Genomic DNA, 56423 nt, shown 5'->3' with positions numbered 1-56423 from the left:
AGCCGCACACCGCGGCCGAGCAGCGCGGGGTAGACCTCCCTCGTGTCGGCCCAGACCCAGCGCGGGGGCCCGTCGCCGTTCACGCGGCTCTCCGGCCCGTCCTCGCCGCCTCCGGGACCGTTCACGTCGTGCCGGGCGGCTCCCGGGCCGCCCCGCCCGGCCTCCAGCTCCCGGACGGCCGCCGCGAGATCCGGGACGGCCGCGGTCTCGCCCCCCTCGGGGCGGAGCAGGCCGCCCCCGCCGCCCCCCGGCACGACCACGACGTTCATGTGTCCAGCGTGTCACGTGCCACCGACGGTTCCGGTCAGGTGAGCGGGATGCAGACCTCGTCTTCGAGCGGGGGTTCGATCTCCTGGGGCCGGCAGCCCGTCGCGGCGAAGCAGCGGATCCGCAGGGTCTCCGGCGTGACCGCCAGGTGCAGGAAGCTCTTGAAGAACGGCGGGTTGTCCCAGTCGGACAGCTCCGACAGGTAGCGGTGGAACACCTTGTCCACCGGCAGCCGGATCGGCAGCGGCCACGCGCCGAGCACCCGTGCCGCCCAGCGCATCCGCCGGGTGATCTTCACCCCGTCGATCGGCCGCGGCGGGGTGTTGCCGATGTGCTTGGACATCAGGCACAGCGCCTCGTCCGGCGTGAGGTAGAGCCACCGCATGCGCAGCCGATCGCTGTAGAGCTTGCTGTAGAACGACAACGAGTCGCCGCGCAGCGGGTAGCACTTGTAGTCGTCCTCGTGCACGTCCCCGACGGTGACCCGGGGGGTGGTGTGGGTGGCGTGGGTGAACGCCCCGGATCCGCCCGCCACGATGTACTGGATCGTCCGGTCGCCGACCTTGACCGGGAAGCGCTGGTAGTTGTGCACGTCGCCGCCGATGGCCGCGACGTAGTTGTGCCGGGGGTCGCGCACGATGTCGTCGACCGTGCCGCCGCCCTCCAGCTTCGACGGCTTGTACTCGTTGCGGGTGTAGATGGGCTTGCCGGTGACGAGCACCTTGGGCCGGGGGTCGAGCGAGACCTCCCTGAGCCAGTTGGCCTGCTCGCGGTCGATGTCGCCGACGATCCCGGTGTCCACTCCCACGATGACCAGCCCGGGGGTCTCCATCGCCCAGTACGGCCCCGGCTGGACGGCCTGCTGCCCGGGCAGCGACCGGCGCTCGCGCGCCCGGGCCAGCCGCTCCTCGTCGATCTTCTCGGGCTTGCGCCAGAGCAGCCCGCGCAGCCCGGACGGCGAGAGCCTGAAGCCCTCGCGCCGGGCCTTCAACGCGGGGGCGTCGCAGAAGACCCGCATGAAGCCGCCGAGCCCGTCGTACCAGTCGTGGTTGCCGGGGATCGCGTAGATCGGCGCCCGGTAGTCCTGGTAGGGGCGGAAGAACTTGTCGTCGTACTCGTTGCCGGAGCCGGTGGGGTAGATCACGTCGCTGGCGATGATCGTGAAGTCCGTGTCCTCACCGATCTTGAGCATGCCGGGGATCACGGCGTACTGCGAGGCGTCGCCCTCCCCCGTGTCGCCCATGACCAGGAAGGAGAACTCCTCCCCGACGTCCATCGGGATCCGGAAGGACGGGTCCACGCCCCGGTCCCGCTGCGAGCCCACCCAGCGCGCCCGGACCTGCCCCGAGGGGTCGCCGAACAGGGCGGCGAGGATCTCGTTGCGCGATCTCCAGAGGGTGAGCGGGTTGAACCAGGAGAACGACTCCTGGTTCGGGCGCAGGTCCTTGAACGCGCCCATCTCGACGCAGTCCCAGCCCGCCCCCTCCTCGGAGATCCGGGAGGAGACCTCGCGCCCACGTTCCGCCGCCTGCTCGACATCCACCATGGCCAACATTCTGGCCGCGATCTCGCGATCATGCGGCCGTTCGGCGGAGAGGTCCGGGGAAAGCCCTGGGGACTCCCCGCCTAGGGCAGGCGGCCGATCTGGAAGTCGTCGAAGTACACGCGGGTCTCCGCCTCCACGCCCGGCCACTTGCTGACGTGGATCCCGAACCTGGGCTTGCCCGTGGCCTTGGCCGCGTCCTCGTCCACGAGGTCGGCCACCAGCTCCTCGCCCACCCAGAAGGCCACCCGGACCCGGTCGCCGTCCCGGGCGCACTCGACCCGCAGGGTCGTGCCGTTCTTCTTGAACTCCGGCACCTGGAGGTCGGGCGTCAGGTCCCAGCCCTCCTTGCCGGTGGTGTACCTGCTGATGCGCGCGCGCCCGCCGGGAGTGACCTCCGCGTAGTAGACGAAGGAGTTCTCGTCGTCGGGCGAGTACTGGCAGAAGACCCCGCTCCACGCGTTGGACTCCTGCCCGGCGGCGAGGTCGACCTTGACGCTGACCAGCGCGCGATCCGGCGCCTCGGCGTTGACCGGCGCGTGGTTGGGGCGGTAGCTCGCCGAGGAGTCGGTGGCGATCGTGTAGCGGCCGTCCCCGGTGTAGCCGTGGATCGTGTCCACCCGGGTGCCGCCCCCGTTGTGCCAGCCGGACGCGTCGTTGGCGAAGTCGTCCCGGTAGAGCACGTCGGTGATCTCGGGCGGCCCCTGCGGCAGCAGCGCCCGGACGCCGAGCACCCCGGCCGTCACCAGCAGCAGCGCCCCGGCCGCCGCGCCGCCCACCAGGTACGGCCGCCGCCGGAACGGGCGCGGGGACGCGGGCGAGGACGGGCCCCCGGTCGCCGCCGGAGCGGCCGAGGTGACCAGGCCGGAGAGGTTGAGCCGGATCGTCCCGGCCACCCTGGCGGTGTCCGCCGCCTCCTTCTGCCCGACCAGCCCGGACAGCACGTCCATGGCCGACGGCCGGGCCTGCGGGTCCTTGTCCAGGGCCGCCTCGACCAGGGAGCGCAGCTCCGGTTCGAGTCCCTCCAGCTTCGGGGTGTCGTGGACCACGCGGTAGAGCGCCTCCGGCACGGTCCTGGAGGCGAACGGCGAGGCGCCGGTCGCGGCGGCGGCCACCACGCAGCCCCAGGCGAAGACGTCGGCGGGCGGGCCCGCCCGGCCGTCGGAGACCAGTTCCGGGGCCATGTACTCCGGGGTGCCGAGGATCTTGCCGGTGACGGTCTGCCCCCGGCCGGCGTCCAGGGCGCGGGCGATGCCGAAGTCGATCACCCGGGGGCCGAGCGGGGAGAGCAGCACGTTGGCGGGCTTGAGGTCGCGGTGGACCACCCCCGCGCCGTGGATCGCGGTGAGCGCGGCCGCCACCCCGACGGCCAGCGCCTCCAGGTTGGACCCGGTCAGCGGGCCCTGCTCGCGCAGCAGGCGGGCGAGGTCGGGCCCGGCGACGTACTCGGTGACCACCCAGAGCGGTTCGCCCTCCAGCCGGGCGTCCAGCACGGGGGCGGTGCAGAAGCGGCTGACCCTGCGCGCCGCGGCCACCTCGCTCCGGAACCGCGCCACGAACTCGGGGTCGGCGGCCAGGTGACGGTTGATCACCTTGATCGCCACCGGCCCCGCGGGCCCCTCGCCGAGGTAGACCGTGCCCATGCCGCCCCGGCCGAGACGCCCGGCGATGCGGTAGGGGCCCAGTTCGACCGGGTCCTCGGGCTCCAGGGCGAGAACCGGGGGAAGTCCGTATGCCGTCACAGCGGACGATCCTAAGTCGGATAGATCATCTGATGTAACGAAAAATCCAATTACATGGCCAACCGTGAAGAACAACGGAGCCCGCCCGGATCGGCGACCTGGGGATCGGTCACCACCCCGGACCGGCCACCGCTCCGGAGCCGGTCCGGCGGCGGTCCGGCGGCGGTCCGGCGGCGGGGTCAGAAGCGGCTGAGCCGGAAGTCGCGGAAGTCCGCCCGAGTGGGGGTCTTCTCATCCGGCGACCGTCCGGCCGTCACGCCCACGGCGGTCACCGGGAAGGGCGAGGCGTCGTCGACCGCGTCGGCGACGCGCTCACCGTCCACCCAGAGCGTCAGAAGCGTCCTGCGCGGCTCCGTCAGGCAGACCGCCGTCAGGGCGACGGCCCGGCCCGGCCCGTACGGCCGCCGCTCCGGCTCCCGCCCCGCCGCGGCCAGGCGGGAGACCCGGGTTCCACCGGACACCTTGACGATCTCGGCTCCCCCGTCGCCCCGGACGGACAGGTCGTACCCGTCCCGGCCGCCCGGACCGGACCGGCACGAAAACCCGGCCCGGCCGCCTTCACCCATCTCGTGAACCCTCATCCGCACGCTCAGCAGGCTGGTCCGCGGCGGAGGGGCGGTCAGCGGCGCGAGCGTGAGCCGGTCGGGGGCCTCGGCGTCGGCGGCCGGCCGGAGGCCGTCCACGGCGAACACCGTCCCCGCCGGATCGGGCGGCCCGTCGTCGGCCCAGGCGAACGCTCCCGCGACGGCCGTCGCCAGCGCCAGCGCCGCTCCCCCGCGGGCGGCCCACGGGGGCGGCCGCCATCCGGCGCGGCGGCCCGCCGCCTGCGCCTTCGCCAGGTGGACGGTGCCGCGTCTGTCCATCGGAGGTTCCCTTCTGACCGGGCGGAAGGGCGATCATCGTAGCCCCGCGCGGCCGCCGTACAGCTCTGGAATATAGTTCTGTCCGTGTACGCGCACTGGGAGACCGTCCCCACACGGTGGAAGGACAACGACGTCTACGGCCACATGAACAACGCCGTCCATTACTCGCTGATGGACACGGTGATCAACACGTGGCTGATCAGGACCGCGGGCCTGGACATCCACGAGGGCGACGTCATCGGCCTGTGCGTGGAGTCGCACTGCCTCTACAAGGCCTCGATCTCCTTCCCCGAGGCCGTCCGGGTCGGGCTCCGGATCGGGAAGCTGGGCCGCTCCAGCGTCCGCTACGAGCTCGGCCTGTTCCGCGAGGACGGCGAGACCGTCGTGGCGGAGGGCCACTTCGTCCACGTCTTCGTGGACCGGGAGACCCGCAGGCCCGCCGAGATCCCGGCGCCGCTGCGCGCCGCCATGGAGAAATTGGTGATCGACGAATGAGCACGTCCACCCGCACGGCCGTCCTGGTGGAGTCGGGCCGCCCGGCCCCCTACGCGGACTCGCGCCCGCTGCGGGTCATGCCGCTGACGCTCGACCCGCCCGGCCCCGGGGAGCTGCTGATCCGGGTGCGGGCGGCGGGCCTGTGCCACTCCGACCTCTCGGTGATCAACGGCTCCCGGCCCCGGCCGCTGCCGATGGCCCTCGGGCACGAGGCGGCGGGCGAGGTCGTGGAGGCCGGCGAGGGCACCGAGTTCGCCCCGGGCGACCACGTGGTGCTGGCGTTCGTCCCGGCCTGCGGGCACTGCCCGCGTTGCGCCGGGGGCCGTCCCGCGCTGTGCGAGCCGGGCGCGGCGGCCAACGGGAGCGGCACCCTGCTCGGCGGCGGGCTGCGTTTCGCCGACGCCGACGGCGGCCGCCCCTGGCACCACCTCGGCGTCTCGGCCTTCTCCGAGTACACGGTCGTGTCGGCCCGCTCCGCGGTCAAGGTCGACCCCGAGCTGCCCGCGGAGATCGCCGCCCTGTTCGGCTGCGCCGTCCTGACCGGCGCGGGCGCCGCCTTCTACAGCGCCGAGGTCGCGCCCGGCGACAGCGTCGCGGTGTTCGGCCTGGGCGGGGTCGGGCTGGCCGCGCTGCTGGCGGCCAAGGCCGCCGGCGCGGCGACCCTGGTCGCGGTGGACGTGGTGGAGTCCAAGCTGCAACTGGCCCGCGAGCTCGGCGCGACGCACACCGTCGCGGGCGGCCCGGACGCCGTGGAGGAGATCAGGGAGATCACCCGCGGCGGGGCCGAGAAGGTCGTCGACACCACCGGGGTGGTCCCGGTCCTGGAGCAGGCCTACCGCGCCACGGCCCGGGGCGGCACCACGGTGACCGTCGGCCTGCCCGACCCCTCCCGCGAGCTGGTCCTGCCCGCGCTCAGCCTGGTCGCCGAGGAGCGCACGCTCCGGGGCAGCTACCTGGGCTCGTGCGTGCCCCGCCGGGACGTGCCGCGCTTCGTCGACATGTACCGGGCCGGGATCCTGCCGGTGGACGCGCTGCTGTCGCACCGGCTGACCCTGGACGAGGTCAACGAGGGCTTCGACCGCCTGCACACCGGCGAGGCCGTCCGCCAGGTGATCGTCTTCTGAGGAGCCCCCGGAGGCCCGGACCGAGGGGTCCCCGGGGCCCGGAAGGGAGCCGGATCGAGCGGGGCGCGACGGCCCGGGGTGTGACGCCGCGGGGTGTGACGGCGGGGCGGCGGGGGGACGTTCGAGTGGCGGCGGACATTTGACCCGTCGCCCGGCGGCGCTTTCCCCGCCGGCCCGCGTGGCCGGCGCCCGGGCGGGTACACGCCTGGCACGGCCGGCGGACCGACCCCGGCGCGGCATCCGGACCCCGCCCGGGGCGTGCCGTACCCGAGCCCTGACCCGAGGACGGCGATGCAGACCTTCCTCCCCTATCCCGACTTCGCCGCCACCGCGCGGGTCCTGGACCCGCTGCGGCTCGGCAAGCAGCGGGTCGAGACGATCCAGGTGCTGCGCGCGCTGACCGTGCCCGGGTACGGCTGGCGCAACCACCCGGCGGTGCGGATGTGGACCGGCTACGAGGAGGCCCTGGTCAGGTACGGCCTGGAGGTGTGCGGGCACTGGTGCTCCCTGGGACGGGCCGACACCTGCGCGGAGACGCTGGCCCGGGAGCTGACCGAGCGCCGCGGCGTCGGCGTCCCGCGCTCCCAGGAGCTGCTCGGGACGGCGGGCGAGCTGCCGCCCTGGCTGGGCGATCCCGCCTTCCACCTCAGTCACCGGTCGTCCCTGCTGCGCAAGCTCCCGGACCACTACCGCCCGATCTTCGGCGACGAGCCGGACGACCTGCCCTACGTCTGGCCGGCCTCCGACCGCACTCCCCCGCCGCCCGGGTGACCGTCCGGCGGGGGCGCGGCCTCAGGGGATGAGCACGCCGGGGTTGAGGACGCCCTCGGGGTCGAGGCGCTCCTTGATCCCGCGCAGGATCTCCACGCCCAGCTCGCCGATCTCGGCGGCGTAGGCGTCGCGGTGGTCGCGGCCGACGCCGTGGTGGTGGGAGATCGTGCCGCCCGCGGCGACGATCGCCTCGTTGACCGAGCGCTTGGCGGCCTCCCACTGGGCGAGCGGGTCCTCGCTCTGGGCCGTGACGACCGTGAAGTAGAGCGAGGCGCCGGCGCCGTACACGTGGGAGATGTGGCACATCACCAGCGGCGAGCCGAGCGCGCCGTGCAGCGCGAGCCGTACGGCGTCGTACAGGCGCGGCAGGGCGGACCAGAACCCGGCGGTCTCCAGGGTCTCCACCGTGGCGCCCGCGGCGAGCAGGGAGTCGCGCAGGTAGGGGGCCGAGTAGCGGCCGTGCGCCCAGGACTCGCCGGGCTCGGCGCCCAGGCAGGTCCCGCCGAGGCCGGCCAGGACCGCGGCGGCCCGCTCGCGGCGCTCGGCGGCCTCCTGCGGATCGCCCTCGTAGCCGGCGATCACCAGGCAGCCCGCGCCCGACGACATGCCGCCGAGCTCGCCCGGCTTGGCCAGGCCGATCATCGTCTCGGTCTCGTCGGACAGGCGCAGCACGGTCGGGAGCGGGCCGTCCTGGGCCAGGCGGCGCAGCGCCGCCCGGCCGGCGGCGAAGGAGTCGAACCGCCAGCCCTCGTAGATCCGCACGGCCGGGGCCCGGCGCACCCGGAGCCGGAGCGAGGTGATCACCCCGAAGGCGCCCTCGGAGCCGAGGATCACCTGGCGCAGGTCGGGCCCGGCGGCGGACTTGGGCGCGCGGCCGAGGTCGAGGGTGCCGCGCGGGGTGGCCACGGTCATGCCGACGACCATGTCGTCGAAGCGGCCGTACCCGGCCGAGGCCTGGCCACTGGAGCGGGCCGCGGCGAAGCCGCCCAGCGTGGCGTACTCGAACGACTGCGGGAAGTGCCCCAGGGTGAGCTCGTGGGCGGCCAGCAGTTCCTCGGCCTGCGGCCCGCGCAGACCCGGCTCCAGCTCCGCGACCATCGACTCGGCGTCCACCGAGACGAGCCGGTTGAGCCGGGCCAGGTCGAGGGCGACGACCCCGGCATGCCCCTCACGCGCCGGCGTCAGTCCGCCGACGACCGAGGTGCCCCCGCCGAACGGGACCACCGCGACCCGGTGCGCGGCGCAGATCCGCAGCAGCTCCAGCACCTCGTCGTGCGAGCCGGGCAGCAGCACGGCGTCGGGGGCGTCGGAGCCGTCCCCGGCGCGCATGCGCATCAGGTCGGGGGTGGACTTGCCCCGGGTGTGGCGGACGCGGGCCTCGTCGCCGGAGCGGACGTTCCCGGCGCCGAGGACGGACTCCAGCTCCGCGAGGACGGCGGCGGGGAGCGTCGCGGCGGGCAGCCGCACCTCCTCCAGGTTCACCGGCGGCGCCTCGGGCGCGCGCACGCCCAGGATGTCCTGGAGCAGTTTGCGGACCGGTTCGGGCAGGTCGGCGGCCCGGGCGGGATCGCCCCAGCCGGACCAGAGCATCGGTTCGGCGGCGGCGACCGGAGTCGCCGGGGCCTCCGGGACCGCCCGGTCCGCCGTTCCGGCCGGGGTCACTGCTTCCGCACGATGAGTTTCCACCCCTACACTGTGACATATGGCGTCCATTCGTCACAATACGGTCAGTGATCACGACGAGGACCCCGGCGAGCCCCCCCGCGGGCCCGACGTCCGCGAGGGCCGCGGCGACGCCGTCCTCGACGCGGCGCGCGAGGTGGTGCTCGCGGTCGGGGTGCGGCGCACCACGCTCACCGACGTGGCGCGCCGGGCCGGGGTGTCCCGGATGACCGTCTACCGCCACTGGCCAGACGTGCGCAGCCTGGTCGCCGACCTGATGACCCGCGAGTGGGTGCTCGTCGCGGGGCGCTTCGCCACCGAGGACCCGGTCCCCGCCGCGGCCGGGGTGGTGCGGGCGCTGCGCGGGCACCCGCTCTGGCGCAAGATCGTCGAGGTGGACCCGGAGCTGCTCCTGCCGTACCTGCTGGACCGCAGGGGCTCCAGCCACGACGCCATGCTCGCCCTGGTCGAGCTCGGCATCACGCGGGGCCAGGAGCGGGGCGCCGTACGGCCCGGCGACCCCGTGGCCATGGCCAGAGCCGTGCTGCTGACCGCCCAGTCCTTCCTGATCTCCGGCCCCACCATGCTCGACCCGGTCACCGAAGAGGAACTGGACGCCGAGCTGACCGCACTCCTGGAGAGGTATCTGACGCCGTGAAGCCCCCGTCCCCCCTCGATCCCGCCGGCGCGAAGTCCCCCCTGGACGCCGCGTCCTCCCTCAACGCCGCCCGCCGCTCCCGCGAGCTCGCCGAGCTGGCCGGCGGCCCGACCGTCGACGTGCTGGTGGTCGGGCTGGGCGCCACCGGCGCGGGAGCCGCACTCGACGCCGCCTCGCGCGGCCTGTCGGTGGCCGCGATCGACGCCTGCGACCTCGCCTTCGGCACCTCCCGGTGGAGCTCCAAGATGATCCACGGCGGCCTGCGCTACCTCGCCAAGGGGCAGGTCGGGGTGGCCTACGAGAGCGCCGTCGAGCGCGGCGTGCTGCTCCGGCGCACCGCGCCGCACCTGGTGCGGGCGCAGCCGTACCTGCTCCCGCTGACCCCGGCGGTCTCCTCCGCGCAGGCGGCGACGGTGATGGCCGGCTACCGGCTCGGCGACGGGCTGCGCATCGCGGCCGGCACCCCGCACCGCCTGCTGCCCGGCCCCTCGCGGATCTCCGCCTCCCGGGCCCTGGAGCTCGCCGCCCCGCTGAGCCCGCACGGCCTGCGCGGGGCCCTGCTCTCCTGGGACGGGCGGCTGATCGACGACGCCCGGCTGGTGGTCGCGCTGGCCAGGACGGCCGCCGCGCACGGCGCCAGGATCCTGACCCGGTGCCGGGCGCTGGAGCTCGGCGGCCGGGAGGCGCGGGTCCGGGACGAGCTCACCGGGGAGACCTTCACGATCCGGGCGAGAGCGGTGATCAACGCCGCGGGGGTCTGGGCCGCCGGGCTCGATCCGGCCATCCGGCTGCGGCCCTCGCGCGGCACCCACCTGGTGCTGCGGCCGGAGACCCTGCCGGGGCTGCGGGCCGGGCTGCACGTCCCGATCCCCGGGGAGAGCAACCGCTTCGCGCTGGTCCTCCCCCAGGCCGACGGGCGGATCTACGTCGGCCTGACCGACGAGCCGGTGGAGGGGCCGGTCCCGGACGTCGCCGAGGCCCCGGAGGAGGACGTGACGTTCCTGCTCGGCGTGCTCAACTCGGTGCTGGGCACGGCGGTCCGCCGCGAGGAGGTGGCCGGGACCTTCGCCGGGCTGCGCCCGCTGCTGGCCGCGGAGGAACGCGCGGGGGGACGCGTGGCGCGCACCGCCGACCTGTCCAGGAAGCACGCGCTGCTCACCTCCGCGGACGGGGTGGTCACCATCGTGGGCGGCAAGCTGACCACCTACCGGCGGATGGCCGAGGAGGCGGTGGACCGCGCCGTCCGGCTGCGCGGACTGGGGGCCGGCGGGAGCCGTACGGCGCGGCTGCCCCTGGTCGGCGCCCTCCCCGCCGGAGCCGGGGCGCCCGCGCGACCGGTGGGCCCCGGCTCCGGCGCGCCCGCGCGGCTGGTGGAGCGCTACGGGAGCGAGGCGCGGGACGTGCGCGCGCTGGCGGAGCGGGACCCGGCGCTGGCAGAGCCGCTGCCGACCGGGGTCACCCTGGCCGAGCTCGTCTGGGCGGTCCGGCACGAGGGGGCGCTGGACGCCTCGGACCTGCTGGACCGGCGGACCCGGATCGGGCTGGTCCCCGGCGACCGGGAGGCGGCGCTCCCCGCGGCGGAGGCGGCCCTCACCTACGAGGAATAGAGGTCTTTACCCACCCTTGGGAGTCTTCACCCCCCATCCCAGACCCTTGTATCCGTTAGGTTAGTCTTACCTAAGACTGGATAGGGGGAGTGTGTGACGACGGCGAACGTTCCCGGCAGGGCGGTCAAGGGGTGCGCGCACCCCTCCGGCTGCCATACCGGCGGCCTGCCCGTCCACGCCAGCGCGACGGTCGGGGCCCGCCACTGGCTGCTCATCGAGCATCCCGGCCCGTGGGCGTCCCACCTGGAAGACTGCCGGCTGCCCGAGGACGTCCACACCCTTATCAAAAGGGCCGCGAGCCTCGGGATCCGGCCCCAGCTCATCCGCCGCCCCGGCCGCAGGACCCCCGTGGACCAGGACATATACGTCATGGTCGCCGACTCCACGGCCGCCGAGCCCTGGATCGCCGAGGCCGTCATCGAGAGTGCGGACGATCTTGACCTGGACGCTCTGGTGGCCGGAGTGCTCCCGGAGTCCTGCATACTTGTAAGTGAGCCGGTTTTCCTGGTCTGTACGCACGCCAAGCGCAACGCGTGCTGCGCCCGCATTGGACTTCCCCTCGCTCGTTCACTGGCAGAGGTTTTGCCGGACAGAGTATGGGAAACATCACATGTTGGCGGCGATCGATACGCCGCCAATCTCGTGTGCTTGCCACACGGGCTCTACTACGGCAGCATGTCTCAGGCTGCTGCGATCGCAGCAGCCGACGCGTACCGGTCCGGCGAGGTGATTCTCGACCGTTTCCGGGGACGCGCAGGCATCCCAGAGCCGCTGCAAGCCGCCGAGCACTTTGTCCGTTCCCACACGGGAGAGCTCTCGGTCGGCGGAGTGGCCGCGGAGTCCTCCAGGTCGGACGGCGACGTCACCGAAGTCATCGTGCTCGGTGGCGACGCCCGTTTTCGGGTAGTGGTTGAACCCATGACGTTGCCAACGCCATGTGGTACGGCTTGCGCCGACACGATCACCACCTATCGGCTGGTCGCGCTGGACAGGCTCACGCCTGTGCTGTACGCCACGCCCGCTCTGACCTGATTAGAGGGAACATCGCGGTCGATCCACGCGTTGGCTCCAGGGACGTCAAAAGCGTCCAATGCGGTAGTAACCCGAAATACTTCTCACTAGAAGGTGGTTTTCTCATGTCTCAGGTACGTCGGCAGATCGCCCGTCCTCGCCCCAGCTGGGGCTGGCAGGATGACGCCGCGTGCCGGGGTGAGGACCTTGTGCTCTTCTTCGGTCCCGATGGTGAGCGTCAGCCCGAGCGTGACATCCGCGAGCGTAAGGCCAAGGCCATCTGCGGCCAGTGCCCCGTTCGCGCCGAGTGCCTTGACTACGCGCTGTCCCGTCCGGAGAAGTACGGCACCTGGGGCGGGCTGAACGAGGACGAGCGCGCCTCCGAGCGCCGTCGTCGCATGCGCCGCGCCGCCAGCGCCGGCATCAGCGCCGTCGCCTGATACAACCTCCACCCGGCTTCCCTCGCAACGTGTGATCTCGCTGACGTCCTGCGAGATCACACGCTGTTTCGTGTCGAGGCCCGGCGGGCCCGCCCCGGTCAGGAGCGGGCACCTTCCGGTCTCCCCTCACGGCCTTCCGGTCCCCGCTTCCGGACGGCCGCGCTCCGTCCTCCCCTTACGGACGGTTGCGCCCCGGCTTCCGCATCTCCTTGTGGATGACCTTCCACCTGTTCTGCAGCTCCTTGCGGAGCCGCGCGTCGGTGCGTGAGGCCATCCACGCCGCCTCCCGCTGCAGCTTGTTCCAGCTGGCCAGCCGGCGTTCGGGGAGCGTGCCGTCCTCGATCGCGGCGATGACCGCGCATCCGGGCTCGGTGGCGTGGGCGCAGTCGGCGAACCTGCACCGCGCGGCCAGCTCCTCGATGTCGGCGAAGACCATGTCCACGCCCTCGCCCATGTCGTACAGGCCGATGCGGCGGATGCCCGGCGTGTCGATGACGAGGCCGCCGCCGTCGAGCGGGATGAGCTCCCGGTGCACGGTGGTGTGCCGCCCCCTGCCGTCACCGGCGCGGACCTGCTGGGTCTCCATCACCTCCGCCCCCGCGAGGGCGTTGACCAGAGTCGACTTTCCCGCGCCCGAGGCGCCCAGCACCACGGCGGTGCGGGTGCCGCCCAGGTAGCCGCGGACGATCTCCACGCCCTCCCCGGTGAGGGAGGAGACCGCGTGCACGTCGACGCCGGGCGCGGCCGTGGCGACCTCGTCCAGCAGGAACTCCAGGCTCTCGCTGAGGAGATCCGCCTTGGTGATGAGCACCACCGGCTGCCCGCCGCTCTCCCAGGCCAGCGCGAGCAGCCGCTCGATCCGGCCCAGGTCCGCGGTGTCGGTGGCGTGCAGGGCGGGCTCGGCCACGAAGACGACGTCGACGTTGGCGGCGAGCACCTGCCCCTGGGAGTCGTCGGACAGGCCGCCCCGCGAGGTGCGGCCCACCCCGCCGCGGACGAAGGCGGTGCGGCGCGGCAGCAGCGCCTCCAGCTCGAAGCGCCCCTCGGGCAACTGCCGGAGCGCGGCCCAGTCGCCCACGCAGGGCAGGGCCACCGGGTCGTCGGCGGCGGCCCGGCGCACCCGGGCACTGTAGTGGACCTGGAGATGACCGTCGGCGCAGAGCACCTCGGCGGCGCCGCGGTCGACGCGGGACACCCGGGCGGGGATCGTACCGGTGGGGAGCTCGGTGGCGAGGGAGTCGTTCCAGCCGAGCGAGGAGAGATCGTAGGAACCAGACAGAACTGGTGAGGACAACGTGGACACACCCTTTTGTGAGGCTTCGAAAGCCGGGTGTCCCGTGTCGGAGACGAGCTAGGCGGACACCCGGAGGTTGACGGACGGCATGGTCGTCAGAAAGACCCGCATAGTCCTCACCTCCCGATGTCGTGGCCGCCCCTGCGACGGAGCGGCGAAGCCGGACCAACTATAGCGCAGGTCCGGCTCGCGATCACAAACGATTAACGCGGGCGCCCGGAGGCCGGGGGGACATCCCTCCCGCCCGGCCTCCGGAGCGCACGCGCCCTACAGACCCGGGGCCGGGAAGCGGGAGGTCAGCTCGCGCACTTCGCCCGCGACGCGGGTGACGGCGTGCTCGGCCTCGTCCTCGCCCTTGGCCAGCGCGGTGACGACCTGGTCGATCCAGGCGCCGATCTGGCGCATCTCGTCCTCGCCCATACCCCGGCTGGTCACGCCGGCGGTGCCGATCCGGATGCCCGAGGGGTCGAACGGCTTGCGCGTGTCGAACGGCACGGTGTTGTAGTTGGTCTCCAGGCCCGCCCGGTCCAGCGCCTGCGCGGCGGGCTTGCCGCCGATGCCCTTGGGGGTCAGGTCCATCAGGATCAGGTGGTTGTCGGTGCCGCCGGAGACCAGGTCGAACCCGCGGGCGGCCAGCTCCTCGGCCAGCGCCCGGGCGTTCGCGACGACCTGGTGGGCGTAGGCCCTGAAGTCGTCGGTGGCGGCCTCCTTGAGCGCCACCGCGATGGCCGCGGTGGTGTGGTTGTGCGGGCCGCCCTGCAGGCCGGGGAAGACCGCCTTGTTCAGCGCGGCGGCGTGCTCGTCGGAGGTGGCCATGAGCATGGCGCCGCGGGGGCCGCGCAGCGTCTTGTGCGTCGTGGTGGAGATGACGTCGGCGTGGCCGACCGGCGACGGGTGGGCGCCGCCGGCGACGAGGCCGGCGATGTGCGCGATGTCGGCCGCGAGGACGGCGCCGACCTCGCGGGCGATCTCGGCGAAGGCCGGGAAGTCGATGGTGCGCGGGATCGCGGTGCCGCCGCAGAAGATCAGCTTGGGACGCTCGCGCAGGGCGATCTCGCGGACCTCGTCCATGTCGACGCGGCCGGTGTCCTTGCGCACGCCGTACCGGACCGGGTTGAACCACTTGCCGGTGGCCGAGACCGACCAGCCGTGGGTGAGGTGGCCGCCGAAGGGCAGGCCCATGCCCATCACGGTGTCGCCCGGGCTGAGGAAGGCCATGTAGACGGCGAGGTTCGCGGGCGAGCCCGAGTAGGGCTGGACGTTGGCGTGGTTCACGCCGAACAGCGACTTGGCCCGCTCGATGGCCAGGGTCTCGATCTGGTCGATGACCTGCTGGCCCTCGTAGTAGCGCTTGCCGGGGTAGCCCTCGGAGTACTTGTTGGTGAGGACGGTCCCCGTCGCTTCGAGCACCGCCTTGGAGACGTAGTTCTCCGAGGCGATCAGCTTGACGGTGTCGGACTGCCGGCGCTCCTCGGCCTTGACGAGCTCGGCGATCTGCGGGTCGACACTGGAAAGAGAACTCACGGCGCCTTCACTCCCTGTCATCGTTGACATTCGCTGACAACGCGGAAGACCCAGGCGCGCGGCCTCCGCCCTTTCCGCTCCCCGGTGGTAGCCCACCCAATGCGCCAGTCGCGCTTAGACGATAGCGGACCTGTCTCCCTTTCCGAGGCGGCCGGTGCCGTCCGCGGGCCAGAGCCGGTCGACTTCGGCGTTGAGGATGGCCCCGATGAGCACCGCGAGCGCGGTGATGTAGAGCCACAGGAGAACCGCGATCGGCGCGGCCAGCGAGCCGTAGATGGAGACCGGCGAGAACCAGGCGGCGAGCACCTCGCGCAGCACGGCGGCGCAGGCGATCCAGATGATGAGCGCCAGCACGGCCCCGGGCATCTCCCGCCACCAGCGGGTGCGCACCGGGACGCTCACGTGGTACAGGAGCGTGAGGAAGAAGACCGAGCCGATGACGACCACCGGCCAGTAGAGGACGTCCACGAGCATGGTGTAGTCCGGCGGCAGCGTGCTCTGCAGCGCCGCGGGCCCCAGCACCAGGACGGGCATGACGAACAGCCCGCTCAACAGGCCCGCGAGGTAGAGCCCGAAGGACATCAGGCGGGTGCGGATGATCCCGCGCTCCTCACCGAGGCCGTACGCCACCGAGATCAGGTCCACGTAGACGAACAGCGCCCGCGAGCCCGACCAGAGCGCCAGAACGAAGCCCAGCGAGATCAGCGAGACCTGGTTCTCCGGTTTCAGCACGTCGGAGATGAGCGGGGTGACGACGCTGTCCACGGCGTTGTCGGTGAACAGCAGGTGCGCCTGGGTGTCGATCCAGGTTCTGACGTCCTGCACGGTCTCCGGGCCGAACACCTTGGTGAGCTGGCCGACCACGCCGATCAGGCCGAGCACGAACGGCGGCAGCGACAGCAGCGCGAAGAACGCCGCCTCACCGGCCAGTCCGGTGACGCGGTAGGTGATGCCCGCGTTGGTCGTCGCGACGAGCAACGCCCAGGTGTCGGTGCCCCGCACCCACGACAGACCGGCCTTCAGCCTGGTGCTGTGCCGCCGCAGCCTGGAGTGGGCCCAGCGCGGCCGGCGCTTGCCGGAGCCGGAGCGCCGCGTCGAGGCATCGGTGGACGTCATGCCACACAACGGTATTCCCTGCCGCCCGCTATCACGAGTCCGATCATCGATGACCTGACCTCGTGTTCACTGCCCCGGTCACCTGCGGTGAAACACGGGGAGTCCCCGGTGGAACACGCGGGAGAGGAGGGACGGGAGACGGCCGGAGCCGCGCGGGGCGGATGAGAGGACACCGGCCACAGGAGGACTCGGCGGGGGGACCGGGCGCACAATTGGAGACATGATCTGCCGAGAGTGCAAGGACCGCCGTCACGAGGAGTGCCGGGGCGGGTCGTGGTGCGACTGCCAGCACCAGGACCCCGCGGAGCCGCGGGAGTCGCCGCTGGACTGGCCCCGCCAGGGCTAGGGACCGTCCTTCCGCACTCCGGGGGGCGCCGTCCGGCCGTCTCGCGCGGACGCGTCCCAGGCCGTGGCTCCGCGTGGTGGTCTGTGCCCGCTACGTGCCGCGCGTCCAGAGTGTGGACCTGATATTGGACATCTCGGGCCGCCAAGGTATCGTCATGGACATGCCAGCGGACCCCATGCTCGTCGTGCGACGCCACGTCGACCTTCTGCGTGTCCGCAGCGCCATCTGTTGTGACGTCCGTTGACCGTCGCCCCTCGCTGATTTCATGCAGCTCGGGCCCGTGACAGGCGTCCAGCTTTCTGAGTGATCCCGCTCCGAACGACTCTCCCCCGCACTCAACGACGAGGCGGGAGGTGCCTGCGCGTGCCCGGAAATCATCCACACGATCCGATTAAAGGACGCGCACATGACGACCCCGGCCCGTACGGCTAACCGCCACCACAAGCGCCCCCGCGGCGAAGGTCAGTGGGCTCTCGGCTACCGCGAGCCGCTGAACAAGAACGAGGAGAACAAGAAGAACGACGACGGGCTCAACGTCCGTCAGCGGATCATCGACATCTACTCCAAGGCCGGCTTCGACTCCATCGACCCGGCCGACCTTCGCGGACGGATGCGCTGGTACGGGCTCTACACCCAGCGCAAGCCCGGGATCGACGGCGGCAAGACCGCGGTGCTGGAGCCGGAGGAGCTCGACGACCGCTACTTCATGCTCCGCGTCCGGATCGACGGCGGGCAGCTCACCCTGGAGCAGCTGCGCGTCATCGCCGACATCTCCAACGAGTACGGCCGCGGCACCGCCGACGTCACCGACCGGCAGAACATCCAGCTGCACTGGATCGAGATCGAGTCCGTCCCCGACATCTGGGAGCGGCTGGAGGCGGTGGGCCTGTCCACCACCGAGGCCTGCGGCGACACCCCGCGCGTCATCATCGGCTGCCCGCTGGCCGGCATCGACACCGACGAGGTCATCGACGCCACCGCGGAGATCCACCGGATCCAGGACGACTTCATCGGCAACCCCGAGTACTCCAACCTGCCGCGCAAGTTCAAGTCGGCGCTCTCCGGCTGCCCGGCGCACTGCACGGTGCACGAGATCAACGACGTGGCCTTCGTCGGCGTCGTCAACGAGCACGGCGAGCGCGGCTACGACCTGTGGGTGGGCGGCGGCCTGTCGACCAACCCGATGCTGGCCAAGCGGCTGGGCGTCTTCGTCACCCCCGAGCAGGCCTCCGAGGTCTACGGCGGCGTGATCGGGATCTTCCGCGACTACGGCTACCGCCGCCTGCGCCACCGGGCCCGGATCAAGTTCCTGGTCAACGACTGGGGCGCGGAGAAGTTCCGCGAGGTCCTGGAGAAGGAGTACCTCGGCTACACCCTGCCCGACGGCCCCGCGCCCGAGCTGCCGCGCGGCGGCCGCCGCGACCACGTGGGCGTCTTCCCGCAGAAGGACGGCAACTTCTACGTCGGCTTCGCGCCGCGGGTCGGCCGCCTCGACGGCGACAAGCTGCACCTGATCGCCGACATCGCCGAGCGGCACGGCTCCGGCCGGATCCGCACCACGGTCGAGCAGAAGATGGTCATCCTCGACGTCGCCCCCGACCGGGTGGACGGCGTCGTCGCCGAGCTGGAGGCCAACGACCTGCGGGTGAACCCCTCCACCTTCCGCCGCCAGACCATGGCCTGCACCGGCATCGAGTACTGCAAGCTGGCGATCGTCGAGACCAAGGCCACGGCCTCGAACCTCATCGACGAGCTGGAGGCCCGGCTGCCGGACTTCACCGACGCGCTGACCATCAACGTCAACGGCTGCCCGAACTCCTGCGCCCGCATCCAGACCGCCGACATCGGCCTCAAGGGCCAGCTCGTGGTGAACGACGCGGGCGAGCAGGTCGAGGGCTTCCAGATCCACCTGGGCGGCTCGCTGGGCGTCAACGCCGGCTTCGGCCGCAAGGTCCGCGGCCTGAAGGCCACCGCCGCGGAGCTGCCCGACTACGTCGAGCGGGTCCTGCGCAACTTCGACAAGCAGAAGAACGAGGGCGAGACGTTCTCCGAGTGGGTCCAGCGCGCCGACGACGCGGACCTCAAGTGAGCGGGACCGGACGATGAGCGAGCGAGCGGTCCCCTTCCACTGCCCCTACTGCGGCGAAGAGGACCTGGAGCCCTACGAGGGCGACGGCGGCTGGTACTGCCGCTCGTGCGCCCGCGCTTTCAAGCTGAAGTTTCTCGGAATTGGAGTGCGAACGTCATGACGGCACTGGTGGACGTCGAAATCGGGTTACGGCAGCAGCGCGGCGCGCTCGACATGCAGGACATCGTCGAGTCGGCCGCGCGCTTCCTGGAGGACGCCCCGGCCATCGAGATCATCCGCTGGGCGGCGGCGACCTTCGGCGACCGGCTCTGCCTGACCGCGTCGATGAGCGACGCGCTCATGATCGATCTGGTCAGCCGGGTCAAGCCGGGCGTGGACGTGCTCTTCATCGACACCGGCTACCACTTCGCCGAGACGATCGGCACCCGTGACGCGGTCAAGCAGGTCTACGACGTCAACGTGATCGACGTCAAGCCGTCCAGGACGGTGGCCGAGCAGGAGCGCGACCTGGGCCCGCGGCTGTTCGGGCGCAACCCCGACCTCTGCTGCTACCTGCGCAAGGTCGAGCCGCTCAACCGCGCGCTGGAGCCGTACCTCGCCTGGGTCTCCGGCATCCGCCGGGACGAGTCCGCCACCCGCGCCGGGACCAAGGTCGTGGAGTGGGACGCCAAGCGGCAGATGGTCAAGATCAACCCGATCGCCCGGTGGACGCAGGACGACGTCGACAACTACATGGCCGACAACGGCGTGCTGATCAACCCGCTGCACTACGACGACTACCCCTCGATCGGCTGCGCGCCCTGCACCCGCCAGGTCGCGCCGGGAGAGGACCCGCGCAGCGGCCGGTGGGCCGGGATGGGCAAGATCGAGTGCGGCATTCATCTGTGATCGGACACGTCTCCGGCGCCGCACGGGCGATTCCACTGGTCGCGGTGGCGCACGGGTCGCGGGACCCGCGCGCCGCCACGACGGTGGAGGAGCTGCTGGACGAGGTACGGCGCGCACGGCCGGACCTCCCCGTGCGGGCCGCCTACCTGGACCACTCCGCGCCGACGCTCGCCGGGGCGCTGTCAGGTCTGACCGAGGCGGTGGTGCTGCCGCTGCTGCTCACCGAGGCCTACCACAGCCGGGTGGACATCCCCGGCGCGCTGGCCGAGGTCACGGCCCGGCAGCCGCGGCTGCGCGTGCGCCGGGGCACGACGCTCGGCCCGCACCCGCTGCTGACCGACGCCCTGGAGCGGCGCCTGGCCGAGGCGGAGGTGCCCCTCGGGGACCCGGAGACCGCCGTGGTCCTGTTCTCGGCCGGTTCCAGCGACCGCCGGGCCAACGCCACCGTCGCCGCGATCGCCGCGGACTGGGCGGGACGGCGCGGCTGGTGGTCGGTGAGCGCGGCCTACGCCTCGGCCGCCGAGCCCGCCCCCGAGCGGGAGGTGCGGCGGCTGCTGGAGGCCGGAGCCCCCCGCGTGGCTGTCTCCCCCTACCTGCTGGCCCCCGGCTACTTCGCCGACAGGACGCGCGAGCGCACCCTGGCCGCGGGCGCGGAGATCGTGGCGGATGTGCTCGGCCCCGCCCCCGAGGTCGCCTCCGTGCTGCTCGAACGGTACGACCAGGCCCTCCAGGCAGGCGAACGGTCCGCCACCGCCTAGCGCGGCTCCGGCGGCCGGTCCGACGCCGCCTGGCCCGGCTTCAGTGCCCGCGCCAGTGGTCTCCGTGCCGGCGCGGCCTGTCGCGGGGGTCGTCCGGGAGCTCCCGGAGCCCGCCGCGGAAGTCGCCGCGGAGCTCCTTGAGCTCCCCGCGCAGCTCGTGCCACTGCTCCCGCCAGGCGGCCCACGACTTCTTGACCGGCTCGTGGGAGTCGCCGATCACCTTGACGTCGCCCATGAGGGCGAACGCCTTGACCCGCACGACCGGCACGTTCGTGCCCGGGGGCGCCTCGATCACCCGGACCTTCTTGTCCCCCATGATCGCGACGCCCTCGAGGTCGACGTCCACCCCGTCCGGAACGATGATCTTCACGTCGCCCATCACGGCGGTGGCGGCGATGTCCACCACGTTCCCGCGGACCTCGGCGTCGCGCAGGTCGAGGACGACGTCGCCCATCACGGCCACCGCGCCGATCCCCCGTTCGATCCGCCACTTGCCGCGCCGCTTGGAATCACCCATGACGGCCACGAACCAGCGTCGCTTCCGGCCCTCCGGGTGCCCGGCGGGTGCGGGGACGGGCGCGTGACCGGCCTGCGGCAGGTCGGAGGTGACGACCGCGAGCTCGGCGCGGGTGACGGCGAGGTAGGCCGCCTCGGTGCGCTCGGTCAGCTCGCCCAGGGTCAGGCGGCCCTCGACGGAGGCGACGCGCAGTTGCTCGACGGCGGCCTCGCGCTCGGCGTCCGAGGCCCGCATTCCACCCAGATCATCCACAACTCACAACATATCGCGAGAGCGCGCCGGAGAGGATCCTCCGGAAGGAGGAACCCGCTCGTTATGATCAGGACGCATGTCATACGAGGAACTCCTGGAAGCGGTGGACGACAACGACGCCGAGCGGGTCGAGGCCCTGCTCCGGGAGGGCACCCCCGCGGATCCGAAGGACGGGTCGGCCCGGACCGCGCTCTATCGGGCGGCGATGAACGGCCGGACGGAGATCGTACGGGCGCTGCTGGCCGCCGGGGCCGACCCCGACCGGCTCAGCGCCGGGGAGGACGAGGGACTGCCCCTGTGCGCGGCGGCCTCCTGGGACCACACCGAGGCGGTCGAGGCGCTGCTGGCCGCCGGGGCCGCCCCGGCCGGGCGGGAGAGCCACGGCTGGAGCCCCGTGCTCTGGGCCGCCGCCAAGGGGAGCCTCGGCTCGCTGCACGCGCTCCTGGCCGCCGGAGCACCCGCCGAGGACGTCAACGACCACGGCGAGACCGCGCTGACCCTGGCCGCCCGGCGCGGGGCGCCGGGCTCCGTGCGGGCGCTGCTGGAGGCCGGGGCCGACCCGGCGCGGCCGGACGGCGAGGGCGACACGCCGCTGGCGATCGCCTACGACTGGCTCGGCACCCAGTTGGAGAGCGCGCTGCTGGAGCAGGTCTCCGATCACGTGACGGAGGACACCCCCGTCGTGGTGGGCCGCACCCGCGCCGCGGACGGCACCGACCTGGTGACCCTGACGGTCCTGGACGCCGGGGGCAGGCCCCTGGCCGAGGTCGAGTGCCAGCGCGGTCACGCGGCGGTGGCCACCCTCCTGGAGGCCGCGACCGGGCAGTGGCCGTCCTTCGAGGATCTGGCCGAGCGGGCGCTGCCGTACCGGGACACCGACGAGGAGGCCGAGACGTGGTGGACCGTGGTGGGCTCGCTGAGCGACCGCGGCGACCACGCGACCTTCGACGCCGCCGTCCGGATGTGCGCGGCCGAGGATCCGCGCAGGCGGGAGTTCGCCGTCGACGTGCTCGCCCAGTTCGGTTTCCGCGAGGGTGACAAGCCCTTCCTGGAGGCGTCCCTGCCCGTCCTGCGGCGGATGGCGGTCACCGAGGGCGACGAGCGGGTGCTGCGCTCGCTGCTCGGGGCGCTCGGCCACCACGCCGACCCGCGCGCCCTGCCCGAGGTGCTGGGGATCATCACGGCCGAGGGGTGGACCCGCACCGAGGCGGACCCGGCGGCGCTGGCCGCGGTTCTGCCGCCCGGTCACGCCGAGGGGCTCGCGCTGCTCGTCTCGATGACCGAGGACCCCGACGACGACGTCCGCGACTGGGCGACCATGAGCCTGGCCGGGCTGGAGGAGGACACCCCGCAGATCCGCGACGCGCTGGCCGCCCGGCTCGCCGACCCGGACCTCGGCACGGTGGCCGAGGCGGCCAGGGGCCTGAGCGAACGGGGCGACCCGCGGGCGCGGGCGGGGATCGAACGGGTCCTCGCCGAGAGCGACGACGACTACGCCAGGGGAATCGTCGAGGACCTGTGACACCGCCGGAGCCGTCGGCCCGCCGTGGCGGGCCCGGCGGCCGCGGACCCGTCGGCCGCGGATCCGCCGTCTCGTCGGCCCGCCGGACATCCCGCTCTCGCGACGGCGTATGTTCGCTCATGAACACCTATCCACCCCATGAACACCCGAACGATCGAAGGGATATCGCCATGGCGACGACACGCACCGCGACGACCCAGTGGAAGGGCGCGCTGCTCGACGGTTCCGGCACGGTCTCGCTGGACTCCTCCGGAGTGGGCGCGTTCGACGTGTCCTGGCCCTCGCGGGCCGAGGAGGCCAACGGCAAGACCTCCCCCGAGGAGCTCATCGCCGCCGCGCACTCTTCCTGCTTCTCCATGGCCCTGTCCCACGGGCTGGCCCAGGCGGGCACCCCGCCGCAGTCCGTGGAGACCAAGGCCGATGTGACCTTCCAGCCGGGCGAGGGCATCACCGGGATCGTCATCTCGGTCCGCGCCCAGGTCCCGGGCATCACCGCCGAGCAGTTCCAGACCGCGGCCGAGAACGCCAAGGCCAACTGCCCGGTGAGCAAGGCCCTGACCGGCACCACGATCAGCCTCAACGCCGAACTGCTGAGCTGACCGGCCGCCCGGCGCGGTCGCGCGCGTCCCGTCCGGGTGCGCGCGGCCGCGGCCGGGACACGGTCCGGAGGGCCGGGGACGGCCGCGCGGACCCGCCCCTCTCCCGGCGATATGGACCGAATGCCAGGTCGGACCCGCGCGCCACGTTTCCCGAGCCCGGTAAAGGTGACAAGAAGGTCAACACCCTGCGACGGCCCCGGACGGGAGGAGAACAGGTTTAATGCGCGAAGTCTGGCCGGGAGAGCCGTATCCGCTGGGTGGCACCTGGGATGGCGTGGGGACCAGTTTCTCCGTGTTCTCCGAGGTCGCCGAGCGGGTCGAGCTGTGCCTGTTCGGTGAGGACGGCCGCGAGGAACGGATCGACCTGCCCGAGGTGGACGGGTTCGTCTGGCACGGCTACCTGCCCGGGGTCATGCCGGGCCAGCGGTACGGCTACCGCGTCTACGGCCCCTACGATCCCTCCCACGGGCACCGCTGCAACCCCGCCAAGCTGCTCCTCGACCCCTACGCCAAGGCGATCGACGGCGACCTGGTCTGGGACGAGTCGCTGTTCTCCTACCGCTTCACCGATCCGGGCGCGCGCAACAGGGGCGACAGCGCCCCGTTCATGCCGAAGAACGTGGTGATCAATCCGTTCTTCGACTGGGGCGCCGACCGCGCCCCCCGCACGCCGTACCACCAGACCGTGATCTACGAGGCGCACGTGCGCGGGCTCACCATGTGCCACCCCGCGGTGCCCGAGGAGCAGCGCGGCACCTACGCGGGGCTGGGTCACCCGGCGGTCATCGAGCACCTGCTGGGCCTGGGCGTGACGGCGGTGGAGCTGATGCCGGTGCACCAGTTCGTGCCCGAGCACGCCATGGTCGCCCGCGGGCTGACGAACTACTGGGGCTACAACACCATCGCCTACCTGGCCCCGCACAACGCCTACGCCTCCAGCGGGCAGCGCGGCGGGCAGGTGCTGGAGTTCAAGGCCATGGTCAAGGCGCTGCACGAGGCCAACATCGAGGTCATCCTCGACGTGGTCTACAACCACACCGCCGAGGGCGACCACATGGGGCCCACGCTGGGCTTCCGCGGCATCGACAACGCCGCCTACTACCGGCTGCACGACGGCGACCGGCGTTACTACCTCGACTACACCGGCTGCGGCAACTCCCTCAACGTGCGCTCCCCGCACGCGCTTCAACTGATCATGGATTCGCTGCGCTACTGGGTGCTGGACATGCACGTGGACGGCTTCCGCTTCGACCTGGCCTCCGCGCTCGCCCGCGAGCTGCACGACGTCGACCGGCTGAGCGCGTTCTTCGACCTGATCCAGCAGGACCCGGTGATCTCCCAGGTGAAGCTGATCGCCGAGCCGTGGGACGTGGGTCCCGGCGGCTACCAGGTCGGCAACTTCCCGCCGCTGTGGACCGAGTGGAACGGCAAGTACCGCGACACGGTCCGCGACTTCTGGCGGGGCAGCGGCTCGGCGCTGCCGGAGTTCGCCTCCCGGCTGACCGGCTCGGCCGACCTGTACGCCTCCTCCGGGCGCCGCCCGGTCGCCTCGATCAACTTCGTCACCTGCCACGACGGGTTCACCCTGAACGACCTGGTCTCCTACGACCGCAAGCACAACGAGGCCAACGGCGAGAACAACCGGGACGGCACCGACGACAACCGCTCGTGGAACTGCGGCGCCGAGGGCCCGGTGGAGGATCCCGAGATCGTACGGCTCCGCCGCCGCCAGCGCCGCAACTTCCTGACCACCCTCTTCCTCTCCCAGGGCGTGCCGATGCTGACGGCCGGCGACGAGTTCGGCCGGACCCAGGGCGGCAACAACAACGCCTACTGCCAGGACAACGAGGTCTCCTGGATCGACTGGTCGCTGGCGCGGACCGAGAAGGAGCTGCTGGAGTTCGTCAGGACCCTCTCGGCCCTCCGGCGCGGGCACCCGGTCTTCCAGCGGCGCCGGTTCTTCCACGGGCGCAGGTCCGACGACGGCACCCGGGACATCGTCTGGCTCACCCCGTCGGGCGGGGAGATGTCGGCGGCCGACTGGCACACCGGGTACGCCAAGTCGCTGGGGGTCTTCCTGAACGGCCAGGCCATCACCGAGCCGGGCCCGCGCGGCGAGCGGATCGTGGACGACTCGTTCCTGCTGCTGATCAACGGCCACCACGAGGACATGGCCTTCGTCCTGCCCGAGGCGCGGTACGGCGCGGCGTGGCGGACGGTGCTGGACACCGCCGACGACATGCCCCGGGACGACCCCTTCCCCGACGAGTTCTGGCCGGCGGAGTCCGTGATCGCGGTGACCTCCCGCTCCATGCAGGTCCTCTGCTGCCCCAGGGACTAGGGTCCGCTTCCGGGGTTCCGGCCGTCGCGCGCGTCCGCGCGGCAGCCGGCGCGGGCCGTGCGAGGACGCGCGGCGGTCAGGCTCCCGCCGCGACCGTGGCGGTGAGCAGGACCAGCACGAACGTCGTCACCCCGGCCAGACCGTGCAGCAGCACGGCGACCACCGGGAACCGCTGCTCGGCGCCGCGGGCGTGGCGCCCGCCGCCCAGCCAGCGGGTGAACATGACGAAGCCCAGCAGCGCGGCCGCCGCGAGCACCCCGAACGAGAGCCAGGCGAAGACCTTCTCCAGGGTGAGCACGTAGGCCACCCAGGAGCCCAGCGCGGAGACCGCCAGGATCGGGTGCGCGAAGATCAGCACGGTGGGGAAACGGGTCACCTTCGTCGCCTGTTGTTGCAGGCCGCCGCCGGACAGCCACAGATAGAGCAGGTAAATCCCGACCATCGCAGTGATCAGCCACGTCACGATCGCGATCAGCCCCACACGGTCCTCCCTGATCTCTTATGACAGATCATGTAACGGGAGTCAGCTGAAGTCACCTACGATGTCGAATCCGTTATGGGCAGGATGTCGGATCAGTCGCGGACCGGCGCTGTGACAGGGTGGGGACATGCGCCTCATCCATCCGGTGACCGCCGGCGAGCCCGGGTCCGCCCTCGATCTGGCCCGCCTGTACGCCTATCCCGCGAGCCCGTGCCTCCGGCTCAACATGGTGGCCAGCGCCGACGGCGGGATCTGGCTGGACGGCCTGTCGGGCGGGCTGTCCGGCAAGGGCGACAAGCGGATCTTCGGGGTGCTCCGGGGCCTGGCCGACGTGGTCCTGGCGGGGGCGTCGACCGTCCGCGCCGAGGGGTACGGCCCGGCGCGGCCCCGGGAGTCGTGGCGGGAGCTGCGCGAGGGCCGCCCGGCCGCCCCGCCGGTGGCCGTGGTCACCCGGGGGCTGGAGCTGGATCTGGCCTCCCCGCTGTTCACCGAGGCGGAGCCGGACGCGCGCACGATCGTCGTCACCTGCGAGGCCGCGCCCGCGGAGCGGCGGGCGGAGGCCGCCCGGTCCGCCGATGTGATCGTGGCCGGGGACGACCGGGTGGACCTGGCGGCGGCGGTCGGGCAGCTGGGCGAGCGGGGACTGGGGCGGGTGCTGTGCGAGGGCGGGGCCACGCTCAACGGGCAGCTCGCGGAGGCCGGGCTGGTCGACGAGCTCTGCCTGACGCTCAGCCCGATGCTGATCGGCGGGAGCGCCGCGCGGATCCTCGACGGCGCCGGGGCGCTCACCCGTCTCCGGCTGGCCCACGTCATCGAGGAGGAGGGCTTCCTGTTCACCAGGTACGCCCGGGAATCTCACTGACCGGGGACTCCGGGTCGGTGGACAGAAACCGGAAAAAAACGATATATCTCGACCATGACGTCATCTCCCTCCTCCGGTGACGAGCTGCGCGCCACCGTCGCAGCCCGCCGCGACCTCGGCCCCGAGTTCGAGGACTCCCTGATCGAGAGCTTCCTGGAGAAAGTGGACCTGGAGATCGACCGCCGGGTCGACGAGCGGGTCGCGGTCCAGGCCCGCAAGCTGGCCCCGGCCGTCAACCCCACGGTGGCCGCCGGGCAGCGGCTCGCGCTGGCGATCGTCTCCATCGTGCTGGGCGTGGGGGCGACGGTCGCCCTCCCCCTGGTCGCGATGGAGGCCAGCTACCTGCTCCTGTTCGTCTGGGCCGGCATCATCGGGGTGAACATCGCCTTCGTCAGGAGCGGCCGGGCACAGTAGGGGCACCGCCTTCCCCTCCCACATCAAGCAAGCGTACGCTTGGTCACGTTTCCGTACGGCTGACGCGGGAGTTGAAGCGTGAACGAGTACCGCAACCTGATCGGCGGACGGCTGGCGCCCGCCGCCGACGGCCGCACCCTGGACTCGGTCAACCCGGCCACCGGGGAGGTGTGGGCCCGGATCCCGGCGAGCGGGAAGGCCGACGCCGACGCGGCCGTGGCGGCGGCCCGGGAGGCGTTCCCGATGTGGTCGGGCATGCCCGCGCTCGGCCGGGCGCGCTTCCTGCGCCAGGTCGCCGAGGTCTTCACCCGGCACGCCGAGGAGCTGGCCAGGCTCGAGACCACCGACAACGGGCGCATCCTGCGCGACACCCTGAAGAAGGACCTGCCCGGCATGACCTACCTGTGGCAGATCGCCGCCGGTCAGGTGCTGGACGCGGTCAAGGGCGACACGGTGATCCTCGGCCCGGACAGCCTGGGACTGACCCGGCGGGAGCCGTACGGCGTGGCGCTGTGCATCATCCCGTGGAACTCCCCGATCTCCACCTTCTCCGCCAAGGCCGCCTACGCGCTCGCGGCGGGCAACACCGTCATCGTCAAGCCGGCCGAGCAGGCCAGCGCCTCCGTGCTGCGCCTGGGCGAGCTCCTGGCCGAGGTGTTCCCGCCCGGCGTGCTCAACATCGTCAGCGGCCTGGGCGAGGACGTCGGCGACCCGCTGGTCCGGCACCGCGGGGTCAACAAGGTCAGCCTCACCGGCTCCACCCAGACCGGCCAGGCCATCACCCGGGCCAGCGCCGACGCGCTCAAGCCGCTCACCTTCGAGCTGGGCGGCAAGTCGCCGAACATCGTCTTCGCCGACGCCGACCTCGACGCGGCGGCCCGGGGCGTGACGGTCGACTCGGTCTTCACCGGCAACGCCGGGCAGGTCTGCGTGGCCGGGTCCCGCATCCTGATCCAGCGCCCGGTCTGGGACGAGATGATCGGGCGGATCACCGCCATCGCCTCCCACGTCACGCTGGGCGACCCGCTCGACATGGCGACCACGATGGGTCCGATCGTCTCCGCGGGGCAGTACGAGCGGGTCACCTCCTACCTGGAGATCGCCGAGAAGGAGGGCGCCGGGCTGGTGTTCGGCGGCCGGACCGGGGCCGAGGTGGTCCCGTCCCTGCCCGGCGGCTACTGGGTGGCCCCGACGCTGTTCACCGCCTCCGACAACTCCCTGCGGATCTGCCAGGAGGAGATCTTCGGCCCGGTGGCCGTGGCGATCCCGTTCGACACCGACGACGAGGCGCTGGCGATCTCCAACGACTCCTCCTACGGCCTGGCGGCGGGCGTGTGGACGCGCGACCTGGCCCGCGCCCACCGGTTCGTCCGCGACCTGCAGAGCGGGACGGTCTGGGTGAACACCTTCCGGCAGATGCCGCCGGGGCTGCCGTTCGGCGGGATCAAGGACTCCGGCTACGGGCACGACGCGGTGCTGGAGTACACGCGCGAGAAGGCCGCGATCATCCAGACCTGAGACCGGCCCGCCCCCGTCCCCGCCTGCGGGCCGCGTGCCCGCGACGCGCGGTCGCGGGCACGCGCACGGGGGTCGCGGGCACGCGCACGGGGGTCGCGCGGAGCCGGTTCCCCGCCGATCCCGCAGGGGGCTTACGGTGAACCGAATATGGTTCTAGAGTCGGCCCATGGGCATCGGGATCACTGAGGAACACCGGGCGCTGGCCGACTCCGTCCGCGGCTTCGCCGCGCGGAACATCGCGCCACGAGGCATGGAGCACGAGCCCTTCCGCGCCGCGATGGCCGCGCAGGGGCTGTTCGGGCTGCACCTGCCCGAGGAGCACGGCGGGCAGGGCGGCGGCCTGACGGAGCTGGCCGTGGCCCTGGAGGCGCTCGGCGAGCGCTGCGCGCCCGGCTCCTTCCTCCCCACCGTCCTGGCCTCCGCGATCATCGCCCGCGCCGGATCCGCGCACGACCTGCTCCCGGGCCTGGCGCGCGGCGAGCTGACCGCCGCCGTCGTCCTGCCCGGGGGCGCCCGCGCCGCCCGTCCCGCCCCGCCGGACGGGCACGCCGGAGCCGGGGAACCCGCCCGGGAAGAGTCCGGGAGCGGCGCGGAGGGGACCGCTTCCCCGGCCCGGTTCACGACCGCGCTGGGCTCCCCCGGCGCGGACCTCTTCGTCCTGCCGCTCCCCGACGGCCGGTGGGCCGCCCTGGACCGCGCGGACTGCGCCGCCGCGCCGCTGGAGGGGATCGATCTCACCCGGCCGCTGGCGGCGGTCTCGGCGCGCGCCGTGCCGGACGGGCGGGTGCTGGACGGGATCACCGCGGACCTGGTGAACGGCCTGGCCGCCGTCCTGCTCGGCGCCGAGGCGTGCGGCGCGGCCGCCTGGGCGGTGGCCACCGCCGCCGACTACGCCAAGGTCCGCGAGCAGTTCGGCCGCCCGATCGGCCAGTTCCAGGGCGTCAAGCACCGGTGCGCCGCCATGCTGGTCGCGCTCGAACAGGCCCGCGCCGCCGTGTGGGACGCCGCCCGCGCCCTCGACGCGCGGGACGCCTCAGCGGGGAGCCCTCCGGCGGCGACGTCCCCGGGCGGGGACCCCTCCGGCGCCACGGCCCCCGCGGGGCCGCCGGAGGATGACGCCCTCCTGGCGGTGGCCGTGGCCGGGGTGCTGGCGCCGGACGCCGCCGTCCGGTGCGCGGCGGACGCCATCCAGGTCCTGGGCGGGATCGGCTACACCTACGAGCACGACGCCCACCTCTACTACCGGCGCGCGCTGTCCCTGCGGGCGCTGGGCGGCGACCCCGGTGACTGGGCCGGGCGGGTGGCCGTCCTGGCCTGCGGCGGGGTCCGCAGGGACATGGAGCCGGACCTGCCGCGGGAGGCCGGGGCGTTCCGGGAGGAGGTCCGGGCCGCCGTCGCGTCGCTGGCGGCCGACGAGCCGCTCACCCGGCTGTCCCGCCTGGCCTCCGAGGGCTGGATCATGCCCCACCTGCCCGAACCGTGGGGCCGCGCCGCGTCCCCGCTGGAGCAGGTCGTCATCCACCAGGAGTTCCGCGCCGGGGACGTCCGGCGGCCCAACCTGGGCATCGCCGCCTGGGCCGTGCCGTCGATCGTCCGGTACGGCACGCGGGAGCAGCAGGAGCGTTTCCTGCCGAAGACCTTCACCGGCGGGATCGTCTGGTGCCAGCTGTTCAGCGAGCCCGGCGCCGGGTCCGATCTCGCCTCCCTGGCCACCAAGGCCACCCGGGTCGAGGGCGGCTGGTCGCTGAGCGGCCAGAAGATCTGGACCTCCCTGGCCCAGTACGCGCACTGGGGCATCTGCCTGGCCAGGACCGACCCCGACGCCCCCAAGCACGAGGGCATCACCTATTTCCTGGTCGACATGTCCTCCCCCGGGGTCGCCGTCCGCCCGCTGAAGGAGATCAACGGGGACGAGATCTTCAACGAGGTCTTCCTCGACGACGTCTTCGTCCCCGACGACCTGGTCGTCGGAGAGGTCGACCGGGGCTGGAAGGTCGCCCGCGACACCCTCTCCCACGAGCGCGTCGCCCTCGGCGACTCCTGGGGCCCGGGCTCCCAGCACACCGACATGGTCACGCTGGTCGGCAAGCTCGGCGGCCCGGGGGCCCTGCGCCCGTCGGCCGTGGAGCAGGCCGGGCGCATGTGGGCCGAGGGGCAGTCCATCTCGGCCCTGGGCCTGCGGGTCACGCTCTCCCAGCTGTCCGGCGGCGACTCCGGGACCGCCTCCAGCGTCCGCAAGCTCCTCGGCATGCGCCACTCCCAGGCGATCTCGGAGTTCTGCTGGTCGCTCGCGCCCGCCTCGCCGTACTGGAACCGGATGATCCTCGCCACCCGGGCCTTCACCATCGGCGGCGGCACCACCGAGGTCCAGCTCAACATCATCGCCGAGCGCGCCCTGGGCCTGCCGAGGGATCCCTGAGCCTCCCCGGCCCGGCCCGGGGCGCGGCGTGTCCCGGGCGGCCTCAGAACGGCGTGAGGGTGATCCCCGCCGACCTCGGCGAGCCGTCGTGGACGAGGGACTCGAAGTGGCCGACGTCGTCGAAGGCGAACCCGTAGGCCTTGCCGTCCGCCGAGTGGGCGTGCAGCTTCCCGGAGTAGTGGTCGGTGACGGCCCGCTTGTAGAACCGGCCGGGATCCGTGGTGGGCTGGGTGTGCAGGTAGCCGAGCGTGGACCGGTGCAGCGCCGCGCAGAGCGTGCGGGCGATCGGACCGACCACGGAGTCGTTGGGCGCGTGGAGCCTGCCGTCGCAGCCGAAGACGTCCTTGGTCGAGGGCCGGGGGAAGGAGGCCACCCTGGCGCCCGAGGCGTCGGTGAAGTGCATCACGCCGGAGGCGTCCGTACGGCCGAGGAACTTCTTGCCGGACTCGTTCTCGAACGGCACGACGGTCAGCGTCCTGCTCCGGTAGGTCTCCCAGGCGGAGCGGATGTAGCCGTCCAGGTACGTGGCGCCGAACAGGCCGGTGTCGATGCCCTTGTGCGGGGAGAGCACCCGCAGCCGCGTCCCGTCGGCACGGCGGTGGATCAGCTTGGCCCAGTCTCCGGGCTGGTTCCGCACGGCGTCGAAGATGCGCTCGCGGCCGTTCGCCACCAGGTCCCCGGTCCGCTCGCGGACGCCGTCGGCGCCGGTCACCTCGACCGCCTGCGGGACGCTGAACATGTCCACCATCGACGTGTTGAGCCACAGGCCGCCGCCGTTGTAGGTGAACTCGGTCCAGTCGAACAGGATGTCCCGGTTGGCGTCGCCCGGCGCCCACGGGGCCGGCTGCACGAACCCGTCGGGAGTGAGGAAGAACTTGAGCTTCGCGCCGAAGGAGACGTAGACCCGGCCGGACATGCCGAGCGGGAGCCGGAGCGTCGTGGCCGCGCCCCCGGCCGGGCCGGGGATCGCGGCGTCCGGGGCGGGGCTGGGCGGGATCGATCCGGCCGGCCACGGGGTGAAGGCGCCGCTCGCGTTCGCGTATCCGAGCCTGCCGGTGGCGAGATCCGTGCCGAGCACGTAGACGTAGGTCCGCTCCCCGCGCCCGGAGCGGTTCGTGACGGTCAGCGGCAGCAGGCTCGGCGGGGCGGCCTCGCGCGCCGCCGGGACCGCCGCCCGCTCCGGGGCCGCCGACGCCGCGGCCCGCCCCGGCGCCGCGGCCGTCGCCACGGGCACGCTCAGTGCCACTGCGGCCAGGCAGCGGAGTGTCTTCCGTCTGGTGTGCATAAGCGACTCCTCGATCGTCTGCTGGGCAGTCGCAGCATAGAGAGCGCTCTCTGAAGCAACAACGAATTAAGGATGATTTAAGTCCCAGCTAAGAGAGCGCTCTCCGTCGGAGGCGGGCACCGCACGTCGCCGCGGCGGAGCAGGACGCCGGCCTTCCGCGGGGGTCACCCGGGCGGGTGGTAGGCCCGGACGAGATGGGCGTAGACGATCGTGTTGCCCTTGTAGCTGTGCGCCGCGCGGTCGAAGACGCCGCCGCAGGTGACGAGCCGCAGGCCGGGATAGTCCACGTCCCCGTAGACGCGGGCCGTGGGGAAGTCCTTCTTGGAGACGCGCTCACGCTTGTCCACCACGAAGACCGCCACGGAGCCGTCGGAGCGCATGACCTGGATCTGGTCGCCGCGCCTGACCCTGTCGAGCCGGGCGAAGACGGCGGGGCCGCTGCGGGTGTCGAGATGGCCGGTGATGACGGCGGGACCGCGCTGGCCCGGGGAGGGGCCGTGGCGGTACCAGCCGGCGATGTTGGCCGGCTCCAGGGGCGGGTTCTCGATGGCCCCCCGGGCGTCCAGGCCGAGCTGCATCAGCGGGGCGGCCACGCCGATCCTGGGGATGTAGACCGCCTGGGGGACGGACTTCTTCATCGGCTGGGCGAACGTGCGCAGCAGAACGTCGGCGGGTTCGGTCAGGGAGGGCAGGCGGCGCGGGATGTTGGTCGGCGCGGGCGAGCGCGCCGCCGCGGGCGAGGAACTCCCGTCGAAGATCATGCCGCTGACGCCGAACCAGATCAGCAGGAGTCCGGACAGGGTGGCCACGGCCGCCCCGCCGAGGGCGAGCCGCTGGACCGGGGAGGAGCTCAGTGGCACCGGCTACGCTTCACCCGCCCGGCGGCGCCGTACGGCGTAACCGGCCAGCCCCGCGCCGACCGTCAGAGCCGCGCCGCCCACGGCGAACGGCCAGGTGGCGGAGTCCGCGGCGAGACCGCCGGCCCCGGTCTGCGGGGCGCCGACGGGGACCTTCCGCTTCTTGTGCTCGGCCGGCTCCCACGGGCTGGCCGGCAGGGAGGCGGGGCCGCTGGAGAACGACTCGCCGGGGGCCGCCGACCAGCTCTCCTTCGAGCCGGACTCGCCCGGCAGCGGGATGCTCGCGAAGCTCTCGTCGGAGGACGGCTCCTCCGACCAGGAGCCGTCGCCGGGATCCGCGGAACTCGGCTCGCCGGAGGAGCTCTCCCCCGGCGAGGAAGGGCTGTCACCCGAGCCGCCGTCGGCCCAGGGGTCGTCGTCGGCGCCGCCGTCGAGCCCCGGGGCGTCGCCCGGGGTGAAGTCCCCCGAGGCGGACTCGCACGGCAGCCCTCCTTCGCACGTGGCCGCCGCGGCGGGTCCGCCCGAGCGGGACGTCTGGGCGATCGCCGTGCCCACTCCGGCCGCCATGCCGACGCCCCCGACCACGAATGCCGTCACCGCGCCCGCCGCCGCGAGGCGACGCGCTCCTGCGATAGCCACAGATCTGCTCCCGGTGCCGAAGGTCTGCGTGTGCCCCGATTCACGGCAGAGCTTCGCCATTATTGGACCGAGAGTCAAGTAATGTGATCGAAGCGTAACCCGTCACTTACGAGAAGACCCGTCCTGAGCCCTTCGACCACGGGGAGACCCGCCCCGGAGCCGCTCGCCTACGGGAAGGTCCGTCCCGGAGTCACCGCGGCGGCGGGACCGGGCTCTCGACGGGACGGACCTCGCGACCACCCTCGCCCTCCGGTGCCGGGCGCTGGCGCGCCACCCGGCCGGTGACCTCTCCGGCCGCCCCATCTCTCCTGGACGACCGCGCGGATGATCTCATCCCATACCTGGAAGGCGAAAACCCTCCACGCCAACAAAGACGCTAAAACGGGCGCGAAGGGATGCTTCACCTTCAAGATTTTTCTCCGGCCCCGGACGTTCGCGTAGAGTGCGGGACATGGAAAAGGTGGTCAAGAGCGACGCCGAATGGCGCGCTCAGCTCTCTCCCGAGGAGTTCCGGGTGCTCCGCCAGGCGGGCACCGAGCGGCCCTTCACCGGGGAGTACGTCGACACGAAGACCGTGGGCGTCTACCACTGCCGCGCCTGCGGCGCCGAGCTGTTCCGCTCCGAGACCAAATTCGACAGCCACTGCGGCTGGCCGAGCTTCTACGAGCCGTCCGGATCGGACGCCGTCACCCTGATCGAGGACCGCTCGCTCGGGATGGTCCGCACCGAGGTCCGCTGCGCGCGATGCGACTCCCACCTCGGCCACGTGTTCCACGGCGAGGGCTACGCCACGCCCACCGACGACCGCTACTGCATCAACTCGGTCTCGCTGAGGATCGAGCCGGCCGGCTGAGACCGCGGCGCGGGCACGCCCTCACCGCCCCGCCCCCTCCCACCGCGTACCCCGGCGGCGCCGCGCCGGGGTACGTATCCGTCAGGCACGGGTAAAGTCCATCACGTACAGCACGCGGACGCATTCGCAGCGTGATCTCTAGGTGAGGAGCTCCCGTGCATCTCCGGCACCGATGGGAGATCATCGAGACCATCGGCAGGGTGATCACTCAGCGCTGCACGGTCTGCGGCAAGACGCGCGTCCGGGTGAGGTGACCGGCGGGCCCGTCACCCCCCGGGCTCGGGGTGGGTGACCCGGCAACTGGAGTCGCCCGGGCCCAGCACGTTGGCGAGGACGGGATTGCCGTTCTCGCCGAACTCCGCCTGGACGAAGACCACCGGGTCCGCCACGCCGCGTTCCTCGAGGTATTCCCGGCCCGTCTCGCACAGCTCCAGCGCCTGCCGGGAGTTGTCCGCCGACTCCGGCAGGTCCGTGTATATACGGAGATATCCGCCGACCGTACGGATGTCCTTCACCCGCCCGGCCGCCTCGCTCCGCCGGAAGAAGGACACGGCCTCCGCGTCGGTGTGCCTGGACGGCCCCTCCGCCCTGGCCTCCCGGTCCGCCTGGCCGCGTTTCTTCTTGTCGTCCTTCCCGGAACCGGACTCCCGCTTCCCGGAGTCGGCGGACGCGTCCGGGCCGCCGGCGCCGCCCGTCGGGGCCGTTCCGCCGGACGGCGCCGCGGGCGCCTTCTGCTTCGCGGGTTCCCCCGACAGCAGCGGCCCGCCCGTGGCCGCCGGGCCTTCCGGCGCCCCCGGGCCCACCGCCGTGGCGCTCGTCACCGGGTCCGCCCGGAACAGCGTCCCGCCGACGGCGAGACCGATGACGGCCGCCGCCGCGGCCCCGACGGACACCTCCATGGCCCGGTTGCGGGCCTTCCTCCTGCGGCGCCCGCCCCGGCGCCGCGTGGAACGTGCCAGCTCTTCGCCCCTCGTCACCGTCGTCCTCACACAGACAGGAGATTTCTCCCGAGTATGACAAAGATCTGGCGAGATGCCGGGTGTTTCGGGCAGGTCGTCCGCCCCCGCCTCACGGCAGGGCCGCGATCAGCTCCCTGACGGGCTTGCGGATGCCGGTGTAGAAGGGGATCTCCTCCCGGGTGTGCCGCCGCGCCTCGGCCCCGCGCAGGGTGCGCATGAGATCGACGATCCGGTGCAGCTCGTCGGCCTCGAAGGCGAGCATCCACTCGTAGTCGTTCAGCGCGAAGCAGGCGACGGTGTTGGCCCGCACGTCGGGGTAGTCGCGCGCCATCATTCCGTGCTCGGCGAGCATCCGGCGGCGGTCGGCGTCGTCCAGGAGGTACCACTCCAGGGAGCGCACGAACGGGTAGACGCTCACGTAGCCGCGGGGCTCCTCCTCGGCCAGGAAGGCCGGGATGTGCGACTTGTTGAACTCCGCCGGGCGGTGCAGCGCCATGGCCGACCAGACCGGCTCGGTCAGCCGCCCCAGGTCGGTGCGGCGGAAGCGGGAGTAGGTCTCCTGCAGGTCCTCGGCGGTGGGGGCGTGCCACCAGAACATGAAGTCGGCGTCGGCGCGGAACCCGGCGACGTCGTAGACGCCGCGGGTGACGACGTCCTTCCGGGCCGTCTGGGTCAGCAGGTCCTCGACCTCGTCGGCCAGGCCCTCCCGGTTGCCCGGGCAGTTGTCGCGCAGCTTGAAGACCGACCACATTGTGTAACGGATCACCTGGTTCAGGTCGCGCGCCTTGGGCCGCGGGTTCGCGTCCGTCGTCCTCACCCTCTCGTCAGAAGTTCGGGTCCGTGAAGTTCGGATTCGCCGGAGAATCGGGATCTCCGCCAGTCAAACCTATCCGGAGGAGTCCCCGGTCCCGCGTGCAGGGGAATCGCTCCGCTCCCCCGCGAGCCTCAGGTGCTCCAGGACCCGGGCCGCCGCCGTACGGGCGGTGGCGACGCAGGCGGGGATGCCGACGCCGTCGTAGGCCGCGCCGCACAGGGCCAGCCCGGGCTGGGAGGCGACGGCGGCCCGGATGCGGGCGACCCGGTCGAGGTGGCCCACGTTGTACTGCGGGAGGGCCCCGCCCCAGCGGGTCACCCGGGAGTCCCTGGGCAGCCCGCGCACCCCGGCGACCTCGGCCGTCTCGGCCATGGCGAGGGCGACCAGCTCGGCGTCGTCCCGCTGGAGCAGCGCCTCCTCGCCCAGCCGCCCGATCGAGCAGCGCAGCACGATCAGGTCGGGGTCCGCCTCGGCCAGGTGCGGCCACTTGATCGAGCTGAACGTGGCGGCCTTGACCGGGCGCCCCTCGACCGGCGGGACCAGGTAGCCGCTCCCGGCCGGGAGCGCGGGGAACGCCGCGCGCGGGTAGGCGAGGGTGACGACGGCCATGCTGGCGTACTCGATCCGGGCCAGCTCGGCGGCCGCCTTGGGCACCTCGTCGGCGAGCAGGCGGCCGGTCGCGGGACCGGGCGTGGCGAGGATCACCGCGTCGGCCTCGATGATCTCCGGGTCGGGCACGGGCCCGGCGACCAGGCGCCAGCCGTGCCCGGTGCGGCGCAGCTCCCGCACCATCACGCCGGTCCTGATCTCCGCTCCGGAGGCGGCGGCGACGACCTCGGGCAGGCTGCCCATTCCGGTGCGGAGCGTGGCGAAGACGGGCCCGGCGTCCTTGGGCGCCTCATCGGCGATCTTCTTGGTCGCGGCGAGCAGGGAGCGCTCGGTGCGGGCCGCGGCGGCGATCCTGGGCATCGTCGCATCGAGGGAGAGCGCCTCGGCCCGGCCCGCGTAGACGCCGCCGAGGATCGGCTCGACCAGCCGGTCGACCACCTCGCCGCCCATCCGGGCGCGGATGTAGGCGGCCACCGAGACGTCCGTGGTGATGAGCGTGGCGGGGAGGATCTGGTCCATCGGCACGCGGGCGAGGCCGCCGGGGGTGAGCACGCCCGAGGAGGCCAGCGCGGCCAGATCGGACGGGACCCCCATCACCTGCCCCCTCGGCATGGGCCGGAGCGCGCCGCGGGTCAAGACGGCGGCCTGGGCGTCCCCGGGATGCCGCAGCTCGTCACCGAGACCGACCATCCTGGCCAGGTCCTTGCCCTCGGGCCGCCGCACGAGCATCGCCTCGGCCCCGGCGTCGACAGGGACGCCCGCGACCTCGCTCGCGTGGAGTTTGCCGCCGATCCGCCCGGCGCCGTCGAGGACGGTCACCCGGATGTCCTCACCGCCCCGCCGCAGGTGCCACGCGGCGGCCAGGCCCGCGATCCCGGCACCGACGACCACCACATGGCTCCGGTTCCCTTCCATGACTCCAGACCGTACCGCCACCGGGGTCCCCCCGCGTTCCGGGCCTCCGCCGTGACCTCACGGCAGGCAGACCGTGACGCCATCGTGACGGCCCGCGTCAAACCAGCCCCTCGGAAGGTCCGTCTTCAAGGACATGAAGAGATTCCGGTACGGCCCGCGCCTGGCGATCGCCCTCGCGGCCACAGTGGTGTTCGCCTCCGCGTGCGGGGGCGGCGGAGAGTCCGCCGACTCCGCCCCGCAGTCCGGCGCCGAGGCCCCCGCGGCCGCGTCCGCCGCGGCTCCCGAGGAGGCCGCGAACAAGGCCGCCGACACGGCGGAGTCCGGCGGGCGGGGCACCGGCGGGCAGGGCGAGCCCGGCGGGCAGAAGGAGCCGGTGGACGTGGTCCCGACCGACCGCGCCATCATCTACACCGCGCAGATGACCGTCCGGGCGAAGGACGTCGCCGCCGCGGCCGAGAAGGCCAAGCAGATCATCACCGCGGCCGGCGGCTACCTCGCCCAGGAGAAGTCGGACGCCTACGGCAGCCAGGCGTCCTCCACCCTGGTCTTCAAGATCCCGCCCGCGGGCTACTCCGGCGCCCTCGGCAGGCTCGGCAAGGAGCTGGGCGAGCGGGAGTCGATCCAGCAGAGCACCGAGGACGTCACCGAGGAGGTCGCCGACGTCGAGAGCCGCGTGACGTCGGCGAAGTCCGCGCTGGAGTCGCTGCGCGCGCTGCTGAAGCGGGCGGACACGATCGGCCAGGTGCTCGACGTCGAGCGGGAGATCGCCGGCCGCCAGGCGGAGCTGGAGTCGCTCCAGGCCCGGCAGAAGAAGCTGGCCTCGCTGACCGGCATGGCGACGCTGACGCTGAACCTGATCGGCCCGGCGGCCGAGATCCCCGAGCCGGTGGAGGAGCCGGGAGGGTTCCTCGGCGGCCTGGAGGCGGGCTGGGAGTCCTTCGTCTCGGCCGTCAAGATCGGGCTGACGGTCCTCGGCGCGCTGCTCCCCTGGTTGCTGGTGATCGTGCCGGTCTGGCTGGCGGTGGCCTTCCTGCTCCGCCGCCGGAGGAACCGCCCGGCGCCGGGGCTCCCGCCGGGCGGGACGCCGTACCCCGGCGCGACGCCCCCGCCGTCCGGCGACGACGAGGCGGCCGCGGAGCCGGAGCGGGAGCCGGAACCGGCGGGCCCGCGCGCCACTCCGTAGACGTGGCGGGATCCGAGGCGCGGGGCGCCGGGGCGCTCCGCGCGGGGCCGCGCCCGGAGGTCCGCGGGCCGGGCCGCCCGCGGAGGGCTCCCCACCGGGATGTCAGCGGGCGGAGGTCTCGTGCACGAAGTCGGTGAGGCGGGCGAGCTGGTCGGGGTCGACGCCGGGCAGCACGCCGTGGCCGAGGTTGAAGACGTGGCCCTCGGCCTTCCCGCCCCGCTCCAGGATGTCGGCCGCGCGGCGCTCGACGACCTCCCAGGGGGCGAGCAGGATCGCCGGGTCCAGGTTGCCCTGGAGCGCCTTGCCCGGACCGACGCGGCGGGCGGCCTCGTCGAGCGGGACCCGCCAGTCGACGCCGACCACGTCGGCCCCCGCCTCGCCGAGCAGGCCGAGCAGCTCGCCGGTGCCGACGCCGAAGTGGATCCGCGGGACGTCCAGACCGGCCAGGCCCGTGAAGATGCGGCGGGTGTACGGCAGGACGAACTCGCGGTAGTCCTCGGGCGCGACGGCGCCGACCCACGAGTCGAAGAGCTGGACGGCGGAGGCCCCGGCGTCGATCTGGACGCGGAGGAAGCCGAGGGTGATCTCGGTCAGCCGGTCCATCATGGCGTGCCACAGGTCGGGCTCGCCGTACATCATGGCCTTGGTGTGGTCGTGGTTCTTGGAGGGGCCGCCCTCGATGAGGTAGGAGGCGAGGGTGAACGGCGCGCCCGCGAACCCGATGAGCGGGGTGGAGCCCAGCTCCCCGGTGAGGGCGCGGACGGCCTCGGTGACGTAGGAGACGTCGCCGGGTTCGAGCGGGCGCAGCGTCCGGACCGCGGCGGCGTCCCTGATCGGGGCGGCCACCACCGGGCCGACGCCGGGCTTGATGTCGAGGTCGATCCCGATCGCCTTGAGCGGCACCACGATGTCGCTGAAGAAGATGGCCGCGTCCACGCCGTACCGGCGGACCGGCTGCATCGTGATCTCCACGATCAGGTCGGGGGTGGCGCAGGCGGTGAGCATGGGCACCCCGCCGCGCACGGCCCGGTACTCGGGCAGCGAGCGGCCCGCCTGGCGCATGTACCACACCGGTGTGTGAGGGACGGGCTGGCGGCGGCAGGCGCGCAGGAAAGGGGAGTCGGCAAGCTCGGGATTCACCCTCCCAGGGTGCCATGCCGGGGGGCCGGTCCGCGCTCCGCGGCCCCCGGACGGCGTGCCTTGCACGAAATCGCCCGAAATTAGATGACAAGACACTTGAGAAGCCATAGATAGCTTCAAGTCACGATGATGCACCTCTCATAGAGGTTCGAGGGCTTCTCAATGGGGTTTGAGAGCTTCGTCCAGCAGGCACCGGTGACTCCACGGCGAAGATCTACGCCTTGCGACCGATCCGGGTGCGCGGGAAGGCGTGGAGCGATCATGATTCCGGGTACAGTTTCCCTCATCGATGAACCAGGGTCGGTCCCCTGCTGGTCCAAATGTTCGCCAAAACACCGCGCGGCATCGATTCCGGCGCCACTTTCAGGACACGCCGAGCACGATGCGCGGAATTGTCGGCGTGACGTGCCACCGTCGGACCACGACCCGACGAAAGGCTGGCGATGACCACGATGTGGAGTTCGCTCGAACACCGCGGTGAGCACTGCGCTTCCTGCGCCGGGGAGCGGGTTTTCGAGCAGCCCCCCTGCCCCGACGGCCACGAGCCGGGCGAGTGCCCCGAGTGGGCCTGCGCCGAGTGCGGCCACGCTCTGATCCTCGGTCTCCCGGACGGCCGGGGCGTCCCGGCCGCCGTCCGCTCGACGGTGTCGGTTTGATCGGTCCCTATGGCTCCTCCACACACCCCAGTGGTCCCCATGCGCTCCATTCCGGCCTACCCTTCCGATATGACCCTCGGTGACGCGCCGCCCGCTCCCGCCGCCTTCCGGCGCGCGGTGGCCAGCCTGCGCCCGGCGGAGGTCAGACCCGAGATCGAGCTCGAGGACATCCCGGCGCCGCAGCGCCTGGCCCCCTACTCCGCCGCCATCGGCGCGTCGGTCTACCGTGACGACCACGAGCTCGCGGTCGGCCGCCTCATCGTGCTCTTCGACCCGGACGGCCAGCGCGGCTGGGACGGCCAGTTCCGCCTGGTCGCCTACGTCCGGGCGGACATGGAGCCGGAGATCACCGAGGATCCGCTGCTCGGCCCCGTCGCGTGGAGCTGGCTCACCGAGTCGCTCGAGACGCACGGCGCCGGCTACGCCGCCGCCGGAGGCACCGTCACCCGGGCGGTCTCCGAGGGGTTCGGCAACAAGGCCGAGGACCCGGTGGCCACGGAGCTGGAGCTGCGTGCCTCCTGGTCGCCCCTGGAAGAAGACCTGTCCGGACATGTGTCGGCATGGTGTGACCTGATGTGCCTCGCGGCGGGCATCCCACCTCTGCCACCCGGTGTGGCGACACTGTCACCGCGCCGCCGCGACGATCCGGAGCCCTTCAGAACGTGACCGACGAGACGACCATCGTTCCACTGCTCGAACCCCGGGAGGGGATACCGCCCGTCATCGACGACGCCGCGGGGCTCGCCCGCGTCGTGCGCGCCTTCGCCGAGGGCGCCGGCCCGGTCGCGGTGGACGCCGAGCGGGCCTCCGGCTACCGCTACAGCGGCCGGGCCTACCTGGTGCAGCTGCGCCGCGAGGGCGCCGGCAGCGCGCTGATCGACCCGATCCGCTGCCCGGACCTGTCGGAGCTGGACGCCGCGCTGGCCGGGGCCGAGGTGGTGCTGCACGCCGCCTCCCAGGACCTGCCGTGCCTGGCGGAGCTGGGCTTCCACCCCCGCGAGCTGTTCGACACCGAGCTCGCCGGACGGCTGCTCGGCTACGAGCGGGTGGGGCTCGGCATGATGGTGGAGAACGTCCTGGGGTTCCGGCTGGAGAAGGGGCACTCGGCCGCCGACTGGTCCACCCGCCCGCTCCCGGAAGACTGGCTGCGCTACGCCGCGCTCGACGTCGAGGTGCTGGTCGAGCTCCGCAACGCGCTGCACAAGGAGCTGGCCGACAGCGGGAAGCTGGAGTGGGCGCGCGAGGAGTTCGCCTGGGTGCTGGCCTCCAAGTCGCCGGTCCCCCGCTCCGACCCCTGGCGGCGAACCTCCGGCATCCACAAGGTCCGCTCGACGCGCGGGCTGGCCGTGGTCCGGGAGTTGTGGACGCTCCGCGACGGCCTCGCCCGCGAGGCCGACCTGGCCCCGGGCCGGATGCTGCCCGACGCCGCGATCGTCACCGCCGCCGTGGAGCTGCCCCGCACCACCAAGGCCCTGACCGACATCACCCCGTTCACCGGGCGCAGCGCCCGCCGCCACCTGCGCGAGTGGCTGGCCGCGATCACCAGGGCCCGGACGCTCCCGGACGACCAGCTGCCCCAGCCCAGCACCCCGGGTGACGGGCCGCCGCCCGCCAACCGCTGGATGGACCGCGACCCGGTGGCCGCCCGCCGGCTGGCCGCGGCCAGGGCCGTGGTGGCCGCGCTCGCCGACGAGCACCACATGCCGACCGAGAACCTCCTGCAGCCGGACGCCGTGCGCCGCCTGACGTGGGAGCCGCCCCCGATCGTCGACGACGAGACCGTCGCGGCCCGCCTGCGGGAGCTGGGCGCCCGCGAGTGGCAGGTCGGGCTGACCGCCCACCCGGTGGCCAGGGCCCTGACCCGCCTGGAGACCAAGGGCGAGATCTGACCGCCGGGACCGCGGATAATTCGGCTGCCCCGGCCCGGCCCCCTTGGGTATGGTGGGACGTATGTGGTCTTTCTATGGATACGCGAACAGGCTGAGGTCCCTGTAACACGGTGAGCTGAGCTCCCGTGTCCCGGCGGGCGCCGCCGTCCCGGCACGCGCCGTCGCGCCGTCCACCACCGCGTCATCCATCACTCCGGCCCTCCGCCGTCCCGGTCCCACGGATCCGCCGTGCCTTCGCGCGCGCCCCGTGCTCTCCCGGCCTTCCCGCGGACGGGCCGTCTCCGCCTGACAGACCACTTTCCCGGAGGCCGCCATGGCTCGCCACCGCCCATCAGCCACCCTCTCCGCTCCCCGGAGCTTCCAGCTCGCGTTCAGGGACGTGGGCAAGGCCTACGACGGCCGCGCCGTACTCGACCACGTCTCGTTCACCGTCCGTCCCGGCGAGCGGGTCGGCGTGATCGGGGAGAACGGCGCGGGCAAGTCCACCCTGCTCCGGCTCATCGCCGGCGAGGAGGCTCCCGACGGAGGGGAGCTCGTCGTCACCGCCCCCGGCGGCGTGGGACACCTCGGCCAGACTCTCGCCCTGCCCCCGCACAGCACGGTGCAGGACGTCGTCGACCACGCGCTGCACGACCTGCGCGACCTGGAGCGGCGCCTGCGGGAGGCGGAGGCGTCCCTCGGCGACGCCTCCGCGGAGGGGCTCGCCGCCTACGGCGACCTGCTCACCGCCTACGAGGCGCGCGGCGGGTACGAGGCCGACGCGCGGGTCGACGCGGCCATGCACGACCTCGGCCTGGCGCGCATCGGCCGGGAGCGCACGCTCGGCAGCCTGTCGGGCGGCGAGCAGTCCCGGCTCGCGCTGGCCTGCGTCCTGGCCGCCGAGCCGGAGCTGCTCCTGCTCGACGAGCCCACCAACCACCTGGACGAGCAGTCGGTGTCCTGGCTGGAGGACCGGCTCCGGGCCTACCGGGGCGTCGTCGTCGCCGTCACCCACGACCGGGCCTTCCTGGAACGGACCGCCACCGCGATCTTCGAGGTCGATCTCCGTACGGTCACCCGCTACGGCGACGGCTGGGACGGTTACCTGACCGCCAAGGCGGCCGCCCGGCGGCGCCGGGAGCAGGAGTACCAGGACTGGCTCGCCGAGATCGCCAGGCAGACGGAGCTGGCGGAGACGGGGGCGCGGAGGCTGGCCGCCAGCGCCCGCTCCGACGACCGGCCCAGGACCTCCGGGCATCGCCGCTCCCACGAGGCGGGCCTGTCCGGTCAGGTCCGCAACGCCCGCGAGCGCCTGCGCCGTCTGACGGAGAACCCGGTCCCGCGCCCGCCGGACCCGCTCCGGTTCACCGCCAGGATCGGCGGAACCGCCGCCTCCGACGCCTCCGTCGCCCGCGGGGCGGCCGGCGGCCTCTGCCCGGAGCCCGGCGCCGGCCTCGTCGCCGCGATGGACGACGTCCGGGTCGGCGACCGGCTGCACGTCGAGAGCCTGGGCCTCGCCCCCGGCGAGCGCGTGCTGGTGACCGGGCCGAACGGCGCGGGCAAGACGACCCTGCTCCGGGTCCTCGCCGGCGAGCTGATCCCGGAGCGGGGGGCGGTCCACCGGCCCCGGCGGATCGGCTACCTCCGCCAGGAGCTGCCCGCCGCCTGCTCCCGGCGCACGGTGCTCGGCGCCTTCGCCGAGGGCCTGCCGGGAGCGCCCGAGGAGTACGCCGGCCGGCTGCTCTCCCTGGGCCTGTTCACACGGGAGGACCTCGCCCGTCCCGAGGCGGCGCTCTCGGTCGGCCAGCGGCGGCGGCTGGAGCTGGCCCGGCTGGTGGTCCGCCCGGCGGACCTGCTGATCCTGGACGAGCCCACCAACCACCTGTCCCTCTCACTGGTGGAGGAGCTGGAGGAGGCACTGGCGGAATACCCCGGGGCGCTGGTGGTGGTCTCGCACGACCGCAGGTTCCGCAGCGGCTTCACCGGCACCCGCCTGTCCCTGCGCGAGGGCCGCCTCACGACCGCCGCGTGACCGGCCCGGCCGTGGGGCGGGCGTGCAGGAGCACCAGGACCGCGGCGATGCCGTACGCGAGACTGAACCAGGCCGGGGAGACGCCTACGTCCGCGGACGGCACCAGCCGGATGGCGCCCTCCAGGATCCCCGTGTGGAGCTCCTCAAGGCGTGAGTCGTCCGTCGGCATGAGGGGCTGCTCGACGTCCGGGGCCATGACGCCCGGGAACGGCTCCGCGGAGAGAACACCGATCACCGCGACGGCGGCCAGCGCGGAGGCGGCGACGCGCGGGGCTCGGCGGCCTCCTCGCACGGCGAACGCCACCACCACGGCCATCAGCCCGATCCCGACCAGCAGGTCGGCGAAAATCCATACGATTTCCAGTCCGGTCGGGCCGAGAAGTGCGCCGTACGCCCCGGGCGGCGTCTCGGCTCCGATCCAGGTGACCCGGCCGGTGGCGGCGTTGGCCACGGACGGCAGCGCCGCCACGGCCACCGCCGTCACCGGCAGCGCGTGGCGCCGGAGTCGCGCCGGCAACGGCTCTCCCGGGGCCCCGCCGGAGACATCCGGGCGCCGGGCCCGGCCCGCCAGCGTCACGCACCCCCCGATCGCTCCGTAGGCCAGCGCCACGGCCCACGAGCTCGGCGACTGGGCATCGATCACCGCGTAGGTCGGGGCGGCCAGCAGGATCGCGACGATCCACCAGAGAGGCGCAGAACGGCTGGACAAGGACCAGTCCCATCAAGATCCGTAAGGACCCGGTATCCCTATCGGATTTCCCCGGCCTCGTCCACCGGTTCCGCTCCCCTGCCGATGAGCCGTTCGTAGCGCTGGCGGGCGGCCTGCGGGCTGCCCAGGCCGAGGCCGAAGGCGATCTCCTGCCAGGTCATGTCGCGCCCCCGGGCCATCTTCAGCAGACCGGCCTCCACGTCGTCGAATTCGGCGCGGACCCGTGGGAGGAGGGTGAGCGCGGCCACCAGGTCGGCCCGGTCCACCTGCGGTTCGCCGTCCTCGATCGCAGCCGCGCCCGAGAGCAGGAAGGAGACGAGCCGCACGGCCTCGTGCGGGCCGAGAACGTCCGGATGCACCTGGCGGTGACGCTGCCGCGCGGTGGCCGCGTGCCGATCGGCGATCCGGAAGAGGGCTTCGGCCTCCCTCTCGGCCCGGGTCCGGCCGGGATCGGGCGCGGTGAAGGGATCGTCGGAAGACTGCGGAGTGGAAACCATGTCTCCGACGATGACGTGTCAACGACGTCTTGTCAATATTTTGATTTAAACACTTTGTTCAATATTCACCGTGGACAGAGGTACGTGATCATGATCGGCGACCGGCCGGCGCCGGGTCGCGAGCGTCGCGGGCGCCCAGGCGGGCGGCGAGTTCCCCCAGGTGGGCGATCGAAAGATCGCCGCTCAGCCCGCGCAGGGCGGCGACCGGCATGCCCGCGGCCCGGCCCGCGGCGATCCCGGGATCGGAGTCCTCGACGGCCAGGCAGGCGGCGGGAGCGACGCCGAGTTCCGCCGCCGCCATGAGGTAGCCCTCCGGGTCGGGCTTGCCGACCGCGACGTCGTCCAGGGAGACCAGGAGCGGCGGGGTGATGCCGGCGGCGGCGAGCCGGGCCTCGGCGAGCCCCGCGCCGGAACCGGTGACGACCGCCCACGGGATGGCGCGCTCGGCCAGGACCGCCAGGAGCTCCCCGGCTCCCCGGGCGGCCACGACGCCGTCGAGGTCGGTGCACTCCAGGTCGAGCAGGACCTGCGCGGCGTCCGCGACCTCCTCCTCGGAGAGCCGCGGCAGGAGGCGGCGGATCGAGGTGGGGGCGGGATATCCGTGGACGGCGGCGACCACGGCGTCCTCCGGCAGGCCGTACCGCACGGCCCAAGTCCGCCAGGAGCGCTCGACCGCGGCGTCGGAGTCGACCAGGGTGCCGTCCATGTCGAGGAGGACGGCGCGCACGCCTTCCAGCACGCCCGCCGCCTCCTCGCTCCGCGTCACCACGATCCCCTCGCCCTGCGCCACCACGATTCCGTCGCCCTGCGTCACCATGACCCTCTCGCCCCGTGCCGCCATGCTTCCCTCGCCCTGCGCCACCACGATCCCCTCGCCCTGCGCCATGACGCTTTCCTCACCCTGCGCCACGACGCTTCCCGCCCCCTGTGCCAGTACGGCCCCATCGCCCTGTGTCAGCACGCCCGCCGTCCCCTCCTCTCGTATCGGCGCACCCGTCACCCCTTCGCCTCGCGGGCGCTCCGCGCCTTGATCCCGATCAGCACCGCCAGGGCCGCGAACGTGGCCCCGTTGGCCGTCGTGACCGCCGCGTCCCCCACGGCGACGCCGTACACCAGCCACAGGCCCACGCCCGCGGCCAGCATCACCAGGTAGGACCAGGACAGGTCGTCCGTCGAGCGGGTGCGCCAGGACCGGTGGAGCTGCGGCCACCAGCAGGCGGTGGTCAGCACCCCGGCCAGCAGCCCGATAACGGTCACCATGGCTTCTCCTTCAATTATGTTCGCCTCACGAGCATAATCGCGCCGGGAAAGTTGACACAATCCCCTCCATGAGAGCCGCTGAAATCGGGCGGGCACGCGCCCTCCAGGTGCGGGGGATGCTCGACGTGCTCCGGCACGTCCACCTCCACCCGGAGACGACCCGCGCCGAGCTCGCCCGCGACCTCGGCCTGAGCCGGGGCTCCGCGACGGAGATCGTCGCGCGGCTGCGCGCGCTCGGCCTGGTCGAGGAGACCGCCGCCGAGCCGACCGGGACCCGCGGGCGCCCCACCCGCGCGGTGCGCCGCCACGACCGGGGACCGGTGGTGGCGGCGGTGGACGTCTCCTACGAGTCCTGGCGGCTCGCGGTGGCCCACGTGGGCGGCGAGTTCGAGCACCTGCGGCTGGAGCGGCACCGGGGGCAGGGCGCCGAGGAGGTCCTGTCGCGCATCTCCGAGGCCCTCCACGAGGCCCGGACGGCCTTCGGAACGCGTCTGCGGGCGATCGGGGTCTCCGTGTCGGGCACGGTCAGCGGGAGCCGCCTGGTGGAGTCGGCCACCCTCGGCTGGCGGGACGTCGATGTCGCGGCGCGGCTGCGCGTCGCCCCGCTCCCCGTCGTCCTCGGCAACGACGCCACGATGGCCGGTGTGGCCGAGGCCCGCCGGGGCGCCGCGACCGGGGCCGACGTGGCCCTCCACATCGCCATCGAGGTGGGCGTCGGCGGCGTGGTGCTCGAACACGGGCGCGCCGCCGTCGGCAGCACCGGAGGGGGCGGCGAGTTCGGGCACCTGCCCTTCGGCGACCCGGACCGCCCCTGCCCGTGCGGCGCGCGCGGATGCTGGGACCTGGAGGTCGACGGGCGGGCGCTGGCCCGCATCCTCGGCGACCCGCCCCCCGCCGCCCCGCGCAGCGCCGCCGACGCCGTGCTGCGGCGGGCCGGGGAGGGCGACCCCGCGGCCCGGGCCGCGCTGGAGCAGGTGGCGCGCAACCTCGGGCGCGGCATCGGCGGCCTCGTCAACGCGCTGGATCCCCGCATCGTGACGCTCTCCGGGGTCGCCGCGTCGATCTTCGACCTCGCCGGGGACTCCGTCCGCACCGCCTACCGGTCAGGACTCATGCGCTTCCGCCGCCACGACCCGCCCCCGCTGATCCGCGCCGCGTTCCCGCAGGACGGCAGCCTCCGCGGGGCGGCGGAGCTCGCCTTCGACACCGTGCTGTCGGAGGCCGGGCTCGACTCCTGGAGGACGGACGTGCGGCCCGCGCCGGAACCCGGCTGAGACGTCACCGGCCGGGACGGCCGCCGCCGGGGACGGGAGCCCGCGAGCGGGAGGTCCGCCCTCTCAGAACGGGCCGGCGGGACCGGTCCCGGACTGCGACGGCCGCCGGCGCTGCAGGTGCTTGAGGACGGCGAGCAGGACGGTGAACCCCGCCGCCGTCGCCGCGCAGACCGCCGGCGACAGGGGAGTGACGAGGGCGAGGGTGATGAACATGACGGGCCCGGAGGCCAGGACGTCGAGCAGGGGGTGTTCCCGGCCCCAGATCACGAACCGGTCCCACGCGAGCAGGCCGATCGCCAGCGCGCCGTACACGACCCCCGCGACGACGGCCATGGACAGACCGCGTCCGTCGAACATCCGCAGGGTCACCGCCAGCGCGATCGGGACACCGAGAGCACGGAGCCATATCGGCGGTCTGTTCCAGAACGGCTTCCCGGCCGGTACGGCCGGCTGATCCGAATGCGCCATGAGGGCCTCCTCGGAAGGGAGCGGGCTCACGACGGTTCCGGATGCCCCGCGCACCCCGGTCCCGCTCGCCCGACAGATAGCGCACACGCCTTGCGAAGCGCTTTCAGCCGCAGGTCCTCAGCGGCGTTCCCGCACGCCGGAACAGGTCGCGGGCCGGCGGCCGCTCACTCCGCCGCGCCCAGGGCCTTGGTGATCTCCTCGGGGGTGAGGCGGCGCGAGCTGACGTAGTAGAGCAGGGCTCCGGGCGGGAGCACGGCCCGCCAGTCCGGGTTGACCAGCAGTTCGCCGTCCGCGCGGGCGGCGAGCACGGTGGCCCCGTACGTCCGGCCGAGCGCCACCTGGCAGCGCTCGACCGGCACCGGCCCCAGCGACGCGGGCAGGTGCGCCGAGTAGGTGCCGGCGCCGCCGTGGGTCATCAGCTCGGTGTAGACCTCGGTGATCCCGGGGTCCTTCAGTTCCTCGGTGATCATGTGCGGGCTGTGCCACTGGACGCAGCGCACGGCCTCGTCGACGTAGCGCAGGTGCTGGGCGCGGCCGATGTCGCGCAGCGCGACGACCAGGTGCGCGCCCTCGGCGACGTGGTCGGCGGTCACCGTGACCGCCAGCGCCTCGTTGTCGTCGTGCGCGTCGACGAGCACGCTGTGCGCCCGCTGCACGCCGGCCCGGCGCAGCACCTCCTCCGCGGTCAGCTCGCCGCGCACGAACGTGACGTCGTGGTCGGCCATGGGGTGGGCCTGGACGTCCTCCCACGCGCACAGGACGATCTCGCACGGACCGTCGGCGATCAGCTCCTCGACGATGCGCTCAGTCCGGCCCGGGGTGTATCCGAGAATCACGATGTGGCCCGAGGCCTCGACCGTGACGGCGCCTTTCATCCGTCGTCCCTTCGATCGTTCCAACACCGCCGCCAGCCTGGTGAACACCGCCGTCAGCGCCGCGATGCCGCCGACGATGACGTACACGCCGACGACGCGGCCCCCTGCCGTCTCCGGGGAGAGGTCGCCGTAGCCGACGGTCGCCGCGGTGACCACGAAGTACCACCAGTAGGCGGCCGGCTCGACGAGCTCGCTGCCCCGGGGCTCGGCGAGCGCCATCAGCGGCCAGCTGGTCAGGTAGACGAAGCCGAGCACGGCCGCGGGCGTCCACCACGTCCCCAGCAGCCTGGCCCGGGCCAGCAGGCGGAGGATGAAGATCGGCACGTTCCCCCCTGGGATGCGGCGGTGGCATCCACCCCTTCGCTGGACGGACCCGTGTGAACAACCACGATACGGACATCCGCCTCGGTTCTGTACCGCCGCGCCGCCAGGTTCGCCCACCCCCGTCCGCGGCTCCGCACGGCGCCTTCCTCCGGGGTCGCACGGCCCTCGCCGCATCCAGGATGACACCGCCGGACGGAAAACGTGGCGCGTTCCACGGCCACCCCTCAGGTAAGCGCTTGCCTGGTCGTCGCGGCTGCCGTACGGTAAGCAGGGAAAGCGCTTTCCAAAGGAGGCTCCGACAATGTCCCCCCGAAGCATCGGCGTCGTGATGAACGGCGTCACCGGCCGTATGGGCTACCGCCAGCACCTGGTCCGGTCGGTCCTGGCCATCAACGAGCAGGGCGGCGTGGCCCTGTCCGACGGCGAGCGGGTCCTGCTCCGGCCGGTGCTCGTGGGCCGGAGCGCCGCGAAGCTGGAGAAGCTCGCCGCCGACCACGGCATCGCCGACTGGACCACCGACCTCGACGCGGCCCTGGCCGACGACGACAACCTGATCTACTTCGACGCCCAGGTCACCCAGGCCCGGGTGAAGGCCGTGCTGAAGGCGATCGAGGCCGGCAAGCACATCTACGCGGAGAAGCCGACCGCCGAGACCGTCGAGGACGCGCTCGCCCTGGCCGAGGCCGCCGCCGCGAAGGGCATCAAGAACGGCGTCGTGCAGGACAAGCTGTTCCTCCCCGGCCTGCTCAAGCTCAAGCGCCTGATCGACGGCGGCTTCTTCGGCCGGATCCTGTCGGTGCGCGGCGAGTTCGGCTACTGGGTCTTCGAGGGCGACTGGCAGACCGCCCAGCGCCCGTCGTGGAACTACCGCGCCGAGGACGGCGGCGGCATCGTGCTCGACATGTTCCCCCACTGGGCCTACGTGCTGGAGAACCTGTTCGGCCGGGTCAACTCGGTCTACGCCCAGGCCGTCACCCACATCCCCGAGCGGGTCGACGAGCAGGGCGAGACCTACACGGCCACCGCCGACGACGCCGCCTACGGCGTGTTCGAGCTGGAGGGCGGGATCATCGCGCAGATCAACTCCTCCTGGAGCGTCCGGGTGAACCGGGACGAGCTGGTGGAGTTCCAGGTGGACGGGACGCACGGCAGCGCCGTCGCGGGCCTGCGCAACTGCCGCTTCCAGCACCGCGCCGCCACGCCCAAGCCGGTCTGGAACCCGGACCTGCCGGTCACCGCGCGCTTCCGCGACGACTGGCAGGAGGTGCCCGACAACGCCGAGTTCGACAACGGCTTCAAGATCCAGTGGGAGATGTTCGTCCGGCACGTCCTGGAGGACGCCCCGTTCCCGCACGACTTCGCCTCCGGCGCGCGCGGCGTGCGCCTGGCCGAGCTCGGCCTGCGCTCCTCCGCCGAGGGGCGCCGCCTGGCGGTGGAGCCGTGACCCGGATCGTCCTCCCCGGCGGGGAGTACACCCTGCGCGAGCCGGTGACCTGGGAGCGGCCCGCCGGTCCCCCGCGGAGCCGGATCGTCTACGCCGCCGCGCACGTGGTGGCCGACCCGCTCGGCGACAACACCCCCGGCTCCCCCGCCGCCGTCGACTGGGACGCGACGCTGCGCTTCCGCCGCCACCTGTGGTCGCACGGCCTGCGCGTGGCCGACGCCATGGACACCGCCCAGCGCAACATGGGCCTGGACTGGGCGGCGACGAGCGAGCTGATCCGCCGCAGCGCGGCCGAGGCCGCGGACTTCGGCGACCCCGCCACGCTGGTCGCCTGCGGCGCGGGCACCGACCACGCGCCGGACGCCGGAACCCTCGACCAGGTCGTGGCCGCCTACACCGAGCAGATCGAGACCGTGCGGAAGGCCGGCGCCGGGGTCATCGTCATGGCCAGCCGCCAGCTCGCCCGGATCGCCCGCGGCCCGGAGGACTACCACGCGGTCTACGGCAAGCTGCTGGCGGCGGCCGACCGGCCGGTGATCCTGCACTGGCTGGGCGAGATGTTCGACCCGCAGCTGGCGGGCTACTGGGGCTCGCGGGACGTGGCCGAGGCCACCGCGTCGTTCCTGGAGCTGATCCGCGAGCACGCGCCGATGGTGGACGGGGTCAAGGTCTCGCTGCTGGACGCCGACCACGAGATCGGGCTGCGCGCGGCGCTGCCGGAGGGGGTCAAGCTCTACACGGGCGACGACTTCAACTACCCGTCGCTGATCGCCTCGGGCAGCCACGCGCTGCTGGGCGTCTTCGACGCGATCGCCCCGGCCGCCGCGGCGGCCCTGGCCGCGCTCGACGCCGGGGACCTCGCCCGCTACGAGGAGATCATGGCCCCGACGGTCCCGCTCTCGCGGAAGATCTTCGAGGCGCCGACGTACAACTACAAGACCGGCATCGTCTTCCTGGCCTGGCTCAACGGCCACCAGGACGCCTTCGCCATGGTCAACGGCGCGCAGGCGAGCCGGTCCCTGCCGCACCTGGCCGAGGTGTTCCGCCTGGCCGACGCCGCCGGCCTGCTCGCCGACCCCGAGCTGGCCGTCCACCGGATGCGGTCGCTGCTGGCGGTGAACGGGCGGTGAGTCGTCTCTCGCTGAACCAGTGGACCACGAAGCGGTGGTCGGTGGCCGAGGCCGTGGAAGGGTGCGTGCGGCACGGCGTCGAGGCCATCGGGCTGTGGCGGCAGGACGTCGCCCGGCAGGGCCTGGAGCAGAGCGCGAAGCTGGTCCGGGACGCCGGGCTGCGGGTCTCGTCCCTGTGCCGGGGCGGCTTCCTCACCTCCGGCGGCGCGGAGGCGCTCGACGACAACCGCAGGGCGATCGACGAGGCGGCCGCGCTGGAGGCCGGGTGCCTCGTCATGGTGGTCGGCGGACTGCCCGGCGTGGTGCCGGACGAGCCGCTGGGCAGCGGTGACCGAGGGGTCGACCGGGACCTGGCCGGGGCCCGGGAGCGGGTCGCCGAGGCGCTGGCCGAGCTGGCGCCGTACGCGGGCGAGCGCGGCGTGCGGCTGGCCCTGGAGCCGCTCCACCCGATGTACTGCGCGGACCGGGCGGTGCTGTCCACCCTGGAGCAGGCGCTCGACCTGGCGGAGCCGTACCCCTCCGAGCAGGTCGGGGTGGTCGTGGACACCTTCCACGTGTGGTGGGATCCGCACGTCCTCGCGCAGATCGCCCGGGCCGGCGACCGGATCGCCTCCTACCAGGTGTGCGACTTCCTCCACCCGATCCCGGCCAACGCGCTGCTCGGCCGGGGCGTGATGGGCGACGGCGTGATCGACTTCACCTCGCTGACCGGGGCCGTGACCGCCGCGGGCTACACCGGGGACGTCGAGGTGGAGATCTTCAACGCCGACGTGTGGGCCACCGACCCCGACGAGGTCCTGGCCCGGGTGAAGGCGCGCTTCGGCGAGCTCATCGGGCTCTGAGGCGCCGGACGTGCCCGCCGTACGACGGCGTACGGCGGGCCCGCCGGGCAGGCCCCGTACCGGTGGCCCGCGGTGAGGGCCCGGAGCGCGGGTCCGTCGTGGAGGTCCGTGGGGCGGCCGGGCACTGCCGGGCACGGCTCACCGCACGGTGACGCTCCGGGTCGGGCAGTGCGACTCGGCCCTGCGCACGGCGTCGTGCAGTTCCGCGGGCGGGTTCGGGTCCAGCAGGACCACGAGCCCGTCCTCCTCGCTCTGCGTGAAGACCTCGGGCGCGGCCAGCGCGCACTGCCCGGCGCCGCAGCAGCTCTCCCGGTTCACGGTGACCTCCACGGCGGCGTCCACGGCGCTCACCAGATCACCGGGAGGCTGTGCACCCCGTGGATGGCCGCGTTCTCCCGGACCGGGACCTCCTCCAGCGGCACGGCCGCCCTCAGCCCGGGGAAGCGCCGCAGCAGCGCCTGGAGGGCGATCTCCAGCTCCAGCCGGGCGAGGTTCTGCCCGAGGCACTGGTGCGGGCCGAAGCCCAGCGCGACGTGCGCGGTCTTGGGCCGGGTGACGTCGAGCCTGTCGGGGTCCTCGCAGAGCGCGGGGTCGCGGTTGGCCGCCGCGAGCGAGGCCAGGCCGAACTCCCCCGCCTTGATCTCCTGGCCGCCCAGCGTGAGGTCCTCCTTCGCCCCGCGGAACATCACCAGGTCGACGATCGACAGGTAGCGCAGCAGCTCGTCGGCCGCTCCCGGCGCGCCTTCCCGGACCAGCGCGAGCTGGTCGGGGTGGTGCAACAGCAGCAGCGTGCCGAGGCCGAGCATGTTGGCGGTCGTCTCGTGCCCGGCGACCAGCAGCAGCATCGAGATCTGGACCAGCTCCCCGTCGGTGAGGGCTCCCTCTCGGATGAGCTCGCCGATGAGCGCGTCGTCCGGCTCCTCCCGCTTGGCGGCGATCAGTTTCGCCAGGTGGGCGGCGAGCCCGGCCACGGCGGCGTCGATCTGCTCGGGCGAGGCGGTCATGTCGACGATCACGCGGGCGGCCGCTTGGAACTCGGCCCGGTCCTCGTACGGCATGCCGAGCAGCTCGCAGATGACCAGGGACGGCACCGGCAGCGCGAACTCGGCGACCAGGTCCACCGGGCGGGGCAGGCGCTCCATCGCGTCCAGCCGCTCGGCGACGATCTGCTCGATCCTGGGGCGGAGCCGGTTCATCCGCTGGACGGTGAAGTGGGCGGTGAGCATGCGCCGGTAGCGGCCGTGCTCCGGGGCGTCCATGCTGATGAACATCCCGGGCTCCGGCTGCGTCACGTGCAGGGGCTGCTCCGGGCTGAGGCCGCCGTCCAGCGAGGAGCTCCAGCGGGGGTCGGCGAGCATCCGGCGGACCAGGTCATGGCTGGTGACCAGCCAGAGCTCGGTGCCGTCGAGCGGCATCACCCGCCGGGTGATCGGTTCGGCGGCGCGCAGCTCGGCCAGGCCGGGGGGCGGGTCGAACGGGCAGGTTCTCCTGAGCGGCACTTCGGACAGGCCGGAGGGACCGGCGGGCTCGGGACACGCGACGGGTTCCGAAGGCACGGCGGTCGCGGGGTGCTCCGGACCTTCGAGGCGCGCGGAGGGCTCAGGACGGACGGGGTGCCCGGAAATTTCAGGATTCGTCGTCATGCCCTCCACGGTGCGCGAGGGCGCTCACCGCGAGCCGACCCGGCGCTGACAACCACCGGGTCACCGCGGTGAGCGCCGCGTCACCGGTCATCCCGGCGCCCTCGTCGTAGGCCGTGCGGTACCCGTGATCCCCCAGTGCGGCCCGCGCGCGGCGGCCCGTCTCCCGCACCTCGGGGTCGCAGATCGCCAGCCCGCGCAGCGCGCGCGCCGCGCCCAGCAGGAACGCCGACCGCGCCGCCTCCCCGCAGGCCAGCGCCAGGCTCGCCAGCCCTTCGGCGGCCGACGCCGCGGACGGCCGGTCCCCGGCGCCGGCGGCGAGGCAGAACGCCTCCCGGTGGCGCCGCAGCGAGGCGCCGAGGTCACCCCGGCTCTCCGCGACCCGCCCGAGGCCGGTCAGGGCCCGCGCCCTGGCCTGCTCCACCCCGCCCCAGTGCGGCTCGCACCCCGCCAGGGCCAGCTCGTAGTGCTCACCGGCCTCCTCCACCCGTCCGTTCCGGCGGGCCACACCCGCCAGGCCGAGCCGGACCGTGACCCAGACCTCGGGGACGTCGAGCCCGCGAGCGATCCCGGCCGCCTCCGCGCAGTCCGCCGCGGCGGCGGCCACGGCCTCGGCATCGCCGATCCGCAGGAGCTCGGCGGCCCGGCTGCACAGCAGGAAGACCCGGTCCTCGGGCGAGCCGAGCTCCTCGATCAGGCCCATGGCCCGCTCGACGGTCGCCACGGCCTCGCGGTGCTCGCCCCGCCAGCCCTGCGGCTCGGAGATCGACAGCAGCGCCTGGGCCATGCCCCACCGGTCGCCCCGGTCGGCGAACCCCTCCAGCGACCGGGCGAACTCCTCCTCGGCCTCCGCCACCAGGCCGGAGTTCAGCCGGACGAAACCGAGGATCAGCCGGGCCATCGCGCGGGTCCACGGGTCGGAGCTGGTGGTGGCCCGCAGGACGTCCTCCCCGACGACCCCGTACTCCCCTCCGGCGATGGTGACGAGGGAGCCGAGCATGAGCAGCATCGGGTGCCCGGAGCCGGA

The 56423-nt window shown here is 73.2% G+C and carries 55 protein-coding genes and 1 riboswitch (2 of these 56 cut by a window edge); of the genes, 29 read left to right on the top strand and 26 right to left on the bottom strand.

The annotated features are described in order from the left end of the window. From Plo01_RS15495 to Plo01_RS15480, 4 genes are all read right to left on the bottom strand, one after another. Nucleotides 1-269, bottom strand: partial view of a bifunctional 3'-5' exonuclease/DNA polymerase gene (locus Plo01_RS15495; protein WP_203891262.1) — the start only. It extends 1414 nt beyond the left edge of the window; the window shows 269 of its 1683 coding nt (coding positions 1-269); the start codon lies at nt 267-269; the stop codon falls past the left edge of the window. 35 nt (nt 270-304) lie between these two features. Continuing rightward, complete coding sequence (locus tag Plo01_RS15490) at nt 305-1813, bottom strand: metallophosphoesterase family protein (RefSeq protein ID WP_203891261.1); 1509 nt, start codon at nt 1811-1813, stop codon at nt 305-307. 80 nt (nt 1814-1893) lie between these two features. Beyond that, entirely contained in the window at nt 1894-3552 is a 1659-nt protein-coding gene (locus Plo01_RS15485; RefSeq protein ID WP_239316376.1) for a serine/threonine-protein kinase, read from the bottom strand. Nucleotides 3553-3731: 179 nt separating this feature from the next. Beyond that, entirely contained in the window at nt 3732-4415 is a 684-nt protein-coding gene (locus Plo01_RS15480) for a hypothetical protein (RefSeq protein WP_203891260.1), read from the bottom strand. Nucleotides 4416-4499: 84 nt separating this feature from the next. On the opposite strand from Plo01_RS15480, the gene Plo01_RS15475 reads away from it, so the two are divergent. From Plo01_RS15475 to Plo01_RS15465, 3 genes are all read left to right on the top strand, one after another. Then, a complete protein-coding gene (locus tag Plo01_RS15475; RefSeq protein ID WP_203891259.1) occupies nt 4500-4910 on the top strand; it encodes an acyl-CoA thioesterase in 411 nt (136 codons plus the stop codon). Beyond that, a complete protein-coding gene (locus Plo01_RS15470) occupies nt 4907-6034 on the top strand; it encodes a zinc-dependent alcohol dehydrogenase family protein (RefSeq protein ID WP_203891258.1) in 1128 nt (375 codons plus the stop codon). The genes Plo01_RS15475 and Plo01_RS15470 overlap by 4 nt, the downstream gene beginning before the upstream one ends. A gap of 291 nt (nt 6035-6325) precedes the next feature. Then, nucleotides 6326-6805, top strand: coding sequence for an MSMEG_6728 family protein (locus Plo01_RS15465; RefSeq protein WP_203891257.1), 480 nt, complete (start codon nt 6326-6328; stop codon nt 6803-6805). Between the two features lie 21 nt (nt 6806-6826). Here Plo01_RS15465 and Plo01_RS15460 read toward each other — a convergent pair whose 3' ends face one another. Continuing rightward, the gene (locus Plo01_RS15460) at nt 6827-8395 is read right to left on the bottom strand and encodes an FAD-binding oxidoreductase (RefSeq protein ID WP_203891338.1); all 1569 of its coding nucleotides are present in this window, start codon (nt 8393-8395) and stop codon (nt 6827-6829) included. Nucleotides 8396-8507: 112 nt separating this feature from the next. Here Plo01_RS15460 and Plo01_RS15455 point away from each other — a divergent pair, with 112 nt between their 5' ends. The 4 genes from Plo01_RS15455 (at nt 8508) to Plo01_RS15440 (ending at nt 12183) form a co-directional block, all read left to right on the top strand. Next, on the top strand, nt 8508-9125 hold the full coding sequence (locus Plo01_RS15455; RefSeq protein WP_203891256.1) for a TetR/AcrR family transcriptional regulator: 618 nt from the start codon (nt 8508-8510) through the stop codon (nt 9123-9125). Then, nucleotides 9122-10732 (top strand): glycerol-3-phosphate dehydrogenase/oxidase, encoded by a 1611-nt coding sequence (locus Plo01_RS15450; protein WP_239316374.1) that lies wholly within the window; start codon nt 9122-9124, stop codon nt 10730-10732. Before Plo01_RS15455 ends, Plo01_RS15450 begins: the two co-directional genes overlap by 4 nt. 93 nt (nt 10733-10825) lie before the next feature. Further along, nucleotides 10826-11764: a ferredoxin family protein gene (locus Plo01_RS15445; RefSeq protein ID WP_203891255.1), complete on the top strand. Its 939-nt coding sequence runs from the start codon at nt 10826-10828 to the stop codon at nt 11762-11764. A gap of 104 nt (nt 11765-11868) precedes the next feature. Beyond that, nucleotides 11869-12183 carry a WhiB family transcriptional regulator gene (locus tag Plo01_RS15440; RefSeq protein ID WP_203891254.1) on the top strand — a complete coding sequence of 105 codons (315 nt, stop codon included), beginning with the start codon at nt 11869-11871 and terminating at the stop codon, nt 12181-12183. A gap of 175 nt (nt 12184-12358) precedes the next feature. Here the strand turns inward: Plo01_RS15440 and rsgA are convergent, their stop codons facing one another. The 3 genes from rsgA to Plo01_RS15425 form a co-directional block, all read right to left on the bottom strand. Continuing rightward, nucleotides 12359-13486: a ribosome small subunit-dependent GTPase A gene (gene rsgA, locus Plo01_RS15435; protein WP_239316372.1), complete on the bottom strand. Its 1128-nt coding sequence runs from the start codon at nt 13484-13486 to the stop codon at nt 12359-12361. 258 nt (nt 13487-13744) lie between these two features. Beyond that, nucleotides 13745-15001 carry a serine hydroxymethyltransferase gene (gene glyA / locus Plo01_RS15430; protein WP_203891252.1) on the bottom strand — a complete coding sequence of 419 codons (1257 nt, stop codon included), beginning with the start codon at nt 14999-15001 and terminating at the stop codon, nt 13745-13747. A gap of 41 nt (nt 15002-15042) precedes the next feature. After that, a riboswitch (ZMP/ZTP riboswitch) is annotated at nt 15043-15123 on the bottom strand. Further along, nucleotides 15116-16117, bottom strand: coding sequence for a YihY/virulence factor BrkB family protein (locus Plo01_RS15425; protein WP_239316370.1), 1002 nt, complete (start codon nt 16115-16117; stop codon nt 15116-15118). (Overlaps the previous riboswitch by 8 nt.) A gap of 220 nt (nt 16118-16337) precedes the next feature. Here Plo01_RS15425 and Plo01_RS40965 point away from each other — a divergent pair, with 220 nt between their 5' ends. The 5 genes from Plo01_RS40965 (at nt 16338) to Plo01_RS15410 (ending at nt 20198) form a co-directional block, all read left to right on the top strand. Continuing rightward, nucleotides 16338-16463, top strand: coding sequence for a hypothetical protein (locus Plo01_RS40965; RefSeq protein WP_275415390.1), 126 nt, complete (start codon nt 16338-16340; stop codon nt 16461-16463). Nucleotides 16464-16617: 154 nt separating this feature from the next. Continuing rightward, nucleotides 16618-16707 carry a putative leader peptide gene (locus Plo01_RS41315; RefSeq protein WP_373294325.1) on the top strand — a complete coding sequence of 30 codons (90 nt, stop codon included), beginning with the start codon at nt 16618-16620 and terminating at the stop codon, nt 16705-16707. A 162-nt stretch (nt 16708-16869) separates the two neighbouring features. After that, nucleotides 16870-18552 (top strand): nitrite/sulfite reductase, encoded by a 1683-nt coding sequence (locus tag Plo01_RS15420; protein ID WP_203891250.1) that lies wholly within the window; start codon nt 16870-16872, stop codon nt 18550-18552. A gap of 213 nt (nt 18553-18765) precedes the next feature. Continuing rightward, nucleotides 18766-19440 (top strand): phosphoadenylyl-sulfate reductase, encoded by a 675-nt coding sequence (locus tag Plo01_RS15415; protein ID WP_203891336.1) that lies wholly within the window; start codon nt 18766-18768, stop codon nt 19438-19440. Next, nucleotides 19437-20198 carry a sirohydrochlorin chelatase gene (locus tag Plo01_RS15410; protein ID WP_203891249.1) on the top strand — a complete coding sequence of 254 codons (762 nt, stop codon included), beginning with the start codon at nt 19437-19439 and terminating at the stop codon, nt 20196-20198. Before Plo01_RS15415 ends, Plo01_RS15410 begins: the two co-directional genes overlap by 4 nt. A 40-nt stretch (nt 20199-20238) precedes the next feature. Here Plo01_RS15410 and Plo01_RS15405 read toward each other — a convergent pair whose 3' ends face one another. After that, the gene (locus Plo01_RS15405) at nt 20239-20967 is read right to left on the bottom strand and encodes a DUF1707 SHOCT-like domain-containing protein (RefSeq protein ID WP_203891248.1); all 729 of its coding nucleotides are present in this window, start codon (nt 20965-20967) and stop codon (nt 20239-20241) included. Between the two features lie 76 nt (nt 20968-21043). On the opposite strand from Plo01_RS15405, the gene Plo01_RS15400 reads away from it, so the two are divergent. The 3 genes from Plo01_RS15400 (at nt 21044) to glgX (ending at nt 25429) form a co-directional block, all read left to right on the top strand. After that, nucleotides 21044-22489, top strand: a complete 1446-nt coding sequence (locus Plo01_RS15400) for an ankyrin repeat domain-containing protein (RefSeq protein ID WP_203891247.1) — start codon at nt 21044-21046, stop codon at nt 22487-22489. Between the two features lie 170 nt (nt 22490-22659). Beyond that, nucleotides 22660-23088 (top strand): OsmC family protein, encoded by a 429-nt coding sequence (locus tag Plo01_RS15395; protein WP_203891246.1) that lies wholly within the window; start codon nt 22660-22662, stop codon nt 23086-23088. Between the two features lie 220 nt (nt 23089-23308). Then, nucleotides 23309-25429, top strand: coding sequence for a glycogen debranching protein GlgX (glgX, locus tag Plo01_RS15390; protein WP_203891245.1), 2121 nt, complete (start codon nt 23309-23311; stop codon nt 25427-25429). A 76-nt stretch (nt 25430-25505) separates the two neighbouring features. Here the strand turns inward: glgX and Plo01_RS15385 are convergent, their stop codons facing one another. Next, nucleotides 25506-25910: a hypothetical protein gene (locus tag Plo01_RS15385; RefSeq protein WP_203891244.1), complete on the bottom strand. Its 405-nt coding sequence runs from the start codon at nt 25908-25910 to the stop codon at nt 25506-25508. A gap of 127 nt (nt 25911-26037) precedes the next feature. Here Plo01_RS15385 and Plo01_RS15380 point away from each other — a divergent pair, with 127 nt between their 5' ends. The 4 genes from Plo01_RS15380 to Plo01_RS15365 all read left to right on the top strand — a co-directional run bounded on the left by Plo01_RS15380 (nt 26038) and on the right by Plo01_RS15365 (nt 31123). Continuing rightward, a complete protein-coding gene (locus Plo01_RS15380) occupies nt 26038-26772 on the top strand; it encodes a pyrimidine reductase family protein (RefSeq protein WP_203891243.1) in 735 nt (244 codons plus the stop codon). Nucleotides 26773-26826: 54 nt separating this feature from the next. Then, nucleotides 26827-27186, top strand: a complete 360-nt coding sequence (locus Plo01_RS15375) for a hypothetical protein (protein WP_203891242.1) — start codon at nt 26827-26829, stop codon at nt 27184-27186. Nucleotides 27187-27264: 78 nt separating this feature from the next. Next, nucleotides 27265-28704: an aldehyde dehydrogenase family protein gene (locus tag Plo01_RS15370; protein ID WP_203891241.1), complete on the top strand. Its 1440-nt coding sequence runs from the start codon at nt 27265-27267 to the stop codon at nt 28702-28704. Between the two features lie 166 nt (nt 28705-28870). Beyond that, nucleotides 28871-31123, top strand: a complete 2253-nt coding sequence (locus Plo01_RS15365; RefSeq protein ID WP_203891240.1) for an acyl-CoA dehydrogenase family protein — start codon at nt 28871-28873, stop codon at nt 31121-31123. A gap of 43 nt (nt 31124-31166) precedes the next feature. Here the strand turns inward: Plo01_RS15365 and Plo01_RS15360 are convergent, their stop codons facing one another. The 3 genes from Plo01_RS15360 to Plo01_RS15350 form a co-directional block, all read right to left on the bottom strand. Next, nucleotides 31167-32408, bottom strand: a complete 1242-nt coding sequence (locus Plo01_RS15360) for a beta-1,3-glucanase family protein (protein WP_203891239.1) — start codon at nt 32406-32408, stop codon at nt 31167-31169. 164 nt (nt 32409-32572) lie between these two features. Then, complete coding sequence (locus Plo01_RS15355; protein ID WP_203891238.1) at nt 32573-33268, bottom strand: class F sortase; 696 nt, start codon at nt 33266-33268, stop codon at nt 32573-32575. Between the two features lie 3 nt (nt 33269-33271). Beyond that, nucleotides 33272-33904 (bottom strand): hypothetical protein, encoded by a 633-nt coding sequence (locus Plo01_RS15350; RefSeq protein ID WP_203891237.1) that lies wholly within the window; start codon nt 33902-33904, stop codon nt 33272-33274. A gap of 451 nt (nt 33905-34355) precedes the next feature. Here Plo01_RS15350 and msrB point away from each other — a divergent pair, with 451 nt between their 5' ends. After that, complete coding sequence (gene msrB / locus Plo01_RS15345; protein ID WP_203891236.1) at nt 34356-34757, top strand: peptide-methionine (R)-S-oxide reductase MsrB; 402 nt, start codon at nt 34356-34358, stop codon at nt 34755-34757. A 266-nt stretch (nt 34758-35023) separates the two neighbouring features. Here msrB and Plo01_RS15340 read toward each other — a convergent pair whose 3' ends face one another. The 3 genes from Plo01_RS15340 to hemG all read right to left on the bottom strand — a co-directional run bounded on the left by Plo01_RS15340 (nt 35024) and on the right by hemG (nt 38054). Beyond that, nucleotides 35024-35734: a hypothetical protein gene (locus Plo01_RS15340; protein WP_203891235.1), complete on the bottom strand. Its 711-nt coding sequence runs from the start codon at nt 35732-35734 to the stop codon at nt 35024-35026. A gap of 91 nt (nt 35735-35825) precedes the next feature. Beyond that, nucleotides 35826-36533, bottom strand: coding sequence for a hydrogen peroxide-dependent heme synthase (gene hemQ, locus Plo01_RS15335; protein WP_373871689.1), 708 nt, complete (start codon nt 36531-36533; stop codon nt 35826-35828). A 69-nt stretch (nt 36534-36602) separates the two neighbouring features. After that, entirely contained in the window at nt 36603-38054 is a 1452-nt protein-coding gene (gene hemG, locus Plo01_RS15330; protein ID WP_203891234.1) for a protoporphyrinogen oxidase, read from the bottom strand. A 133-nt stretch (nt 38055-38187) separates the two neighbouring features. Here hemG and Plo01_RS15325 point away from each other — a divergent pair, with 133 nt between their 5' ends. Further along, a complete protein-coding gene (locus tag Plo01_RS15325) occupies nt 38188-39237 on the top strand; it encodes a DUF4349 domain-containing protein (protein WP_203891233.1) in 1050 nt (349 codons plus the stop codon). Between the two features lie 102 nt (nt 39238-39339). Here Plo01_RS15325 and hemE read toward each other — a convergent pair whose 3' ends face one another. After that, nucleotides 39340-40377 (bottom strand): uroporphyrinogen decarboxylase, encoded by a 1038-nt coding sequence (gene hemE, locus Plo01_RS15320; protein WP_203891232.1) that lies wholly within the window; start codon nt 40375-40377, stop codon nt 39340-39342. Nucleotides 40378-40820: 443 nt separating this feature from the next. Between hemE and Plo01_RS15315 the strand changes: the two genes are divergently transcribed. The 4 genes from Plo01_RS15315 to abc-f all read left to right on the top strand — a co-directional run bounded on the left by Plo01_RS15315 (nt 40821) and on the right by abc-f (nt 44933). Then, nucleotides 40821-41033 (top strand): hypothetical protein, encoded by a 213-nt coding sequence (locus Plo01_RS15315; protein WP_203891231.1) that lies wholly within the window; start codon nt 40821-40823, stop codon nt 41031-41033. A 69-nt stretch (nt 41034-41102) separates the two neighbouring features. Beyond that, nucleotides 41103-41699: a DUF3000 domain-containing protein gene (locus tag Plo01_RS15310; protein ID WP_203891230.1), complete on the top strand. Its 597-nt coding sequence runs from the start codon at nt 41103-41105 to the stop codon at nt 41697-41699. After that, nucleotides 41696-42922, top strand: coding sequence for an HRDC domain-containing protein (locus tag Plo01_RS15305; RefSeq protein WP_203891229.1), 1227 nt, complete (start codon nt 41696-41698; stop codon nt 42920-42922). The genes Plo01_RS15310 and Plo01_RS15305 overlap by 4 nt, the downstream gene beginning before the upstream one ends. A gap of 313 nt (nt 42923-43235) precedes the next feature. Continuing rightward, nucleotides 43236-44933, top strand: coding sequence for a ribosomal protection-like ABC-F family protein (gene abc-f / locus Plo01_RS15300; protein WP_203891228.1), 1698 nt, complete (start codon nt 43236-43238; stop codon nt 44931-44933). Here the strand turns inward: abc-f and Plo01_RS15295 are convergent. The 4 genes from Plo01_RS15295 to Plo01_RS15280 form a co-directional block, all read right to left on the bottom strand. Further along, complete coding sequence (locus Plo01_RS15295; RefSeq protein WP_203891227.1) at nt 44917-45642, bottom strand: hypothetical protein; 726 nt, start codon at nt 45640-45642, stop codon at nt 44917-44919. The two genes, abc-f and Plo01_RS15295, sit on opposite strands and share 17 nt — an antisense overlap. Nucleotides 45643-45680: 38 nt before the next feature. Beyond that, nucleotides 45681-46139, bottom strand: coding sequence for a DNA-binding protein (locus Plo01_RS15290; protein WP_203891226.1), 459 nt, complete (start codon nt 46137-46139; stop codon nt 45681-45683). Nucleotides 46140-46227: 88 nt separating this feature from the next. Continuing rightward, complete coding sequence (locus Plo01_RS15285) at nt 46228-47100, bottom strand: HAD-IA family hydrolase (RefSeq protein ID WP_203891225.1); 873 nt, start codon at nt 47098-47100, stop codon at nt 46228-46230. A 35-nt stretch (nt 47101-47135) separates the two neighbouring features. Beyond that, nucleotides 47136-47399, bottom strand: a complete 264-nt coding sequence (locus Plo01_RS15280) for a SemiSWEET family sugar transporter (protein WP_203891224.1) — start codon at nt 47397-47399, stop codon at nt 47136-47138. A 68-nt stretch (nt 47400-47467) separates the two neighbouring features. Here Plo01_RS15280 and Plo01_RS15275 point away from each other — a divergent pair, with 68 nt between their 5' ends. After that, entirely contained in the window at nt 47468-48673 is a 1206-nt protein-coding gene (locus Plo01_RS15275) for an ROK family transcriptional regulator (RefSeq protein ID WP_203891223.1), read from the top strand. 63 nt (nt 48674-48736) lie between these two features. On the opposite strand, the gene Plo01_RS15270 is transcribed toward Plo01_RS15275, so the two are convergent. Continuing rightward, on the bottom strand, nt 48737-49141 hold the full coding sequence (locus tag Plo01_RS15270) for a hypothetical protein (RefSeq protein WP_203891222.1): 405 nt from the start codon (nt 49139-49141) through the stop codon (nt 48737-48739). Between the two features lie 164 nt (nt 49142-49305). Beyond that, nucleotides 49306-50340 carry an ion channel gene (locus Plo01_RS15265; protein WP_203891221.1) on the bottom strand — a complete coding sequence of 345 codons (1035 nt, stop codon included), beginning with the start codon at nt 50338-50340 and terminating at the stop codon, nt 49306-49308. A gap of 301 nt (nt 50341-50641) precedes the next feature. Here Plo01_RS15265 and Plo01_RS15260 point away from each other — a divergent pair, with 301 nt between their 5' ends. Genes Plo01_RS15260 through Plo01_RS15250 form a run of 3 tightly spaced genes read left to right on the top strand, consistent with a single transcriptional unit; the run spans nt 50642 to nt 53756 of the window. Then, nucleotides 50642-51784: a Gfo/Idh/MocA family protein gene (locus tag Plo01_RS15260; protein ID WP_203891220.1), complete on the top strand. Its 1143-nt coding sequence runs from the start codon at nt 50642-50644 to the stop codon at nt 51782-51784. Continuing rightward, complete coding sequence (locus Plo01_RS15255; protein ID WP_203891219.1) at nt 51781-52914, top strand: dihydrodipicolinate synthase family protein; 1134 nt, start codon at nt 51781-51783, stop codon at nt 52912-52914. Before Plo01_RS15260 ends, Plo01_RS15255 begins: the two co-directional genes overlap by 4 nt. After that, on the top strand, nt 52911-53756 hold the full coding sequence (locus Plo01_RS15250; protein ID WP_203891218.1) for a sugar phosphate isomerase/epimerase family protein: 846 nt from the start codon (nt 52911-52913) through the stop codon (nt 53754-53756). The genes Plo01_RS15255 and Plo01_RS15250 overlap by 4 nt, the downstream gene beginning before the upstream one ends. Nucleotides 53757-53894: 138 nt before the next feature. On the opposite strand, the gene Plo01_RS15245 is transcribed toward Plo01_RS15250, so the two are convergent. From Plo01_RS15245 to Plo01_RS15235, 3 genes are all read right to left on the bottom strand, one after another. Next, nucleotides 53895-54107 carry a ferredoxin gene (locus tag Plo01_RS15245; protein WP_373871688.1) on the bottom strand — a complete coding sequence of 71 codons (213 nt, stop codon included), beginning with the start codon at nt 54105-54107 and terminating at the stop codon, nt 53895-53897. Beyond that, nucleotides 54104-55255, bottom strand: a complete 1152-nt coding sequence (locus tag Plo01_RS15240; RefSeq protein ID WP_307837379.1) for a cytochrome P450 — start codon at nt 55253-55255, stop codon at nt 54104-54106. Before Plo01_RS15240 ends, Plo01_RS15245 begins: the two co-directional genes overlap by 4 nt. Nucleotides 55256-55382: 127 nt before the next feature. Further along, nucleotides 55383-56423, bottom strand: the 3' portion of a protein-coding gene (locus tag Plo01_RS15235; RefSeq protein ID WP_203891216.1) for an ATP-binding protein. 2115 nt of this gene lie beyond the right edge of the window; 1041 of the gene's 3156 nt are visible here — the last part of the coding sequence; its start codon lies beyond the right edge, outside the window; it ends in the stop codon at nt 55383-55385.

This window comes from Planobispora longispora (genome assembly GCF_016863135.1).
Classification (GTDB): Bacteria; Actinomycetota; Actinomycetes; order Streptosporangiales; family Streptosporangiaceae; genus Planobispora; species Planobispora longispora.
Note: the sequence above shows the minus strand (reverse complement) of the source record. Positions and strands in the feature narration are given on the sequence as shown.

Excerpts from the sequence above, each read along its gene's own strand:
- Plo01_RS15490 (WP_203891261.1), bottom strand. The coding sequence starts at position 1,813 with ATGGTGGATGTCGAGCAGGCGGCGGAACGTGGGCGCGAGGTCTCCTCC.
- Plo01_RS15480 (WP_203891260.1), bottom strand. The coding sequence starts at position 4,415 with ATGGACAGACGCGGCACCGTCCACCTGGCGAAGGCGCAGGCGGCGGGC.
- Plo01_RS15470 (WP_203891258.1), top strand. The coding sequence starts at position 4,907 with ATGAGCACGTCCACCCGCACGGCCGTCCTGGTGGAGTCGGGCCGCCCG.
- Plo01_RS15465 (WP_203891257.1), top strand. The coding sequence starts at position 6,326 with ATGCAGACCTTCCTCCCCTATCCCGACTTCGCCGCCACCGCGCGGGTC.
- Plo01_RS15460 (WP_203891338.1), bottom strand. The coding sequence starts at position 8,395 with ATGCTCTGGTCCGGCTGGGGCGATCCCGCCCGGGCCGCCGACCTGCCC.
- Plo01_RS15455 (WP_203891256.1), top strand. The coding sequence starts at position 8,508 with ATGGCGTCCATTCGTCACAATACGGTCAGTGATCACGACGAGGACCCC.
- Plo01_RS15440 (WP_203891254.1), top strand. The coding sequence starts at position 11,869 with ATGTCTCAGGTACGTCGGCAGATCGCCCGTCCTCGCCCCAGCTGGGGC.
- Plo01_RS15425 (WP_239316370.1), bottom strand. The coding sequence starts at position 16,117 with ATGACGTCCACCGATGCCTCGACGCGGCGCTCCGGCTCCGGCAAGCGC.
- Plo01_RS40965 (WP_275415390.1), top strand. The coding sequence starts at position 16,338 with ATGATCTGCCGAGAGTGCAAGGACCGCCGTCACGAGGAGTGCCGGGGC.
- Plo01_RS41315 (WP_373294325.1), top strand. The coding sequence starts at position 16,618 with ATGGACATGCCAGCGGACCCCATGCTCGTCGTGCGACGCCACGTCGAC.
- Plo01_RS15420 (WP_203891250.1), top strand. The coding sequence starts at position 16,870 with ATGACGACCCCGGCCCGTACGGCTAACCGCCACCACAAGCGCCCCCGC.
- Plo01_RS15415 (WP_203891336.1), top strand. The coding sequence starts at position 18,766 with ATGCAGGACATCGTCGAGTCGGCCGCGCGCTTCCTGGAGGACGCCCCG.
- Plo01_RS15400 (WP_203891247.1), top strand. The coding sequence starts at position 21,044 with ATGTCATACGAGGAACTCCTGGAAGCGGTGGACGACAACGACGCCGAG.
- Plo01_RS15395 (WP_203891246.1), top strand. The coding sequence starts at position 22,660 with ATGGCGACGACACGCACCGCGACGACCCAGTGGAAGGGCGCGCTGCTC.
- glgX (WP_203891245.1), top strand. The coding sequence starts at position 23,309 with ATGCGCGAAGTCTGGCCGGGAGAGCCGTATCCGCTGGGTGGCACCTGG.
- Plo01_RS15380 (WP_203891243.1), top strand. The coding sequence starts at position 26,038 with ATGCGCCTCATCCATCCGGTGACCGCCGGCGAGCCCGGGTCCGCCCTC.
- Plo01_RS15375 (WP_203891242.1), top strand. The coding sequence starts at position 26,827 with ATGACGTCATCTCCCTCCTCCGGTGACGAGCTGCGCGCCACCGTCGCA.
- Plo01_RS15365 (WP_203891240.1), top strand. The coding sequence starts at position 28,871 with ATGGGCATCGGGATCACTGAGGAACACCGGGCGCTGGCCGACTCCGTC.
- Plo01_RS15360 (WP_203891239.1), bottom strand. The coding sequence starts at position 32,408 with ATGCACACCAGACGGAAGACACTCCGCTGCCTGGCCGCAGTGGCACTG.
- msrB (WP_203891236.1), top strand. The coding sequence starts at position 34,356 with ATGGAAAAGGTGGTCAAGAGCGACGCCGAATGGCGCGCTCAGCTCTCT.
- hemG (WP_203891234.1), bottom strand. The coding sequence starts at position 38,054 with ATGGAAGGGAACCGGAGCCATGTGGTGGTCGTCGGTGCCGGGATCGCG.
- Plo01_RS15325 (WP_203891233.1), top strand. The coding sequence starts at position 38,188 with ATGAAGAGATTCCGGTACGGCCCGCGCCTGGCGATCGCCCTCGCGGCC.
- Plo01_RS15315 (WP_203891231.1), top strand. The coding sequence starts at position 40,821 with ATGACCACGATGTGGAGTTCGCTCGAACACCGCGGTGAGCACTGCGCT.
- Plo01_RS15310 (WP_203891230.1), top strand. The coding sequence starts at position 41,103 with ATGACCCTCGGTGACGCGCCGCCCGCTCCCGCCGCCTTCCGGCGCGCG.
- abc-f (WP_203891228.1), top strand. The coding sequence starts at position 43,236 with ATGGCTCGCCACCGCCCATCAGCCACCCTCTCCGCTCCCCGGAGCTTC.
- Plo01_RS15290 (WP_203891226.1), bottom strand. The coding sequence starts at position 46,139 with ATGGTTTCCACTCCGCAGTCTTCCGACGATCCCTTCACCGCGCCCGAT.
- Plo01_RS15280 (WP_203891224.1), bottom strand. The coding sequence starts at position 47,399 with ATGGTGACCGTTATCGGGCTGCTGGCCGGGGTGCTGACCACCGCCTGC.
- Plo01_RS15275 (WP_203891223.1), top strand. The coding sequence starts at position 47,468 with ATGAGAGCCGCTGAAATCGGGCGGGCACGCGCCCTCCAGGTGCGGGGG.
- Plo01_RS15270 (WP_203891222.1), bottom strand. The coding sequence starts at position 49,141 with ATGGCGCATTCGGATCAGCCGGCCGTACCGGCCGGGAAGCCGTTCTGG.
- Plo01_RS15260 (WP_203891220.1), top strand. The coding sequence starts at position 50,642 with ATGTCCCCCCGAAGCATCGGCGTCGTGATGAACGGCGTCACCGGCCGT.